Source organism: Acinetobacter sp. ANC_7504 (assembly GCF_056779995.1).
In genome coordinates this window covers 1-54,884 of sequence record NZ_JBWYIZ010000011.1, presented here as the reverse complement: position 1 = coordinate 54,884, position 54,884 = coordinate 1, and the positions used below count along the sequence as shown (strand labels likewise).

67 protein-coding genes, 4 tRNA genes and 1 pseudogene (1 of these 72 running past the window's edge) are annotated in these 54,884 nt (G+C 39.9%); 55 read left to right on the top strand and 17 right to left on the bottom strand.

Annotated features, from left to right (window positions below):
• The 30 genes and pseudogenes from AC1M9F_RS11755 to AC1M9F_RS11610 all read left to right on the top strand — a co-directional run.
• Positions 1–122, top strand: the end of a protein-coding gene (locus tag AC1M9F_RS11755; protein WP_481597845.1) for a type 1 glutamine amidotransferase. The gene continues 637 nt to the left of window position 1, outside the view; the window shows 122 of its 759 coding nt (coding positions 638–759); its start codon lies off the left edge, out of view; its stop codon occupies positions 120–122.
• Between the two features lie 235 nt (positions 123–357).
• Complete coding sequence (gene rpsJ / locus AC1M9F_RS11750; RefSeq protein WP_004725677.1) at positions 358–669, top strand: 30S ribosomal protein S10; 312 nt, start codon at positions 358–360, stop codon at positions 667–669.
• Between the two features lie 59 nt (positions 670–728).
• Positions 729–1,367 carry a 50S ribosomal protein L3 gene (gene rplC, locus AC1M9F_RS11745; protein WP_035265091.1) on the top strand — a complete coding sequence of 213 codons (639 nt, stop codon included), beginning with the start codon at positions 729–731 and terminating at the stop codon, positions 1,365–1,367.
• Between the two features lie 11 nt (positions 1,368–1,378).
• The gene (gene rplD / locus AC1M9F_RS11740; protein WP_035265093.1) at positions 1,379–1,981 is read left to right on the top strand and encodes a 50S ribosomal protein L4; all 603 of its coding nucleotides are present in this window, start codon (positions 1,379–1,381) and stop codon (positions 1,979–1,981) included.
• A complete protein-coding gene (rplW, locus tag AC1M9F_RS11735; RefSeq protein ID WP_035265097.1) occupies positions 1,978–2,298 on the top strand; it encodes a 50S ribosomal protein L23 in 321 nt (106 codons plus the stop codon). The genes rplD and rplW overlap by 4 nt, the downstream gene beginning before the upstream one ends.
• Before the next feature lie 11 nt (positions 2,299–2,309).
• Positions 2,310–3,134 (top strand): 50S ribosomal protein L2, encoded by an 825-nt coding sequence (gene rplB, locus AC1M9F_RS11730; protein ID WP_035265099.1) that lies wholly within the window; start codon positions 2,310–2,312, stop codon positions 3,132–3,134.
• 19 nt (positions 3,135–3,153) lie between these two features.
• Positions 3,154–3,429 (top strand): 30S ribosomal protein S19, encoded by a 276-nt coding sequence (rpsS, locus tag AC1M9F_RS11725; protein ID WP_004281508.1) that lies wholly within the window; start codon positions 3,154–3,156, stop codon positions 3,427–3,429.
• Positions 3,430–3,440: 11 nt separating this feature from the next.
• On the top strand, positions 3,441–3,770 hold the full coding sequence (gene rplV / locus AC1M9F_RS11720) for a 50S ribosomal protein L22 (RefSeq protein ID WP_035265103.1): 330 nt from the start codon (positions 3,441–3,443) through the stop codon (positions 3,768–3,770).
• A gap of 1 nt (position 3,771) precedes the next feature.
• Positions 3,772–4,588, top strand: a pseudogene (gene rpsC / locus AC1M9F_RS11715) (30S ribosomal protein S3).
• Positions 4,528–4,941, top strand: coding sequence for a 50S ribosomal protein L16 (rplP, locus tag AC1M9F_RS11710; protein ID WP_035265110.1), 414 nt, complete (start codon positions 4,528–4,530; stop codon positions 4,939–4,941). The pseudogene rpsC and the gene rplP overlap by 61 nt, the downstream one beginning before the upstream one ends.
• Entirely contained in the window at positions 4,941–5,138 is a 198-nt protein-coding gene (rpmC, locus tag AC1M9F_RS11705) for a 50S ribosomal protein L29 (RefSeq protein WP_035265113.1), read from the top strand. Before rplP ends, rpmC begins: the two co-directional genes overlap by 1 nt.
• Positions 5,135–5,392, top strand: a complete 258-nt coding sequence (gene rpsQ / locus AC1M9F_RS11700; RefSeq protein ID WP_004691314.1) for a 30S ribosomal protein S17 — start codon at positions 5,135–5,137, stop codon at positions 5,390–5,392. Before rpmC ends, rpsQ begins: the two co-directional genes overlap by 4 nt.
• Positions 5,393–5,483: 91 nt before the next feature.
• Positions 5,484–5,852: a 50S ribosomal protein L14 gene (rplN, locus tag AC1M9F_RS11695; protein WP_035265119.1), complete on the top strand. Its 369-nt coding sequence runs from the start codon at positions 5,484–5,486 to the stop codon at positions 5,850–5,852.
• An 11-nt stretch (positions 5,853–5,863) separates the two neighbouring features.
• The gene (gene rplX / locus AC1M9F_RS11690; RefSeq protein ID WP_035265122.1) at positions 5,864–6,181 is read left to right on the top strand and encodes a 50S ribosomal protein L24; all 318 of its coding nucleotides are present in this window, start codon (positions 5,864–5,866) and stop codon (positions 6,179–6,181) included.
• Positions 6,182–6,197: 16 nt separating this feature from the next.
• The gene (rplE, locus tag AC1M9F_RS11685) at positions 6,198–6,734 is read left to right on the top strand and encodes a 50S ribosomal protein L5 (RefSeq protein WP_004809796.1); all 537 of its coding nucleotides are present in this window, start codon (positions 6,198–6,200) and stop codon (positions 6,732–6,734) included.
• A gap of 9 nt (positions 6,735–6,743) precedes the next feature.
• Positions 6,744–7,049 carry a 30S ribosomal protein S14 gene (gene rpsN, locus AC1M9F_RS11680; RefSeq protein WP_067731180.1) on the top strand — a complete coding sequence of 102 codons (306 nt, stop codon included), beginning with the start codon at positions 6,744–6,746 and terminating at the stop codon, positions 7,047–7,049.
• 12 nt (positions 7,050–7,061) lie between these two features.
• Complete coding sequence (gene rpsH / locus AC1M9F_RS11675) at positions 7,062–7,457, top strand: 30S ribosomal protein S8 (protein ID WP_035265132.1); 396 nt, start codon at positions 7,062–7,064, stop codon at positions 7,455–7,457.
• Positions 7,458–7,470: 13 nt separating this feature from the next.
• On the top strand, positions 7,471–8,004 hold the full coding sequence (gene rplF / locus AC1M9F_RS11670; RefSeq protein WP_035265135.1) for a 50S ribosomal protein L6: 534 nt from the start codon (positions 7,471–7,473) through the stop codon (positions 8,002–8,004).
• A gap of 14 nt (positions 8,005–8,018) precedes the next feature.
• A complete protein-coding gene (gene rplR / locus AC1M9F_RS11665; protein WP_481597844.1) occupies positions 8,019–8,369 on the top strand; it encodes a 50S ribosomal protein L18 in 351 nt (116 codons plus the stop codon).
• A gap of 2 nt (positions 8,370–8,371) precedes the next feature.
• Positions 8,372–8,869 (top strand): 30S ribosomal protein S5, encoded by a 498-nt coding sequence (gene rpsE, locus AC1M9F_RS11660; RefSeq protein WP_035265141.1) that lies wholly within the window; start codon positions 8,372–8,374, stop codon positions 8,867–8,869.
• A gap of 6 nt (positions 8,870–8,875) precedes the next feature.
• Positions 8,876–9,052 carry a 50S ribosomal protein L30 gene (rpmD, locus tag AC1M9F_RS11655; protein WP_004786899.1) on the top strand — a complete coding sequence of 59 codons (177 nt, stop codon included), beginning with the start codon at positions 8,876–8,878 and terminating at the stop codon, positions 9,050–9,052.
• 3 nt (positions 9,053–9,055) lie between these two features.
• Positions 9,056–9,496 (top strand): 50S ribosomal protein L15, encoded by a 441-nt coding sequence (gene rplO / locus AC1M9F_RS11650; protein ID WP_035265144.1) that lies wholly within the window; start codon positions 9,056–9,058, stop codon positions 9,494–9,496.
• Between the two features lie 45 nt (positions 9,497–9,541).
• Positions 9,542–10,861 (top strand): preprotein translocase subunit SecY, encoded by a 1,320-nt coding sequence (secY, locus tag AC1M9F_RS11645; protein ID WP_171076742.1) that lies wholly within the window; start codon positions 9,542–9,544, stop codon positions 10,859–10,861.
• Between the two features lie 20 nt (positions 10,862–10,881).
• Positions 10,882–10,998 (top strand): 50S ribosomal protein L36, encoded by a 117-nt coding sequence (gene rpmJ / locus AC1M9F_RS11640; RefSeq protein ID WP_000867907.1) that lies wholly within the window; start codon positions 10,882–10,884, stop codon positions 10,996–10,998.
• A 106-nt stretch (positions 10,999–11,104) separates the two neighbouring features.
• Positions 11,105–11,461, top strand: a complete 357-nt coding sequence (gene rpsM / locus AC1M9F_RS11635) for a 30S ribosomal protein S13 (protein WP_035265156.1) — start codon at positions 11,105–11,107, stop codon at positions 11,459–11,461.
• Between the two features lie 19 nt (positions 11,462–11,480).
• Positions 11,481–11,867, top strand: a complete 387-nt coding sequence (rpsK, locus tag AC1M9F_RS11630; RefSeq protein ID WP_001040166.1) for a 30S ribosomal protein S11 — start codon at positions 11,481–11,483, stop codon at positions 11,865–11,867.
• A 12-nt stretch (positions 11,868–11,879) separates the two neighbouring features.
• The gene (rpsD, locus tag AC1M9F_RS11625) at positions 11,880–12,506 is read left to right on the top strand and encodes a 30S ribosomal protein S4 (RefSeq protein WP_035265160.1); all 627 of its coding nucleotides are present in this window, start codon (positions 11,880–11,882) and stop codon (positions 12,504–12,506) included.
• A gap of 17 nt (positions 12,507–12,523) precedes the next feature.
• A complete protein-coding gene (locus tag AC1M9F_RS11620) occupies positions 12,524–13,531 on the top strand; it encodes a DNA-directed RNA polymerase subunit alpha (RefSeq protein WP_035265161.1) in 1,008 nt (335 codons plus the stop codon).
• Between the two features lie 18 nt (positions 13,532–13,549).
• Positions 13,550–13,915: a 50S ribosomal protein L17 gene (rplQ, locus tag AC1M9F_RS11615; protein ID WP_034587447.1), complete on the top strand. Its 366-nt coding sequence runs from the start codon at positions 13,550–13,552 to the stop codon at positions 13,913–13,915.
• Positions 13,916–14,104: 189 nt separating this feature from the next.
• A complete protein-coding gene (locus AC1M9F_RS11610) occupies positions 14,105–15,595 on the top strand; it encodes a flavin-containing monooxygenase (protein ID WP_481597843.1) in 1,491 nt (496 codons plus the stop codon).
• A gap of 48 nt (positions 15,596–15,643) precedes the next feature.
• Here AC1M9F_RS11610 and AC1M9F_RS11605 read toward each other — a convergent pair whose 3' ends face one another.
• Complete coding sequence (locus AC1M9F_RS11605) at positions 15,644–16,816, bottom strand: acyl-CoA dehydrogenase family protein (protein WP_035265167.1); 1,173 nt, start codon at positions 16,814–16,816, stop codon at positions 15,644–15,646.
• A 179-nt stretch (positions 16,817–16,995) separates the two neighbouring features.
• Here AC1M9F_RS11605 and AC1M9F_RS11600 point away from each other — a divergent pair, with 179 nt between their 5' ends.
• The 5 genes from AC1M9F_RS11600 (at position 16,996) to AC1M9F_RS11580 (ending at position 22,444) form a co-directional block, all read left to right on the top strand.
• Entirely contained in the window at positions 16,996–17,256 is a 261-nt protein-coding gene (locus AC1M9F_RS11600) for an FAD assembly factor SdhE (protein WP_481597842.1), read from the top strand.
• 61 nt (positions 17,257–17,317) lie between these two features.
• The gene (locus AC1M9F_RS11595) at positions 17,318–17,632 is read left to right on the top strand and encodes a hypothetical protein (RefSeq protein ID WP_481596500.1); all 315 of its coding nucleotides are present in this window, start codon (positions 17,318–17,320) and stop codon (positions 17,630–17,632) included.
• A 537-nt stretch (positions 17,633–18,169) separates the two neighbouring features.
• Entirely contained in the window at positions 18,170–19,213 is a 1,044-nt protein-coding gene (locus tag AC1M9F_RS11590; RefSeq protein ID WP_035265182.1) for a hypothetical protein, read from the top strand.
• 84 nt (positions 19,214–19,297) lie between these two features.
• On the top strand, positions 19,298–19,885 hold the full coding sequence (gene rrtA / locus AC1M9F_RS11585; RefSeq protein ID WP_481586792.1) for a rhombosortase: 588 nt from the start codon (positions 19,298–19,300) through the stop codon (positions 19,883–19,885).
• Between the two features lie 339 nt (positions 19,886–20,224).
• Positions 20,225–22,444 carry a TRAP transporter large permease subunit gene (locus tag AC1M9F_RS11580; protein ID WP_481597841.1) on the top strand — a complete coding sequence of 740 codons (2,220 nt, stop codon included), beginning with the start codon at positions 20,225–20,227 and terminating at the stop codon, positions 22,442–22,444.
• 94 nt (positions 22,445–22,538) lie between these two features.
• On the opposite strand, the gene AC1M9F_RS11575 is transcribed toward AC1M9F_RS11580, so the two are convergent.
• The 3 genes from AC1M9F_RS11575 to rnr all read right to left on the bottom strand — a co-directional run bounded on the left by AC1M9F_RS11575 (position 22,539) and on the right by rnr (position 27,439).
• Positions 22,539–22,748, bottom strand: a complete 210-nt coding sequence (locus tag AC1M9F_RS11575; protein ID WP_171076743.1) for a YheV family putative zinc ribbon protein — start codon at positions 22,746–22,748, stop codon at positions 22,539–22,541.
• A gap of 40 nt (positions 22,749–22,788) precedes the next feature.
• Positions 22,789–24,828: a M3 family metallopeptidase gene (locus tag AC1M9F_RS11570; protein ID WP_481597840.1), complete on the bottom strand. Its 2,040-nt coding sequence runs from the start codon at positions 24,826–24,828 to the stop codon at positions 22,789–22,791.
• Positions 24,829–25,000: 172 nt separating this feature from the next.
• Positions 25,001–27,439 carry a ribonuclease R gene (gene rnr / locus AC1M9F_RS11565; RefSeq protein WP_481597871.1) on the bottom strand — a complete coding sequence of 813 codons (2,439 nt, stop codon included), beginning with the start codon at positions 27,437–27,439 and terminating at the stop codon, positions 25,001–25,003.
• A gap of 262 nt (positions 27,440–27,701) precedes the next feature.
• Here rnr and AC1M9F_RS11560 point away from each other — a divergent pair.
• From AC1M9F_RS11560 to AC1M9F_RS11545, 4 genes are all read left to right on the top strand, one after another.
• Positions 27,702–27,792 (top strand) — tRNA-Ser (locus AC1M9F_RS11560).
• A 16-nt stretch (positions 27,793–27,808) separates the two neighbouring features.
• Positions 27,809–27,885 (top strand) — tRNA-Arg (locus AC1M9F_RS11555).
• A gap of 43 nt (positions 27,886–27,928) precedes the next feature.
• A tRNA-Arg gene (locus tag AC1M9F_RS11550) sits at positions 27,929–28,005 on the top strand.
• A 360-nt stretch (positions 28,006–28,365) separates the two neighbouring features.
• Positions 28,366–28,442: transfer RNA gene (locus AC1M9F_RS11545), tRNA-Arg, on the top strand.
• A 74-nt stretch (positions 28,443–28,516) separates the two neighbouring features.
• Here AC1M9F_RS11545 and AC1M9F_RS11540 read toward each other — a convergent pair.
• A complete protein-coding gene (locus AC1M9F_RS11540) occupies positions 28,517–29,824 on the bottom strand; it encodes an SRPBCC family protein (protein ID WP_481597839.1) in 1,308 nt (435 codons plus the stop codon).
• 171 nt (positions 29,825–29,995) lie between these two features.
• On the opposite strand from AC1M9F_RS11540, the gene AC1M9F_RS11535 reads away from it, so the two are divergent.
• Together AC1M9F_RS11535 and AC1M9F_RS11530 are read left to right on the top strand one after the other, a co-directional pair.
• Complete coding sequence (locus AC1M9F_RS11535) at positions 29,996–30,499, top strand: YcxB family protein (protein ID WP_035265193.1); 504 nt, start codon at positions 29,996–29,998, stop codon at positions 30,497–30,499.
• A gap of 45 nt (positions 30,500–30,544) precedes the next feature.
• Positions 30,545–31,183: a fumarylacetoacetate hydrolase family protein gene (locus tag AC1M9F_RS11530; protein WP_481597838.1), complete on the top strand. Its 639-nt coding sequence runs from the start codon at positions 30,545–30,547 to the stop codon at positions 31,181–31,183.
• 51 nt (positions 31,184–31,234) lie between these two features.
• Here AC1M9F_RS11530 and AC1M9F_RS11525 read toward each other — a convergent pair whose 3' ends face one another.
• A complete protein-coding gene (locus tag AC1M9F_RS11525; protein WP_481586797.1) occupies positions 31,235–32,038 on the bottom strand; it encodes an AraC family transcriptional regulator in 804 nt (267 codons plus the stop codon).
• A 102-nt stretch (positions 32,039–32,140) separates the two neighbouring features.
• On the opposite strand from AC1M9F_RS11525, the gene AC1M9F_RS11520 reads away from it, so the two are divergent.
• The gene (locus tag AC1M9F_RS11520) at positions 32,141–33,082 is read left to right on the top strand and encodes a DMT family transporter (RefSeq protein ID WP_481597837.1); all 942 of its coding nucleotides are present in this window, start codon (positions 32,141–32,143) and stop codon (positions 33,080–33,082) included.
• On the top strand, positions 33,079–33,966 hold the full coding sequence (gene yddG, locus AC1M9F_RS11515; RefSeq protein ID WP_481597836.1) for an aromatic amino acid DMT transporter YddG: 888 nt from the start codon (positions 33,079–33,081) through the stop codon (positions 33,964–33,966). Before AC1M9F_RS11520 ends, yddG begins: the two co-directional genes overlap by 4 nt.
• 38 nt (positions 33,967–34,004) lie before the next feature.
• Here the strand turns inward: yddG and AC1M9F_RS11510 are convergent, their stop codons facing one another.
• A complete protein-coding gene (locus tag AC1M9F_RS11510; RefSeq protein ID WP_481597835.1) occupies positions 34,005–35,249 on the bottom strand; it encodes a YihY family inner membrane protein in 1,245 nt (414 codons plus the stop codon).
• A gap of 114 nt (positions 35,250–35,363) precedes the next feature.
• On the opposite strand from AC1M9F_RS11510, the gene wrbA reads away from it, so the two are divergent.
• On the top strand, positions 35,364–35,960 hold the full coding sequence (gene wrbA / locus AC1M9F_RS11505) for an NAD(P)H:quinone oxidoreductase (RefSeq protein ID WP_035265209.1): 597 nt from the start codon (positions 35,364–35,366) through the stop codon (positions 35,958–35,960).
• A 51-nt stretch (positions 35,961–36,011) separates the two neighbouring features.
• Here wrbA and AC1M9F_RS11500 read toward each other — a convergent pair whose 3' ends face one another.
• On the bottom strand, positions 36,012–36,386 hold the full coding sequence (locus AC1M9F_RS11500; protein ID WP_035265212.1) for a hypothetical protein: 375 nt from the start codon (positions 36,384–36,386) through the stop codon (positions 36,012–36,014).
• A 271-nt stretch (positions 36,387–36,657) separates the two neighbouring features.
• Here AC1M9F_RS11500 and AC1M9F_RS11495 point away from each other — a divergent pair, with 271 nt between their 5' ends.
• The 3 genes from AC1M9F_RS11495 to AC1M9F_RS11485 all read left to right on the top strand — a co-directional run bounded on the left by AC1M9F_RS11495 (position 36,658) and on the right by AC1M9F_RS11485 (position 39,654).
• Complete coding sequence (locus AC1M9F_RS11495) at positions 36,658–37,638, top strand: aliphatic sulfonate ABC transporter substrate-binding protein (protein ID WP_481597834.1); 981 nt, start codon at positions 36,658–36,660, stop codon at positions 37,636–37,638.
• A gap of 115 nt (positions 37,639–37,753) precedes the next feature.
• Positions 37,754–38,803: an isopenicillin N synthase family dioxygenase gene (locus tag AC1M9F_RS11490; RefSeq protein WP_481597833.1), complete on the top strand. Its 1,050-nt coding sequence runs from the start codon at positions 37,754–37,756 to the stop codon at positions 38,801–38,803.
• A complete protein-coding gene (locus AC1M9F_RS11485; RefSeq protein ID WP_481597832.1) occupies positions 38,800–39,654 on the top strand; it encodes a MetQ/NlpA family ABC transporter substrate-binding protein in 855 nt (284 codons plus the stop codon). The genes AC1M9F_RS11490 and AC1M9F_RS11485 overlap by 4 nt, the downstream gene beginning before the upstream one ends.
• A 36-nt stretch (positions 39,655–39,690) precedes the next feature.
• Here AC1M9F_RS11485 and AC1M9F_RS11480 read toward each other — a convergent pair whose 3' ends face one another.
• The 7 genes from AC1M9F_RS11480 to miaB form a co-directional block, all read right to left on the bottom strand.
• A complete protein-coding gene (locus AC1M9F_RS11480) occupies positions 39,691–40,266 on the bottom strand; it encodes a xanthine phosphoribosyltransferase (protein WP_481597831.1) in 576 nt (191 codons plus the stop codon).
• Between the two features lie 82 nt (positions 40,267–40,348).
• The gene (locus AC1M9F_RS11475; RefSeq protein ID WP_481597830.1) at positions 40,349–41,062 is read right to left on the bottom strand and encodes a DUF3108 domain-containing protein; all 714 of its coding nucleotides are present in this window, start codon (positions 41,060–41,062) and stop codon (positions 40,349–40,351) included.
• 141 nt (positions 41,063–41,203) lie between these two features.
• Positions 41,204–41,884: a hypothetical protein gene (locus AC1M9F_RS11470; RefSeq protein ID WP_179999309.1), complete on the bottom strand. Its 681-nt coding sequence runs from the start codon at positions 41,882–41,884 to the stop codon at positions 41,204–41,206.
• 258 nt (positions 41,885–42,142) lie between these two features.
• Positions 42,143–42,436: an antibiotic biosynthesis monooxygenase family protein gene (locus AC1M9F_RS11465; RefSeq protein ID WP_481596488.1), complete on the bottom strand. Its 294-nt coding sequence runs from the start codon at positions 42,434–42,436 to the stop codon at positions 42,143–42,145.
• A 74-nt stretch (positions 42,437–42,510) separates the two neighbouring features.
• A complete protein-coding gene (ybeY, locus tag AC1M9F_RS11460; RefSeq protein WP_481592023.1) occupies positions 42,511–42,999 on the bottom strand; it encodes an rRNA maturation RNase YbeY in 489 nt (162 codons plus the stop codon).
• 30 nt (positions 43,000–43,029) lie between these two features.
• A complete protein-coding gene (locus AC1M9F_RS11455; RefSeq protein WP_092768044.1) occupies positions 43,030–44,115 on the bottom strand; it encodes a PhoH family protein in 1,086 nt (361 codons plus the stop codon).
• Between the two features lie 38 nt (positions 44,116–44,153).
• A complete protein-coding gene (miaB, locus tag AC1M9F_RS11450; protein WP_179999317.1) occupies positions 44,154–45,611 on the bottom strand; it encodes a tRNA (N6-isopentenyl adenosine(37)-C2)-methylthiotransferase MiaB in 1,458 nt (485 codons plus the stop codon).
• 360 nt (positions 45,612–45,971) lie between these two features.
• Here miaB and AC1M9F_RS11445 point away from each other — a divergent pair, with 360 nt between their 5' ends.
• The 5 genes from AC1M9F_RS11445 (at position 45,972) to AC1M9F_RS11425 (ending at position 50,493) form a co-directional block, all read left to right on the top strand.
• Positions 45,972–47,885, top strand: a complete 1,914-nt coding sequence (locus AC1M9F_RS11445) for a lytic transglycosylase domain-containing protein (RefSeq protein ID WP_481597870.1) — start codon at positions 45,972–45,974, stop codon at positions 47,883–47,885.
• Between the two features lie 26 nt (positions 47,886–47,911).
• Positions 47,912–48,574 carry a ribonuclease T2 family protein gene (locus AC1M9F_RS11440; RefSeq protein ID WP_481597829.1) on the top strand — a complete coding sequence of 221 codons (663 nt, stop codon included), beginning with the start codon at positions 47,912–47,914 and terminating at the stop codon, positions 48,572–48,574.
• 173 nt (positions 48,575–48,747) lie between these two features.
• Positions 48,748–49,734 (top strand): malate dehydrogenase, encoded by a 987-nt coding sequence (locus tag AC1M9F_RS11435; protein WP_035269892.1) that lies wholly within the window; start codon positions 48,748–48,750, stop codon positions 49,732–49,734.
• Positions 49,735–49,882: 148 nt separating this feature from the next.
• On the top strand, positions 49,883–50,122 hold the full coding sequence (locus tag AC1M9F_RS11430; RefSeq protein WP_179999322.1) for a DUF2789 family protein: 240 nt from the start codon (positions 49,883–49,885) through the stop codon (positions 50,120–50,122).
• Positions 50,123–50,241: 119 nt separating this feature from the next.
• Complete coding sequence (locus tag AC1M9F_RS11425) at positions 50,242–50,493, top strand: DUF2789 family protein (RefSeq protein ID WP_481586807.1); 252 nt, start codon at positions 50,242–50,244, stop codon at positions 50,491–50,493.
• A 27-nt stretch (positions 50,494–50,520) separates the two neighbouring features.
• On the opposite strand, the gene AC1M9F_RS11420 is transcribed toward AC1M9F_RS11425, so the two are convergent.
• Both AC1M9F_RS11420 and AC1M9F_RS11415 read right to left on the bottom strand, forming a co-directional pair.
• Complete coding sequence (locus tag AC1M9F_RS11420; RefSeq protein ID WP_035269895.1) at positions 50,521–51,048, bottom strand: hypothetical protein; 528 nt, start codon at positions 51,046–51,048, stop codon at positions 50,521–50,523.
• 58 nt (positions 51,049–51,106) lie between these two features.
• Positions 51,107–51,709, bottom strand: coding sequence for a 2OG-Fe(II) oxygenase (locus tag AC1M9F_RS11415; protein WP_481597828.1), 603 nt, complete (start codon positions 51,707–51,709; stop codon positions 51,107–51,109).
• A 117-nt stretch (positions 51,710–51,826) separates the two neighbouring features.
• Between AC1M9F_RS11415 and AC1M9F_RS11410 the strand changes: the two genes are divergently transcribed.
• The 3 genes from AC1M9F_RS11410 to AC1M9F_RS11400 are packed head-to-tail and all read left to right on the top strand — an operon-like array spanning position 51,827 to position 54,634.
• Complete coding sequence (locus tag AC1M9F_RS11410) at positions 51,827–52,684, top strand: 23S rRNA (adenine(2030)-N(6))-methyltransferase RlmJ (RefSeq protein ID WP_092768034.1); 858 nt, start codon at positions 51,827–51,829, stop codon at positions 52,682–52,684.
• Positions 52,685–52,723: 39 nt separating this feature from the next.
• On the top strand, positions 52,724–53,548 hold the full coding sequence (gene pssA / locus AC1M9F_RS11405; RefSeq protein ID WP_481597827.1) for a CDP-diacylglycerol--serine O-phosphatidyltransferase: 825 nt from the start codon (positions 52,724–52,726) through the stop codon (positions 53,546–53,548).
• Positions 53,549–53,566: 18 nt separating this feature from the next.
• Positions 53,567–54,634, top strand: coding sequence for a DUF6670 family protein (locus AC1M9F_RS11400; protein ID WP_481597826.1), 1,068 nt, complete (start codon positions 53,567–53,569; stop codon positions 54,632–54,634).
• Positions 54,635–54,884 lie beyond the last annotated feature (250 nt).

Genomic DNA, 54,884 nt, shown 5'->3' with positions numbered 1-54,884 from the left:
TAGATACCTTAAAACAAACAAAAAAAACGAGGTTTCAAAAAGGGAATGAATTGCTGATCGATGCAATTAATTATGTATTGGGGTTCGGGCAGGGTGTACAAAAGAAAGCCGCCAACGCTTAACCGTAAATTGAGAAAAAATGATAAATAGGTTTGCTTAACAGTTAAACAATCGTTATAATGGGCGACCCTTTGATATTGAGGGCTAAACAACGTTGATTGTTGTTTAGATCGTTACAGTCGTGGCATCGATCACGACCTTAGTGATTTTCACTGCCTCTGACACTTGCCTTGTTTTCGGACAGGGGGAGATGCGTCATGGGTGATTCTTTATATATTTGGCTTGGAGTTTACTGGTATGTCTAACCAGAGAATCCGTATCCGTTTGAAGTCTTTTGATCACCGTTTAATTGATCAATCTTCTCAAGAGATCGTAGAAACAGCAAAACGTACTGGCGCACAAGTTTGTGGTCCAATCCCGATGCCAACTCGCATCGAGCGTTTTAACGTTCTAACTTCACCGCACGTTAACAAAGACGCGCGTGATCAGTATGAAATCCGCACTTACAAGCGTTTGATCGACATCGTTCAACCTACAGACAAAACTGTAGATGCATTGATGAAATTAGATCTTGCAGCTGGTGTAGACGTTCAGATCGCATTGGGTTAAGGCTTTCGGTTAATTAACACTCTAAGTTAATTAAGCCGCTTTTTTAGAGGTTTATGCACATGGCTATTGGTTTAGTCGGTCGCAAGTGCGGTATGACACGTATCTTTACAGATGCTGGTGTTTCTGTACCTGTTACAGTGATTGAGGTTGATCCTAACCGCATCACTCAAATCAAAACGCTTGAAACTGATGGTTATCAAGCGATTCAAATCACTACTGGTGAACGTCGCGAATCTCGCGTTACTAATGCTCAGAAAGGTCACTTCGCTAAAGCGGGTGTTGCTGCTGGTCGTTTAGTTCAAGAGTTCCGTGTTACAGAAGCTGATCTTGAAGGTCGTGAAGTTGGCGGAACTATCGGTGTAGATTTGTTCACAGTGGGTCAAATCGTTGACGTAACTGGTCAGTCTAAAGGTAAAGGTTTCCAAGGTGGTGTTAAGCGTTGGAACTTCCGTACTCAAGACGCTACTCACGGTAACTCTGTTTCTCACCGTGTTCTAGGTTCTACAGGTCAAAACCAGACTCCTGGTCGCGTATTCAAGGGCAAAAAAATGGCTGGCCATTTAGGTGCTGAACGCGTAACTACACAGGGTCTTGAAATCGTTGCTATCGATACAGAGCGTTCAGTTCTTGTAGTTAAAGGCGCGGTTCCTGGTGCTACCGGTGGTGACGTAACTGTTCGTCCTACTATCAAGGCTTGAGGGGAAATAACGTGAATTTAAATACTGTTTCCGGCTCTGCTGTTGAATTATCAGAAGTTGCGTTCGGTCGTGAATTCAATGAAGCTCTTGTACACCAAGTTGTTACAGCTTATTTAGCTGGTGGTCGTCAAGGTTCAAAAGCTCAGAAATCACGTGCAGACGTTTCTGGCGGTGGTAAAAAACCATTCCGTCAAAAAGGTACTGGTCGCGCTCGTGCTGGTTCTATTCGTAGCCCAATCTGGGTTGGCGGTGGTAAAACTTTTGCTGCTCGTCCGCAAGACTGGTCTCAAAAAGTAAACCGTAAAATGTATCGCGGTGCTATGCAATGCATCCTAGCTGAACTTGTTCGTCAAGATCGCTTAGTTTTAGTTGAAGAGTTTGCTGTAGCTGCTCCAAAAACTAAAGAATTGCTTGCAAAACTTAACGACTTGAATGCTACTCGTGCATTAATCGTTACTGATGCTGTTGATGAGAACTTGTATCTAGCTGCTCGTAACCTTCCACACGTTGATGTGGTTGATGCTGCTGCTATCGATCCTGTTAGCTTGATCGCGTTCGATAAAGTTGTTATGTCTGTAGCTGCTGCTAAGAAAATTGAGGTAGAACTCGGATGAACAACGAACGTATCTATCAAGTCCTAAAAGGACCTGTATTCTCAGAAAAAGCACAAGTTTTAGGTGAAACTGCTGGTGTTCAAGTGTTTAAAGTTGCTATCGATGCAAACAAACTTGAAATCAAAAAAGCAGTTGAACAATTATTTGGTGTAGAAGTTGTTAAAGTTAACACGACTATCACTAAAGGTAAGACTAAACGCTTTGGTAAAACTATCGGACGTCGTTCTGATGTTAAAAAAGCATACGTCACCCTGAAAGCTGGCCAAGATGTAGAAATGGCTGACTTGGGCGATACCGCTGAAAGCACAGCGGAATAAGGACGAGAATTATGCCTATTCAAAAATGTAAGCCAACGTCTCCAGGACGTCGCTTTGTAGAGAAAGTCGTTCACGACCATCTTCACAAAGGTGCGCCTTATGCTCCGTTGGTAGAAGCTAAAAAACGTACTGGTGGTCGTAATAACAACGGTCACATTACTACACGTCACGTTGGTGGTGGTCACAAGCAACATTACCGTATTGTTGACTTTAAACGTAACAAAGATGGCATTCCTGCGACTGTAGAGCGTATCGAATACGATCCTAACCGTACTGCACACATTGCATTAGTTTTGTATGCTGACGGTGAGCGTCGTTATATCATTGCGCCTAAAGGTCTACGTGCTGGTGATAAAGTTCAATCTGGTAACGATGCTCCAATTCGTCCAGGTAACTGCTTACCACTTCGTAACATGCCTATCGGTTCTACTCTTCACAATATCGAGCTTAAAATCGGTAAAGGCGCTCAATTAGTGCGTTCTGCTGGTGCTTCTGCTCAGTTATTGGGTCGTGACGGTTCTTACGCAATTATTCGTCTACGTTCTGGCGAAATGCGTAAAGTACACGTTGAATGTCGCGCAGTTCTTGGTGAAGTTTCTAACCAAGAAAGCAACTTACGTTCACTAGGTAAAGCTGGTGCTTCACGCTGGCGTGGTGTTCGTCCTACCGTTCGTGGTATGGCGATGAACCCGGTAGATCACCCGCATGGTGGTGGTGAAGGGCGTAACAAAGGTATTCAACCTGTAAGCCCATGGGGTCAAAAAGCTAAAGGGTACAAGACACGTACCAATAAGCGTACGACTAAGATGATCATTCGCGACCGTCGCGTTAAGTAACAAGTAAAGGAATCTGACAATGCCTCGTTCTCTGAAAAAAGGCCCATTCGTCGATGCGCACTTGTTCGCTAAGGTTGAAGCGGCTATCGCGGCTAATAACCGTAAGCCGATCAAAACTTGGTCGCGTCGTTCGATGATCCTCCCGGATTTTGTTGGTTTAACAATTTCTGTACACAATGGTCGTAACCATGTTCCGGTAATCGTATCTGAGCATATGGTTGGTCACAAGCTTGGTGAATTTGCACCGACTCGTACTTACCGTGGTCACGGTGTTGACAAGAAATCTAAACGTTAATAGGTGCTATGATGGAAGTAACTGCTAAATTACGCGGTGCCGCTATCTCGGCACAAAAAGCTCGTTTGGTTGCAGACTTGATTCGCGGCAAATCTGTTGCGCACGCTCTTAACATTCTAAACTTCAGCAACAAAAAAGCTGCAGTTTTAGTTAAGAAAGCGTTGGAATCTGCGATTGCAAATGCTGAACATAATAACAGTTTAGATGTAGACGATCTTAAAGTTTCTACGATCTACGTTGATGAAGGCATGAGCCTTAAACGTATTTTGCCACGTGCTAAAGGCCGTGCAGATCGTATTACTAAGCGTACTTGTCACATCACCGTTAAGGTAGGGGTTTGATATGGGTCAGAAGGTTCATCCAATCGGTATCCGCCTAGGTGTTGTGAAACGTCATAACGCTAACTGGTATGCGAATCCGAAACAATACGCTGAATACTTGCTTAAAGATCTTCAAGTTCGTGAGTTTTTAAACAAAAAACTTAAGAATGCGATGGTGAGCAATATTCTTATCGAACGTCCAACAGGCGCTGCTAAAGTAACAATTAGCACTGCTCGTCCTGGTATCGTGATCGGTAAAAAAGGCGAAGACATTGAAAAATTACAGCGCGAACTTACCAATATTATGGGTGTTCCAGCGCAAGTAAGCATCAACGAAATTGATCGTCCAGATTTAGACGCTCGTCTAGTTGGTGAAGCAATTGCTTCTCAATTAGAAAAACGTGTAATGTTCCGTCGTGCTATGAAGCGTGCGGTTCAAAACACTATGCGTGCTGGTGCGAAAGGTATCAAAGTTGAAGTTTCTGGTCGTTTAGGCGGTGCAGAGATTGCACGTACTGAATGGTATCGTGAAGGTCGTGTACCTCTACATACTCTTCGTGCTGACATCGACTATTCAGCGGTTCGCGCAGAAACTACTTACGGTACGATCGGCGTTAAAGTTTGGATCTTCCGTGGTGAGATCTTGGGCGGCATGAAACAAGTCATGAACCCAGCTCCAGCTGAAGAACGTCCAGCTAAACGTGGTCGCGGTCGTGGTGAAGGTCAAGAGCGTCGTGGTCGTCGCAATGATCGTTCTGCTGAAAAAGGAGAATAATCCATGTTGCAACCTAAACGTACTAAATTCCGTAAAGTGCAAAAAGGCCGTAACACTGGTCTAGCACATCGCGGTAGCACAGTATCTTTTGGTACTATCGCACTTAAATCAGTTGAACGTGGTCGCATGACTGCGCGTCAAATTGAAGCAGCGCGTCGTACAATCAGCCGTCGTGTAAAACGTGGTGGTAAGATCTTTATCCGTGTATTCCCGGACAAACCAATTACTGAAAAACCATTAGAAGTTCGTATGGGTAAAGGTAAAGGTTCTGTGGAATATTGGGTTTGTGAAATCAAACCAGGTAAGATCCTGTACGAAATGGAAGGTGTGAACGAAGAATTAGCGCGTGAAGCATTTACACTTGCTGCTGCTAAACTTCCGTTTAAAACCACTATCGTGACTCGGACGGTAATGTAATGAAAACTAAAGATCTACGTGAAAAGTCGGTAGAAGAATTGACAGCTTTGCTTGATGAGCAACAGTTGAACCAATTCCGTCTTCGCATGGCTAAAGCAACTGGTCAATTGGGTAAATCGCACGAAGTGCAATTAACTCGTAAAACTATTGCTCGCATCAAGACCCTCCTTACCGAAAAACAGGGGAACGCACAATGAGTGAGCAAACAGTTCGCACGTTAACAGGCAAAGTAGTAAGCGACAAGATGGACAAGTCTATCGTTGTTCTTATCGAACGCCGCGTTCAACACCCGTTGTATGGCAAATCAATCCGCCGTTCAACAAAATTACACGCTCATGATGAGAACAACACTGCTAAAACTGGCGATGTTGTAACTATCAAAGAAAGCCGCCCAATTTCTAAAACTAAGTCTTGGACTTTAGTTGAAGTTGTTGAAGCAGCTGCTGAGTAAATAACGTTCTTGTTGCATCATCGGTCAATTTCGAGTACTCTTTGAGCCTTTCGAAATTGTGACCGGTGATGCTCGGTTTTGGAGTAGGGCAATGATTCAGACCGAAACTATGCTCGACGTAGCAGACAACAGTGGTGCTCGCCGCGTACAATGTATTAAAGTACTTGGTGGTTCACATCGTCGTTATGCTTCAGTTGGCGACATTATTAAAGTTACTGTAAAAGAAGCAATTCCACGTGGCCGTGTTAAAAAAGGCGACGTAATGAATGCAGTAGTTGTACGTACAAAATTCGGTATCCGTCGTCCAGATGGTTCTGTTATTCGTTTCGATGATAACGCTGCTGTTATTTTGAACAACAACAAAGCTCCGATTGCTACTCGTATTTTCGGACCAGTGACTCGTGAACTTCGTACTGAACAGTTCATGAAAATCATTTCATTGGCTCCTGAAGTTCTATAATAGAGGCAATCATGGCTAAGATTAAAAAAGGCGATCAAGTAATCGTGATCGCAGGTAAAGAAAAAGGCAAACAAGGTACTGTTTTGTCTGTTTCTAATGACCGAGTTAAGGTTGAAGGTCTTAACTTAGTTAAGAAGCATCAAAAGCCTAACCGTGCAACAGGTGCTGAAGGCGCTATCGTTACACAAGAAGCTTTGCTTCATATCTCTAACGTGGCAATTTTTAATGCTACAACCCAAAAGGCTGACCGTGTTGGTTACCAAGTGATTGATGGCGTGAAAACTCGCGTTTACAAATCAAATGGTGAATCAGTGGCGGTAGCGAAGTAATAGGTTGAAATAGGCAATGGCCAGACTTAAAGCGCGTTACAACGACGAACTTAAAGCTCAATTACAAGAACAATTGGGCGTTAAGAATGTGATGGAGATCCCTCGCATCACTAAAATCACGATCAATATGGGTGTTGGTGCAGCAGCTGCTGACAAAAAACTCCTTGATGGTGCTCTTTCTGATATGCAAGCTATCGCTGGTCAAAAACCAGTTCTTACGTTAGCTCGTAAATCTATCGCTGGTTTCAAAATCCGTGATGGTTGGCCGATTGGTTGTAAAGTTACTTTACGCGGCGAACGCATGTACGAATTCTTAGACCGTTTGATCTCTATCGCGATCCCTCGTATCCGTGACTTCCGTGGTTTCTCTGCGAAATCATTTGACGGTCGTGGTAACTACTCTATGGGTCTTAAAGAACAGATCATGTTCCCTGAGATCGATTTTGATAAGATTGACCGTATTCGTGGTATGGATATTACCATCACTACGACTGCTCGCACCGATGACGAAGGCCGTGCGCTTATGCGTGCATTTGGCTTCCCGTTCAAATAAGAGGTCGATATGGCTAAGAAAGGTATGATTAATCGCGAATTGAAACGCGAAGCTACTGTTGCTAAATACGCTGCAAAACGTGCTGAATTAAAAGCTGTTATTGCAAACGTAAATGCAAGCGACGAAGAGCGTTTCGAAGCGATGATGAAGTTACAAGCATTACCACGTAATGCATCTCCAGTACGTCTTCGTAACCGTTGTGGTTTAACTGGTCGTCCTCATGGTTACTTCCGTAAGTTCGGTTTAAGCCGTAACAAATTACGTGACACAGTAATGCAAGGTGATGTACCGGGCGTTGTTAAGGCAAGCTGGTAAGGAGCACTATAAATGAGTATGCAAGATACCGTTGCCGACATGTTAACACGTGTTCGTAACGCACAAATGGCGAAGAAACAAACTGTTTCTATGCCAAACTCAAAGTTAAAAGTTGCGATTGCTAACGTTCTTCAACAAGAAGGTTATATCGCTGACGTAGCTGTTGCGGATGCTGAAGGCAAACCAACACTTACTTTGACTTTAAAATATTTCGAAGGCAAACCAGTTATTGAAACTGTGAAGCGCGTTAGCCGTCCAGGTTTACGTCAATATCGCGGTAAAGATAACCTTCCAAGCGTTAAGCAAGGTTTAGGTATTGCAATTGTTTCTACAAGCAAAGGCATCATGACTGATCGCGCTGCACGTGCTGCAGGTATCGGTGGTGAAGTTATTGCTTTTGTTTCTTAATAGGTGATTCCTCATGTCTCGTGTGGCTAAAGCCCCAGTAACTGTACCTAATGGTGTAACAGTTACTCAGAACGGCCGGCAGGTCGAAGTGAAAGGCAGCAAAGGTACTTTGTCTTTCAACCTGCATGCGCTGGTCGAGCTAAAACAGGAAGACGGTATTCTAGCTGTTGCTCCTAAAGCTGAATCTAAAGATGCTTGGATGCAAGCTGGTACTGCTCGCGCTGTGCTTAACAACCTTGTTAAAGGTGTTAGCGAAGGTTTCGAACGTAAGTTACAACTTATCGGTGTTGGTTATAAAGCTGCGGTTAAAGGGAACACAGTTCACCTTAACCTAGGTTTCTCTCACCCGATCGATTACAACCTTCCTGAAGGTGTAACTGCTGAAACACCTACAGCTACTGAAATCGTGCTTAAATCTGCTGATAAAGCAGCTTTAGGTCAAGTTGCTGCAGATATCCGTGGTTACCGTCCGCCAGAGCCATATAAAGGTAAAGGTGTTCGTTATTCTGATGAAGTTGTACTTCGTAAAGAAGCTAAGAAGAAATAAGGCGCGAGGTTCTTATGAACGAAAAGAAACAAACCCGTTTGCGTCGTGCGAAAAGCACACGCTTGCACATCCGTGCATTGGGTGCGACTCGTTTGTGTGTAAACCGCACTCCGCGTCACATCTATGCTCAAGTAATCTCAGCAGATGGTGGCAAAGTATTAGCGCAAGCTTCTACTTTAGATGCTACGTTACGTAGTGGTACTACAGGTAACGTTGAAGCAGCTACTAAAGTTGGTGCTTTAATCGCTGAACGTGCTAAAGCAGCTGGCATCACTAAAGTTGCATTTGACCGTTCTGGTTTCAAATATCATGGTCGTATCAAAGCCTTGGCTGATGCTGCTCGTGAAAACGGCTTGGAGTTCTAATCATGGCTAAAGTTGAACAAAACGAAGGTCTTGTTGAAAAGCTGGTTGCCGTTGATCGTGTAGCCAAAGTTGTTAAGGGTGGTCGTATCTTCTCTTTCACAGCATTAACTGTTGTGGGTGATGGTAATGGTCGCGTAGGTTTTGGTCGTGGTAAAGCTCGTGAAGTTCCAGCTGCTATTTCTAAAGCACTTGAAGCTGCTCGTCGCAACATGATTACTGTTGAACTTGTTGATGGTACTGTTCAGCACCCTATCAACGCTCGTCACGGTGCTAGCCGTGTTTACATGCAACCTGCTTCTGAAGGTACTGGTGTAATTGCTGGTGGCGCTATGCGTGCTGTTTTAGAAGCTGTTGGTGTACGTAACGTATTAACTAAATGTTATGGTTCTACTAACGCTGCGAACGTAGTAAACGCGACTTTTAATGGTCTGCGTGATATGACTTCTCCTGAGAAAGTTGCTGCGAAACGTGGTCTTTCAGTAGCACAAATTCAAGGGTAATCAATCATGAAAACGATTAAAGTTACCCAGACTAAATCTGCATCGCATCGCTTGAAAAATCACAAGCTTAGCCTTAAAGGTTTAGGTCTGCGTCGTATTGGTCACACTGTAGAAGTTCAAGATACTCCTTCTAACCGTGGTATGATCAATCAAGTTTACTATATGGTTAGTGTAGAGGAATAAGCCATGACTCTGCGTTTAAATACAATTGCACCTGCAGAAGGTGCTAAGCGTGAAAACCTTCGTTTAGGCCGTGGTATTGGTTCTGGCGTTGGTAAGACTGGTGGCCGTGGTGTCAAAGGTCAAAACTCACGTAAGAGCGGTGGTACTCGTCCAGGTTTCGAGGGTGGTCAAACTGCGTTATATCGTCGTCTACCTAAGTTCGGTTTCACTAGCCAATTGGCTTTGAAAACTGCTGAAGTACGTTTGTCTGAACTTAACAAAGTTGAAGGCGATATCGTTACTCTTGAAACTTTAAAAGCAGCGAACGTTGTACGTAAAGATATGATTCGTGCTCGTATCGTTCTTTCTGGTGAAATCACTCGTGCATTCACTGTTCAAGGTGTTGCATTGACTAAAGGCGCTAAAGCTGCTGTTGAAGCTGCTGGCGGTAAAGTCGAGGAGTAATCGCGAGTGTCTATGTCTCCTAGTTCTACAGGTCATGTTCACATGATGAAAGGTCAACCATTTCACGTGAAATATCGTGAAATTATTCGCCGATTAATGTTTTTAATTGGTGCTTTGGTGGTCTTTCGACTAGGAGCGCATATTCCGCTGCCAGGTATTGATAATGTCGCTTTAGAACGTTTCTTTAATGCAAACCAGGGTACTTTCCTTGGTTTGTTTAATATGTTCTCAGGCGGGGCATTGGAACGAATGTCCATTCTTGCGTTGGGGATCATGCCGTATATTTCTGCATCGATTATCGTGCAGTTAATGTCAACGGTTGTTCCTTCGCTGGAAGCATTGAAAAAAGAAGGCGAGCAGGGCAAGCGTAAGATTAACCAATATACGCGTTACGGCACATTATTCCTTGCAATTGTACAAGGTATTGGTATGTGTGCGGGTCTGATTAGTCAAGGGATTACCTTTACTTCAGGTTTAGCATTCTATATCCCTGCGTTAACGTCGTTAGTTGCAGGTACCATGTTCTTAATGTGGTTGGGAGAGCAAATTACCGAACGTGGTGTTGGTAATGGGATCTCTATGATCATCTTTGCAGGTATTGTTGCTGGTTTACCAAGTATGGTTGTGCAATCATTCACCCTTGTGGAAAATGGTCAATCAAGCTTAATTGGTATTGCTATATTTGGCTTATTGTCTTTAGCTGTTTTAGCTGCGATTGTGTTTATTGAAAAAGCACAACGTCGTATACCTGTTAACTATGCTCAAAAGCAGCAAGGTCGCCGAGTATTTACTGCACAGCAGACTCACTTACCATTAAAAATCAACATGGCAGGTGTTATTCCAGCAATTTTCGCAAGTTCGTTATTGCTGTTTCCTGCAAGTTTAGGTCAATGGTTAGGTAGTTCTGATCCTAATGCAGGGATCGTTAAGCGCACACTACAAGATTTGGCATTAGTTTTATCGCCTGGACAGCCATTATATTTGGTGCTATTCGGTGCGCTTATTATTTTCTTCTGTTATTTCTATACGGCACTAGTGTTTAGTCCTAAAGAAGTTTCTGAAAACTTAAAGCGTAGTGGAGCTTATGTACCTGGTATCCGCCCAGGTGAGCAAACTGCTCGTTATTTAGATCATATTCTTAGTCGTTTAACATTTATCGGTTCGATTTATATCACTGTTGTATGTTTAATGCCGATGGTGCTTCAAAGTTCTTTCGGTATTCCATTCCATTTGGGTGGTACATCGCTGTTGATCGTGGTTGTTGTAGTTATGGACTTTATGGCTCAGCTACAGGCACACCTCACATCGCGCCAATATGATAATCAAACACTAATGAGTAAAACGACTGCTCATCCTAAGGGATAAGCGCACTTAGAGGTTTCATCATGAAAGTTCAAGCTTCTGTAAAGAAAATTTGTGGTAGCTGTAAAGTTATCCGTCGTAATGGGGTAATCCGCGTGATTTGTAGCGCTGAACCTCGTCATAAGCAGCGTCAAGGTTAATCTGATCAAGACCTGTTGATTTCAGTAGGCTAATTAGGTTATTATCCGCCCCTCAAAGATTTTGTGGGGCGGTTGATTATCTCTACTGCCTTTTTGGAGAAAGTGAATGGCTCGTATTGCCGGTGTAAACATTCCGGATAACAAGCATGCTGTTATCTCTCTTACGTATATCTTTGGTATTGGTCGCCATACTGCTAAGCAAATCTTAGCTGCAACTGGTATTGCACCAACTACTAAGATCCGTGAATTAGATGACGCTCAGCTTGATGCGATTCGTGCAGAAGTTGCTAAGGTTCCGACCGAAGGTGACTTACGTCGCGAAATTTCCATGAACATTAAACGTTTAATGGATTTAGGCTGCTACCGCGGTCTTCGTCATCGTCGCAGCTTGCCTGTCCGCGGACAACGCACCAAAACTAACGCACGTACCCGTAAAGGTCCGCGCAAACCTATTAAGAAATAAGATTTCTGGAAGCTAAAAGATGGCTAAAGATACTCGCACACGCAAGAAGGTCACTCGTACCGTCTCTGAAGGTGTTGCACACATTCACGCTTCTTTTAATAACACCATTGTGACTATTACCGATCGTCAAGGTAATGCACTGGCTTGGGCCACTTCAGGTGGACAAGGCTTCCGTGGATCACGTAAATCAACTCCGTTTGCTGCTCAGGTAGCTGCTGAAGTTGCTGGTAAAGCTGCTTTAGATTACGGTTTGAAAAACTTGGACGTCCTTGTTAAAGGTCCTGGTCCAGGTCGTGAATCTGCGGTTCGTGCTTTAGGTGCAGTGGGTTATAAAATTAATAGCATTACCGATGTGACTCCAATTCCTCACAACGGTTGCCGTCCACCTAAAAAACGTCGCGTGTAAGGAGAAACATTCATGGCTCGTTATATTGGTCCAAAATGCAAACTCTCTCGCCGCGAAGGGACAGACCTGCAACTTAAATCAGGCGTTAAACCGTTTGATGTTAAGACAAAAAAACATGCTAAAGCTCCTGGCCAACATGGTGGAGCTCGTGGTGGTAAACAATCAGAGTACTCACTACAATTACGTGAAAAACAAAAAGTACGTCGTATGTACGGTGTTTTAGAACGTCAATTTAGTAACTACTATAAAGAAGCTGCTCGTGTTAAAGGCGCAACAGGTGAAAACTTGTTGAAATTGCTTGAAAGCCGTTTAGATAACGTTGTTTATCGTATGGGCTTTGGTTCTACACGTGCAGAAGCTCGTCAGCTTGTATCTCACCGTTCAATCACTTTAAATGGTCGTCGTGTTAACATCGCGTCAATCCAAGTTAAAGCTGGTGACGTGATTGCAGTACACGAAGGCGCTAAACAACAATTACGTATTAAAAACGCAATTGAATTGGCTGCTCAACGTGGAACTCCTTCTTGGATGGAAGTTGACCATTCTAAATTAGAAGGTACATTCAAATCTGCACCTGATCGTTCTGATTTACCTGCTGAAATCAACGAAAGCTTGATTGTTGAATTGTATTCTAAATAATCCTTGAGGTAGCAATAATGACGCGTACTGCAAACGAGTTTCTAACTCCGCAAGCGATCAAGGTCGAAGCGGCAAGCGGGACCTCGGCAAAAGTGATTCTAGAACCTTTAGAGCGTGGCTTTGGTCATACTCTAGGTAATGCTTTACGTCGCATTCTTTTATCATCTTTACCTGGCGCTGCTGTGGTTGAAGTTGAGATTGAAGGCGTCGAGCACGAGTACAGTACTTTAGAAGGCTTGCAGCAGGACATCGTCGAGCTCTTGCTGAACCTTAAAGGATTGTCTATTAAGCTGTTCGATCAAAATGAAGCATATTTGACATTAGAGAAACAAGGACCTGGCGATGTAACTGCCGCTGATCTTCGTTTACCTCACAATGTCGAAGTGGTTAACCCTGAACATTTGATCGGCACGTTAAGTGCTTCAGGCTCATTGAAAATGCGCTTGAAAGTTGTTCAAGGTCGTGGTTATGAGACTTCTGATTCTCGCTTCCCAGAAGGTGAAACTCGCCCAGTGGGACGTTTACAATTAGATGCGTCTTATAGCCCGATTAAACGTGTTTCTTACACAGTTGAAAATGCTCGTGTAGAACAACGTACAGACCTTGACAAGTTGGTCATTGATCTTGAAACAAACGGGACTGTTGATCCTGAAGAAGCGATCCGTAAAGCGGCAACAATCTTGCAACAACAAATTGCAATCTTTGTTGATCTTCAGAAAGATCAAGCTCCAGTTGCTCAAGAACCTCGTGAAGAAGTTGACCCAATCTTGCTTCGTCCAGTAGATGATCTAGAGCTTACTGTTCGTTCTGCTAACTGTTTGAAAGCAGAAAATATTTACTACATTGGTGATCTTGTTCAACGTACTGAAGTTGAGTTGTTAAAAACTCCTAACTTAGGTAAAAAATCGTTGACTGAGATCAAAGATGTTCTGGCTTCAAAAGGCTTACAACTCGGCATGCGTTTAGAAAACTGGCCACCAGCTAGTTTACGTATGGACGATCGTTTTGCCTATCGTAGTCGTTAATTAAGTAGGACTATCACCATGCGTCATCGTAATAGTGGTGTGAAATTAGGCCGTACAAGCAGTCATCGTAAAGCGATGTTCCAAAACATGGCTAATTCTTTGTTTGAACACGAGTTGATCAAAACAACTGTGCCTAAAGCAAAAGAGTTACGTCGTGTAGCTGAGCCTTTAATCACTTTAGCTAAAGTCGATACAGTAGCAAACCGCCGTTTAGCGTTTGCTCGTACTCGTTCAGCAGCAACTGTTGGTAAATTATTTACCGTTCTTGGCCCTCGTTACAAAGAACGTAACGGCGGTTATCTACGTGTTCTTAAAGCGGGCTTCCGTGCAGGTGATGCTGCACCGATGGCTTACGTTGAGCTAGTAGATCGCGAAGTTAAATAATTTCGTGTAGAACATCGCAAGTTGTTCAAAAAAGGTCGGTTGAATAAACCGACCTTTTTTTTGTCTAACAATTGGCATTACTTGACCTGAATTGATATGTTTTTTGCAACTTTTAGTCAAACTTGACATTGTGTATTGTCAAAAATATGTTTTAATAAAAATGTTCTTATAAAAAGGTTAATAAAAGAAATGGATAAGCAAGTCGATATTCTTATTGTTGGTGCTGGTATCTCTGGAATTGGAATTGCAGCACATTTAATTAAAAATAATCCGAACCGTAAATTTGAAATACTCGAACGTCGTAAAAGTTTCGGTGGAACGTGGGATTTGTTTAAATACCCAGGTATTCGCTCCGACTCAGATATGTCTACTTTTGGCTACAATTTTAAGCCATGGCGTAAAGCGAATGTGCTTGCAGATGGTGCTTCGATTAAAGGTTACTTGGGCGAAGTTGTTAGTGAGTACAATATTAAAGAAAAAATTCATTTTGAACATCGTGTCCTTTCAGCTAATTACGATACTTCAATTAAAAAATGGATTGTAGAAATCGAAGATCAAAATGAAAAGAAACAAACTTGGCAAGCTAATTTCGTCTTAGGATGTACAGGCTATTATAACTACGATCAAGGTTTCCAACCTGATTTTCCAAATCAAGATAAATTTAAAGGTCAATTGATTCATCCACAATTTTGGCCTGAAAATTTAGATTATACCGGTAAGAAAGTAGTTATTATTGGTAGTGGAGCAACTGCAATCACTTTAGTACCAGCAATGGCAAAAGGTGGGGCTGGGCATGTAACAATGTTACAACGTTCACCAACGTATATTGCTTCAATTCCTTCGATTGATTTTGTTTATGACAAAACACGTAAATTTATGACAGAGGACATGGCATATAAGTTCACGCGTGCTCGTAATATCGGAATGCAACGTGCGATTTTTGCTTTGTCAAAAAAACAACCTCAACTTGTTCGCAAGTTACTTCTTAAATCTATTGAAATGCAGTTGAAAGGTAAAGTGGATATGAAGCACTTTACCCCAAGTTACAATCCTTGGGATCAACGTTTATGTGTAGTGCCAGACGGTGATTTATTCAAAATTTTACGTAGTGGTAAAGCAAGTGTTGAAACAGATCATATTGAATCCTTCACTGAAAATGGTATTCAATTAAAATCTGGTAAACACTTAGATGCAGATATCATTGTTTCTGCAACTGGTCTAGAAATTCAAATTATGGGCGGTATCAAAGCGACTGTTGATGGTCAGCCGATCAAGACTAGCGAACATATGCTTTATAATGGTGTGATGGTAAGTGATGTACCAAATATGGCGATGGTTATTGGTTATGTGAACGCGTCATGGACCTTAAAAGTAGATGTCGTTGCTGATTATATTTGCCGTTTATTCAAATATATGGATCAGAACGGTTATGATGAAGTTGTCGCACCAACTGACCATTCTGCAATGCTCGATGAAACAGTTATGGGTGAAATGTCATCAGGTTATATCGCGCGAGCGGCTGATCAACTTCCAAAACAAGGTACTAAGGCACCTTGGATGGCAACGCATAACTATTTAGCTGATCGTAAAGATCTCAAAAATGCGACTTTTAACGATGGTATTTTAAAATTTTCGAAGGCTCCCGCACAGTCTGTAAAAAAGCCTAAATTAGTATCTTAATGAATAGCTATTAAAATAAAAAAGGAAGCGAAAGCTTCCTTTTTCTATTTATAAAGAACGAGATATGAGTTCTTTCATGATTTCATTGGTGCCTGCATATATACGATTTGCACGGTTATCAATATATGCGCGTGCAATAGGGTATTCAAGCATGAAGCCATAGCCACCATGTAACTGCAAGCATTCATCGACGACTTTAGAGAACATATCAGAAATTTTATATTTTGCAGCTGCGGCCGCATCTACACCTAACGTACCCTCAAGTTGTAATTCCATACAACGATCTAAATAAGAACGACAGAAGTCTATTTCAGTTCGAAGTTCTGCTAGCTTAAAACGTGTATTTTGAAATGCACCAATTGGCTTGCCAAATGCTTTACGATCTTTTGTATATTGTACTGTGTGCGCAAAGGCAGCTTCTGCACCTGCTTGGCAGATAATCGCAACAAGCATACGTTCCCATGCGAGTTCTTTCATAAGCATGATGAAGCCCATGCCTTCCATACCAATTAAATTTTCCTTTGGTACACGAACATTATCAAAGAACAATTCGCAAGTATCTTGTCCTTTCATACCAATTTTATTGAGTGGTTTACCTTTGGTGAATCCTGCTCGATCAGCTTCGACAATGATAAGCGATAAGTTGGCTGAACCTTTATCACTATTACCTGTCTTGCACACAACAATCGCCATGTCACATAGATAACCATTGGTAATAAAAATTTTAGAACCATTGATGACATATTCATCGCCATCTAAAACTGCAGAAGTTCGTACAGCTTGTAAGTCTGAACCTGTACCAGGCTCCGTCATCGCAATGGCAGTGACAACTTCGCCAGAAGCCATTTTAGGGAGCCATTTTTTCTTCTGCTCTTCGTTGGCAAAATTATTCAGGTAGTTCGCAACAATATCCGAATGCAATGAAAAACCAGTTGATGAATCCATTGCATAAGCTTGTTCTTCAATGAGGATCATACTGTAGAGTCGATCTACACCATATCCACCATATTCTTCAGGCATTGTGGTGCACAATAGACCCATTTCACCCGCTTTATTCCATAAGTCACGATCTACATGTTGTTGTTCTTCGTATTTGGCAATATTTGGAACGACTTCTTTTTCATAGAATTTTCGGACAGTATCACGAAAGGCTTCATGTTCTGCATTGAATAATTTTCGAGGCAACATATTAGGAATTGGTCGAATTGCGCCTGATTGCATATTTATATTTCCATAAGTGTTATTAGAATAGCCACAACATAAGAGAGCCTGAACATTGGTGCAATGTGTTGAATGCTCAAAACACAAGAAATGCTGATGAATTTGGTCAATTGATATTTTTAAAACACAAAGCTCATGGCTTCAGTTAAAATGGAATGAACACAGATTAGGGGATAAAAATGTACGATGAATTAACGCTTGAAGAGCGTAAAGTTATCTATCGCGCACGTCGTGGGTTAAAAGAAATTGACGTGTATTTTGATCCTTATGTAAAGCAATACTATTTGCAAGCTGAACCTGAAGAGAAAGCAATGTTTGCTGAATTGGTTGAGCAAGAAGATCCTGATTTATTGGATTGGTTTATGGAGGTTTCTGAACCACCTCGACCTGAATTGCGCCAATTTATTAAAAAATTAAAAGATTATGTCCATAATCCATGAGCGTTATTCACTGAAACACAGCCTTTATTCAGCTGTGTTTCACGCTTTCTTTATGTTCATCATGAGTATTACTTTATTAATCAGTATTGAGCTCATTTATGCTTTAAGCAGTATTATATTTATACTGATTATCTGGTGGGGTTTTAGAAAAAAACCACAATTAAGTGAATTACAAAAACTAGACAAAGATTTATGGTCGATTCAAATGACTTCAAATCCAAAAATATACCAAGCAAAACTGACTCGAGTTTTTCATTTTCATTACTTCGTTGTACTCAGTTTTAACGAAAAGAAATTAGATTCTTTGGTGATTTGGAGAGATCAAATAGATGAAAAACAATGGAAAAGCTTGATTACTCATGCAAATTTTGGCTAATTGTTAGACAAAAAGTGCTTTATTTTACAATTTAAAACATGATAAAAAACAATTATTTAAAAACGTATAGTATGAACAAAAAATGAATTGTTTGACGAAAATGAAAGAAAATCAAATTGTTAGACAAAAATGCGATGAAATCTAAATTTCTAAAGTACATTAAATATACCAACAGCTAATGAGGAATTTCAAAATGAGCGAAATTCATATGTGGTTGTTTCTAGTGGTTGCTGCTGTTATGGCAATTATAATTGGAAGACTAGGAACTGTGCTGAAGGAACGAATTGAACACCACAACAACGAACAAAATAAACTCTCTTGAGTTTACCATTTAATAAGTAGCATGTGCCGAACCGTCGCAATGCTACTTTTTTTTGCCCAAAATTTTAACAATTCAAAAAATAAGTCAATTATTTCAATTCAGATCAATGACAGACTAATTGTTAATGAAGTGCATTGCTGCACTTTTATTCAGCGATTGCATCTGATATTTTAAATCGCAAGGATGACAAAATTATAAAATTGAGGACAGGAAGTATGTCTAAATTAAAGACTCAAGGTCTTTTCACGGCAATTGCGGTTGTAGCAGCTACAACTTTATCTGGATGTTCATACGTAATCAAAACTGGTGCGAATGCATCACTTGCGTTTAGTGAAAAACACATCTTACCGCCAGTACTCTCAATGGGTGATGTGGATATGGTGTGTAATCAGGGCACAGCTTTGACTCCTGTGATTATGGCGACTAAAGATATGGGTGCTGATCCGACCCGTATGGCAGTTCTTTTATATTCAGCTTCAGGGATGTGCGCAGAAAATCGTGCCTTAGATGCAGAATTAAGATACCTAAGAGCATCAAAAGCAGGTCAAGTGACAGAAGCACAAGATGCGCGTATTGAACAAAAGCGCTGGGCTGCTGTTGCTGCCGAACGTCAATATACGGGTTATCAATTGTTTGCGGAGCGTTGGCAGTCTAAATATAAATATAATTTAGGTGACTCATGTCCAACTATGCGTCGTAATCTTGACCAAACAGTATATCTGTTAGGCATGTTAAGTGGCTTACAAGCGATGACCAATGATATTGCTTCTGGTGGTCAAGTGCATGTTCCTAAAGATATCGCAGCAATTGTTGAACGTGGCATGGTCTGCCTCGATAACAACAAGTTCTGGGGCGTACCGAATGCTACTCGAGCAGTGATTTGGACATTATTACCTGGAGCTGATGCAGGCAAACCAGATCCATACCAAACGCTTAAACAATCTATGCAAATTGGTGAGCAAAAAGGAGTACGCTTATCGCATGCCTTGTATGCTGTTGCAGCACAAGCCAGTGGTGACGATGCAAAAATACGTGATGCATTACGTTCTTATGCCGCTTCACGTGCTGAAGAAGTTCCTGTAAATCCAGAGTTTAAGTTATTGGATAATATGGCAGGACAAATGATACAAGCGATCTCAGACCGTTATTGGACGGAGAATACAGGTGTCCGAACTGAAGCAGATGGAATGTCGAGCTTCTGGGATGATCAAGCGACCAATGAAGCCGATGATCTTTTCGAGAACACATTAGGCGAATAAGATTTTTTAATTTTGTTCAAAATTAAAAATGGAGTTATTCAAGAAAAAGAGCTTTAAGCTCTTTTTCTTTTAGGAATACGAAAGATGAAAGATACTATCCTGATTCGAAAAATACTGTTTATTGCATGCTGTATCAGTATTGCTGCTAGTTTGCAGATTTTTCAGGAGTATTTTTTCTATTGGCGTCCTGTATTGGATGAAGAAATTTGGCGAGTATGGACAGCTCACTATGTACATGTGGGATGGATACACTATGCATTGAATATGGTGGGTTTAGCCTGCCTACCATTCATCTTCCCATATGTCAAAATTAGGTACATGTTGTACTTGTTGATCGCACTCCCGCCATTAATTAGTTTAAGTTTTTTTTATGTTTATCCTCGCGTTGAAGCTTATGCAGGTCTATCAGGGGTGCTACATGGTATGTATATGGCTTTGGCAGTTTATTTTTTAAAATTTGAAAAAGAACGTAAATTCTCGCTGCTTGTATTAGCTTTAATCACGGGCAAAATTTTGTGGGAAAATATCTTTGGTTCTCTCGATACTGCGCAAATGATTGGTAGCCCAGTATTGGTTGAAGCACATTTAACAGGTGCAATATGGGGGGCATTACTCAGCATGTTCTTTTTAATTTATCAGCACATCTCCGTGAAGGACACACACATCTCTTAATTCCTCTGATGCTTAATTATCACTTATTTTAATGTGTGATCAGATTCAAATCTTTTGCATTTATTTTTTTAAGGTCATATTTGTTTAAAAAAAGAAATACAGTATGGTATAGCCTACTGATTTAGTTGGTTTTTATCTCGCTCTTAAGAGGTGAATTGATGAAAATTGGCATAAATTTAAAAAAAATGGAAAAGTCAGTCATTCTTTTTTAAAAAAAAATCAGTCAGATTCATGTGATAAAAGTGGTAAGGAAATTAGGTAAAGGATTTTGCCTAAGCCCGAATTAGAAAAGATGAGCTGTACAGGCAATGTATAGCAGTATTAAATAATGGAATAACAATGCAAGAGCCTTCTAAAAAGAGATCTGGGTTAGGTCTACTTCGTTATATATGGACTGAGTGGATATCTGCGTTTACGATTTTGCTTCTACTGTTACTGACGCTCATCATCGGGACAGGAGAAATGATTCACGGGCAGATGTTACGTATAGGTGAAAGTCTATACGGTGACGAAAAAATTGGTATGCAGTATTCATTCTTGCGTGCCGAACCTGAAAAGCCAGTCTGTGATCGAAATCCAAATATTGACCTTTTGGTTCAAAACCAAATGCAAGCTAATGCAAAAGATGAATTTGCAGATATCTTTGGTACAACGTCTGAAGAAGATGTTCGTGCCTCTGTATTGGCTGGTCAACAGTTATGTGAAGAAAAATATGCCTTCTATGATAAGTCAATTCAGTATTTAGAAGATAATCCTTCAATACGAACTTACCGAACCATGGAAACAACTTTCTTTGGTATTTTCCAATTTGGTACGGAAAATAAGGCAGTTCTATTGATTATCATGGTGGTACTTGCAGCGATCACTGCAACACTTAAAATCCACCACATTGGTCTACGCGGTCCAAGTTCTGTTTTAGATTATCGGGTTTACGCTGTCGCAATGATACTTGCGAACAGTTTCTTAACCAGTTCAGCGATCAGTCAGTATAGATCTGTATTGAACTCTGGTGTTCCGCCAACCAGTGAGATGACAATCATCTATTGGTTATGGATAATCTTGTTCAGTACACTGACATTAATTAGTTTGTACCAATTGTTCCGTGTACCAGAAAATGCGAAGCCAGGTGGTACGATTGGCATGGCATTATTGTCAGTCCCACTTTATGCCTATATGGCGATCACAACAGGATTTAACTTTACCTTTGTGATGGACTATCCAATGGGTCAAGGGATTTATTTAGGGCAGCTGGTTGAGTTCTCTACCATTTTCCTTAATTTATCACTGTTCATTTGGGCAGGTATGCTGTTAAAGCAGACATTAATTGTTGATAAATTCCTAAATATTTTACGTCCATGGAATCTAGCGCCTGAAACGCTTACCTGGTTAATCTTACTTGCTGCTGCATTACCTACAGCTTATACAGGTGCATCAGGTATTTTTGTAATCGCTGCAGGTGCGATCATTTATAAAGAAGTTTGGAATGCGGGCGGACGCCGTCAATTCGCTTTGGCTACAGCAGCGATGTCGGGTTCGCTTGGTGTGGTACTCCGTCCATGTCTATTGATTGTTGTTGTTGCATCACTGAACAAAGAAGTAACAACTGATTTATTATACCAATATGGTATCGGTGTTTTCCTCATCACTTCGACACTGTTCCTATTAATTTCACTGTTCTTTGCTGAGCAAAAATTCCGTATTGCAGCGCCATCAGTTGCATTCCCGAATTCCGCTAAGGCATTAGTGGCAGTAGTTCCTTATGTGATCGTGTTCCTGATCGTGTGGTCATTCTACAAGTATGCATTAAATACCAATTTGAATGAGTTCACTGCACCAGTCATGATGCCAATCATCTTACTTGTCATGGTGCTTTATGAAAAATTACGTCATGAACCAGCACCACTCGCACCAGTAGGACATTGGGATACGACATTAAGCCATACTTCGGTTGAACAAGAAGCAGCTAAGGCGCGAGTGTCAGCATCTGAAATTGCAGCGCAAGATAGTCCAGACAATCCTGCGCGTAAAGTGAGTTTCTGGAAGTCAATTCATGTATCTGCAAGTGAAACAGTCGGACATATCGGGGCGCTTGTGATCTTAATGGCATTGTCTGTCAGCGTTGGTGGATACTTAGAGCGTATCGAGTTGATGGAACACTTCCCAACGGATATTGAAAATATCTATATCGTGATTACCTTGATCGTATGTCTCATGGTATTTGTCGGTATGATTATGGATCCGTTTGGTGCTGTCATCTTAATTTCAGCAACAGTTGCGCCTGTCGCCTACGCTTATGGTATTGATCCTGTTCACTTCTGGATGATTGCTTTAATTGGTTTCGAATTGGGTTATATATCACCTCCAGTTGCACTCAATCACTTGCTCGCAAGGCAGTCGATTGGAGATGAAGAGGTGGCTGCTGCCGATGCAGAAGTGAAAGATAAAACGTTCTACTACAAATACGAACGTTGGATTCTACCTCTGATTGTGATGATTCCAGCAATGTTGATTATCGCCTATGTGCCTTATATCTTTAAGTTATTCGGTTGGTATCAATAATTAAATAAAATAAGCACCTTCGGGTGCTTATTTTTTGATGAATTTACAACAAAGCCAGCTCCATCGAGCTGGCTTTGTTGATTTTTATAATATCTTAATTTCTTGGGCGCGGCTTAAATTGAATAACACCAATTTCGTCTGCAACCTCAGGCATTTGAGGTTCATCTATATGTGTCGGACGATTTTCAGAATAGTTACATTCAATACATTCGATCCATTCTGAATCACCTGAAGTGAGCATGACAATACGATCCATAGCTTCACATTTCGGACATTTTGCACCTGCAATGAAACGACGTTTGATCGACATAATGACACTCACCTTCAAAAATTAGTAACGTAGTTTAAGCAGTTTTAGTGTCATTCGTCCAACCTTGATGGCGTAATAATGCATCAATTTTAGGCTCACGACCTCTAAATTTAACAAAGGCATCAAGCGCTGTATCTTTACCGCCTACAGCAAGCACTGCTTTGCGGAAAGCAAGTCCAGTCTCTTGGTTGAAGATGCCTTCTTGTTCAAAGCGATCGAATGCATCACTTGCTAAAACTTCAGCCCATTTGTAAGAGTAATAGCCTGCGGCATAACCCCCTGCGAAAATATGGCTAAAACTATTTTGGAATCGGTTGTATGGTGCTGTAGGGAGAACAGCATATTGTTCACGAATTTCGTTTAGAGTGTGTTGAATACCTATTGCATCTAAAGCAGGTGATTGTTTATGTATATTCAAATCAAACATGGCAAACTCAAGTTGACGAAGGGTTTGCATGCCTGATTGGAAAAATCTCGCATCCAAAAGAGACTTAAGGAGTTCTTCAGGTAAGGGTGTTTTGGTCTCAATGTGTTGGCTGATTAAAGCCAAGCTTTCATTATCCCAAGTCCAGAATTCCATAAACTGACTTGGCAGCTCGACGGCATCCCAAGCGACACCATGTGTGCCTGCTACAGAGATATGATCTACTTCTGTGAGCATATGATGCAGACCATGTCCAAACTCATGGAAAAGAGTAACGACTTCATCATGTGTTAAAAGCGCAGGCTGTTGACCAATTGGTGGTGTAAAATTACCGACCATGTAACAAATCGGTTTCTGCATGCCATTGTTGGTTTGCATACGTGAGCGGAATCCGCTCATCCATGCTCCACCACGTTTCCCACTTCTAGCGTACAAGTCAAAATAGAATCCACCTATGACACTGCCTTGATCTTCAAGCTCATAATATCGTGCATCTGGATGCCATACAGGTGCTTCACGTTCAATGACTTGAATACCATATAAACGCTCCACAATTTTAAATAAACCTTGAACGACGACAGGGGTAGGGAAGTATGGCTTAAGTGCTTCCTGAGACAGATTAAACTGTTGAACTTTGAGTTTTTCCGAGAAATACGTCGTGTCCCAAGGTTGTAGTTCATCTACACCATGAGATTGAGCAATTGCTTTTAATGCCTCAATTTCTTGTAGGGCAGGTTTACGAGCATGTTCTGCCAACTCAATCAGGAATTGATCTACAGCTTCAACACTTGGAGCCATCTTACTTGCCAGTGAATATGCTGCATAATGATCAAAACCTAAAAGTTGAGCCATTTCTTGGCGCAATTTGAGAATTTCTTCCATCACCGCAGTATTGTCATATTCAGGGTGATCTGACTGATCCGACGCTCGCGTGGTATATGCTTTATATAAGGCTTCGCGAAGCTCTCGATTATCTGCGTAAGTCATGATCGCAAGATAAGAAGGGAAATCCAATGTCGCCACGGCTTGATCGAGTTCACGTTGTTGACCGTATTGCTTTAGCAGTTCGATACTGCTCGCAGGTAAACCAGCAAGTTCATCTTCAGTTAATGGTTTGAAATATGATTGTGTGGCATCAAGAACGTGGTTAGAAAAATCTGAAGAAAGCTGCGATAAACGAGCTGATATTTCTGCGTAGCGTTTTTTTGCTTCGCCTTCTAGAGCCACGCCTGAGAGTTTAAAGTCTCTAAGTGCAAGTTTAATCGCACTCTGTTGAGCTTCTGGTAAATCCGAAAAAATAGGTGCATCATGCACATATTGGTAGGTTTGATAGAGCGCAGTATGTTGCCCTAATTGTGTGTAGTATTCACTTAAGCTAGGTAAAAGAGACTGATAAATCTCGCGTGTTTCAGGATTGTTCATCACAGCATTTAAGTGAGACAAAATACCCCAAGATTCGCTCATTTGGTTTTCTAATTGATCGATTTGATCGAGCACATTTAATTGTAATTGTACCGTGTCTGGGACTTTCTCGAGTTGGTTTATAAAGTGTTGACCATTTTGAATCGCTTGTTCAATCTGTGCTTTAAGTTGATCAAGTGTAATTTGAGAAAAATCGGGTACAGGCAAAGTTGCCTTTTCTAAAGTCATTCAAGGACCTAATTGATTCATTTACTTCATTTAGATGTAGGGGTTTATGGACTTTAAATCAAGTGATACATTCAATTATTTACGTAAGTGCTAAATAAAGAATCGGTGCACTTGATTATAAATTAAAAAAATAAAGCTTAAAAAAAAGAGCGCCGTAGCGCTCTTTAAAGATTTAGTCTAATTTAGCTTTCGCATTCGACTTTTTCTTTTTCACTTTAGCTTTCTTTTTCGCTTTATCTTTTACTTTTCCATCAGATTTTTTGTCTGATTTTTTAGAATAAGAGCTTGGTTTTGCCTTGGACTTTTTCTTACGAACAGGGCGTTCACCGTTTTCATCTTTATCTTTTAGGAGTTCGACAGGCTCATTCAACATGCGATTTAACGCTTCTTGCTTGGTGACCGGTTTTTCCTTTACGACACGTGGTGCTCGACTACGAATAGCGCGACCTGCATGGCTGAGTTGTTGAATCAATTCAAAATCAATCTTACGTTCTTCTAAATTGACACCTGCAACCTTGATGCGTACTTCATCACCCAAACCGAAGGTCTGACCACGATTTTGCCCAACTAAACTTTGACTCGCTTGATCGAAGACAAAGAAGTCATCGCCAAGCTGGCTTACATGGACCATACCATCGACATATAAATCTTTTAAAGTGACAAATAGACCAAACTCAGCCGTAGCACTAATGACGCCAACAAACTCTTCACCAAGATGCTGTTGCATATAATGGCATTTTAACCAAGTGGTTACTGAGCGAGAAGCTTCATCAGCTCGACGTTCTGTTGCCGAGAAATGATTACCGGCTTCTTCTAGTGCGCCACCTGAGACTGGTGCAGGTTTATTTTTCAGGTGTGCTTTGATAGCACGATGTAATAATAAATCTGGATAACGACGAATTGGAGAGGTGAAATGAGTGTATGCCTCATACGCCAAACCATAGTGACCAGCGTTATTTGGCCCATAATAAGCTTGCATCATGGAGCGAAGAAGCACAGCATGAATACTTGGCGCATCAATACGGTCTTTAGTGGCTTCAATGACCGCTTGGTAGTCCGCTTGCGTAGGTTGATCAGGGAATTTCAAACCTAATAACTTAACAAAGTCGCGAACTTTTTGAATGCGTGAGAATTCAGGTGGCTCATGCACACGATACAACATTGGAATTTCGTGTTTTAAAGCAAATTCAGCAGCAGCGACATTGGCTAACAACATACATTCTTCAATGAGTTTATGAGCATCGTTACGTGATCTTGGTAGAATTTCTTTAATTCCACCAAGTTCATCAAAGGTCATGTACGTTTCAACGGTTTCAAATTCCATTGCATGGCGTTCTGCACGTAAACCTTTTAATACTTGGTAAAGTTGGAATAATGTATTCAGTGATTTACGCACTGTACGATCTTCAGGTACAGCTTGACTATCACCTTCAAAATATTTTGCAACTTGGTCATAGGTGAGTCGTGCTTTAGAGTGCATCACCGACGGATAGAATTCAAATTTTGTGACTTTACCTGCGCGACTTAAATTCAAATCACAGACCATACATAGACGATCGACATTTGGGTTGAGTGAGCATAAGCCATTTGAAAGTGCTTCAGGCAACATCGGTAAGACAAAGTGAGGGAAGTACACAGACGTACCGCGTTCTTGTGCTTCATCATCTAAAGGTTTACCAATACGAACATAATGACTGACATCTGCAATTGCAACCACGACGCGATAGCCGCCACCAGGACGTTTTTCTGCATAGACAGCATCGTCGAAGTCACGCGCATCTTCACCGTCAATTGTGACTAAGGGTAAATCTCTTAAATCAATGCGTCCTTGACGATCTCGTGCTGTCGGTTCTTTAAAACTTTCAGCTTCTTGAACTACTTCTTCTGGAAATTCGTAAGGTAAACCATATTCTAAAATGGTTTGAGGAATAATAATTTCAGTATCAGATTTGTCGGCCATAGATTGAATAATATGACCTGTAGCAAACTCTTCACGATTTGGAAAATCATCAATTTCAACTCGAAGAGAATCACCAACTTTAGCTTTCGCATGCGCAATGAGTTCTTTTTCTAAGGTAATCGGTTGATGCGCATTTGGATTTGCTGGTTGAATGAAGTATTCACCTTCATATTCTGCGAGTTTCCCAATGATTTGTTTGACGCGTCGTTGGGTAATTTCAGTAATGAAACCCCATGGTTTACCTTTACGGTCAACAGAGGTCTGTTGAACTTTAACTCGGTCACCATGGAAGACTTGACGTAATTCACGCTCAGGTAACAAATATTCTTCTTTCTTACCATCTATACTCGCAACCCCCAAACCTTTGCTATTGATATAGATGGTCGCATCATGAACAGGTTGATCTGCCATAAGCTGGAACTTATAACCTTCTTTCGTCAATTGACCATCACGAACCATCGCACTTAAACGGTGACTAAGTGCTTCAATACTTTTTTGATCCGCAATTTCGAAGTGTTCCACAAGGTCTGCATGAGACAATGCTTTTTTCTTATTCTCAATCGTTTCTAGAATCAGAATACGGCTTGGAATAGGATTATCGTAACGTTCAGCTTCCGCTTTGGCTTCAGGGTCGACCCAATTTTTCATAATGTCTTTGGCTTCATATCAGAAGATAAGTTTAGCATAAGACATGATGAGAAATACTGCACGTAAATGATTGCAATAAAGTGTTTTTAGTTCATAAATTATAAAAGAGATGCAGAATAGACAGTATTAAAGTGAAATTAATGCAGATTAAAGGCAAAAAAACTGAAAATTGTTTAAAAAATATATGATTGAACAAAAAACATAGAATTTTTTAAATTCTCACTTGAAGAGTAGGGACGAAGTTTGTATTATGGCGTCTCGTTACGGTGAGGTGGATGAGTGGCTGAAATCACTTCCCTGCTAAGGAAGCATACCTATTACTGGTATCGAGGGTTCGAATCCCTCTCTCACCGCCAACGATAAACTTGAAATGCGCTCATAGCTCAGCTGGATAGAGCACTTGGCTACGAACTAAGGGGTCGGGAGTTCGAATCTCTCTGAGCGCACCAATCAAGTTAATCGATGTAACGAAGTCGTAAGACACTCAAGTACGCGCTCATAGCTCAGCTGGATAGAGCACTTGGCTACGAACTAAGGGGTCGGGAGTTCGAATCTCTCTGAGCGCACCAACTTGATCATCTCTAAGATGTAAAAAAGAGAAGAAACCGCTTAATTGCGGTTTTTTTGTTTCTAGAATGAAGTGATGCTATAAATCATCATATTTTATTAGCTACTTAAGAAAGAAATAAATTTTAAAATTTCTACACATATTATTTTTAATTAATAGATATTAGCTCTTATAAAAACATCATCAATCCAACTCAGGATTGTTTGGAATTTGGATTGATCCTGTTGACCATCTCTTAAATTGTTGATTATCTAGCCATAATTTACATTTACGTATAAATACTGTTCGCTTGATTTAAATTTTATTAAAAAGTACTTAACAAATAATAATATTCATATATAATGCACTCCATCAAGACGTCGCGCTCATAGCTCAGCTGGATAGAGCACTTGGCTACGAACTAAGGGGTCGGGAGTTCGAATCTCTCTGAGCGCACCAACTTGATCATCTCTAAGATGTAAAAAAGAGAAGAAACCGCTTAATTGCGGTTTTTTTGTGTCTATTTTTTTATCTTATTTCTTCTGCTCTTCGTTTTTGACTTTCAATGCAAAGACGACATTCGCCCCAACTGTAGGGAGCACATCATGATAAGGCAAGCTCCGTGCTGCACGAATCAGGAACGGTGCTTTTTCATCTATTTTTCCAGCATTCGTCATTTTCAATAAAGTACCTTGTTGAAACTTATCAAATTGCATTTTTCCTTTAATGTATTTCAGATCACCGCCTTGAGCATAAAAACTATTCTGATTCGAATGAGGAAAGCTAAAATTTAGTTTAAATCGGAATGGAATTTGAATAACTCCTAACCCGAGTTCAACTTTAAAATCTGCCAATTGTGTTTGGTCTTTTAGGGTTTCGATATCAATAGATTTGAGTTGGCGGGGAAACAACTTTTTATAATGTACAGGCTGTGTCCATTTTTGTAATTGTTGCACTGGTTGGGAATAATACTGATACGTCGTCACAAAACGCATTGATTCTGCACCGTGTTGATAAGGCACGGTTGTCGGTGTATGGACAAAACTTACAGGGTGTTCGGTGATACGACTGATTTGTGCGATTTTGGCCAATTGATTTGTCGTTAATTGGTCGGATGGAAATTGACCTGGTTTGAGCGTACTCGAAGAAGGTGCTGTTAATTTTTTTCGAATTGATTCAAGTAAAAATGCATGTGTACCACTTGGAATTCCCATTTTTGCTTCAGGCACTGCATTCAGAACTTTGCTAAATAGAAAACCTTTAGGTTGGTTCAAATCTCCCCATTGCGTTAGGGTCAGAAGAGTATGATTTTGATCCAATTTGAACCATTCAAATTTGCCTAGACCATAAGGAACGGGTGCATCCACAATCAAACTCGAAATAGTATTACCTTCAATATGATGCTGAAACACTATGGTCTCATTAAAGTTGAGCACCGGTATTGGTGTTGGAATGGAAATTTTATATTGAACCTGAGTGATATTTTTTTCTTGATTTAATATTTTAGCTGACTTCAATGTCGGGAATAAACCAACAAAATTTTCAAACTGTGAAAGCGTTTTGGCGACCTTTTCTTCATTGACAGGCAATACGATGGCAGATGATGTGAACTTCACATTTGGATTGGGTTGTTTTTTGCGTGTCGGAATAGATGTTTGGGTATTTGTGTGCGCATAGATGAGAATCTGATCTTTGGCGATGCTGGCGAGTTCGGTACTATTATTTTGAAATGGTTTTAACGCACTGGGTATATTTTCTTTCCATTCAATAATCGCGCTGTACGACAAGCTAGGTACAAAAATAAGGCTTAAGCACAATGCTCGATAGTTAAAGTATTTCATTTTCATCCTGAACTATGAATTTAGACTTTTTATTTTGTGTCATTGTAAATCGTGTGATGCTTTCATCAATAGTGCGATGATGTAATCAACAGTATTCATTAAAACGACAATTCGATTTCAGGTAAAGTGGTGTAATATCTTTGCTTAAGAAAATCGATTGTTGAATCCCCTATGTCTGATACTCAACCAGTTTTATCTGTCCGTTACTTCTTAAATTTACAAGAGTCTCAGGATGGTTTTGCATTAGCTACTTTTGGCAAAAAACAATTTACGCGTTTTTTAACGCCACTTGTCAGTATTGCGATCGTGATTTGGGGGCTTTATCTTGGATTAGAGGGTGTAGGACGCTATTACGTGGCTTTAGGCACGTTCTTTATCTTTTTACAAATCGTTATGCGTTACTGGTTCTTACCTATGATGTTCAAGCGTCAGTTTGAAAAATATCAATTTGGTAAGACTGAACAAGGTATCGATTTGTTTCAAAACTCTGCCGAGCTTTTTTCAAGTGGTCGTCCTAAACAAGCATTTGCCTACAGTGAAGTACAAAAATTTGTAGTGGGTAAATTGACCTATATGCTTGAACTCAAAAATCATACAGTGGTCATTATTCCAAAACGTGCATTTGAGTCTGATGTAGACAGAACACTGTTTGAAAATACATTCCAAAAACGTTAAGTTTTGATGAGTTCATTACTCAAACTATAAATAAGAGAGATTTTCATGAGTGCAGTTCCATCAAAAATTGTATGTGTCGGTCGCAGTTATGCTGCGCATGCTCAAGAATTAGGTAATGCGATTCCTGATCAACCTGTCTTATTTATCAAGCCGCCGAGTAGCTTGGTGTCCTTAGCAGAAGGGATTGATTGGAATCGTGCATTGGGACAGTGTCATCATGAATGTGAACTTTCATTACGAATAGATCGACCGCTCAAAAACGTTACGGATCCTCAAGAGGCATTAGCAGCAGTAGGTGCAGTCACCCTTGGTTTGGATTTGACTTTAAGAGATCAACAAGATCAGCTTAAAAAGAAAGGACAACCTTGGGAACGTGCGAAAGCATTTGATGGATCTTGTATTTTGGCAGATTGGATTTCGCTTGATCAGGTCCCAGCATTAGATCAAGTCCAGTTTAAGCTCGAAATTAATGATCAACTTAGGCAACATGGTGATACGGATTTACTGATTTTTAAATTAGGAGCGCTTTTGGCAGAAATCAGTCAAAACTTTAGCTTAGTGCCTGGTGATGTTGTCATGACGGGTACGCCTGCAGGTGTAGGACCATTAGAATCGGGTGATCAGCTCAAAATGACTTTGACTGGCTTAAATGAAGATTTTGTGTGGACTACGCAAGTGCATTAATGATGCATCAAGCTCAATTAAAAAGGATGTTGGTTCATCCTTTTTTTATGGCTAGAGATTGTCTGAATTGATGTTTTTACGAAACTGTTGGGGCGTGATGTGCATCCAGCGTTTAAACATATTGATAAAGGCTGAGGCGTTGGCATAGCCCAAATCTAGAGCAATATGTTCAACGGTTTTATTTTCAGACAATAAGCTTAATGCTCGTGTAATTTTAAAGCGTTGACGCCATTCATTGAGCGACATCGAAATTTCAGCTTCACATAGGCGAGATAAAGTGCGCTCACTCATATTCACCATTTGAGCATAATCTCTCAGTGGACGCTGATCACTGAGATGCTCATGGATGTAGGTAAATATCGTTTGTAATGCAGGATGATTAGAATGGGGCAAGTAGCTTTTGAGCAGGGGTGAGCTTTTTAATTGATCCAGTAAAACCATTAAAAGTCGTTGATATTCGGGTTGATCATGTTTGAAATAAGTTTTTCTGAGTTCATTGAGTAGCGCCGTCACTAAGGGGGAGCTTAGTAAAATACCTGCTTGTTTGGGCAGTGCATCACACAGGCTTTCATGCACGTATAAGGTGGCATGAGAAACAGCTGTGAGATTAATACTGCTGTGATGCAGATGCGGCGGTAGCCAAATTCCGTAGGGCGGAGGTGTTAAATATTGATTTTGATCAATATGAACTTCCATTACACCATCAAATGCATAGATAAATTCGCCCCATGCATGACCGTGTTTAGGATATTCCGAATGGGCTGGATCATTGCGGAATGTTAGCCAAAGATTCTCTTGGATATGATCATAATTATCTAACTGAACGAATAGTTCATGTGGATGGCGTTTTGGCATATTAAATTGCCTGAATAAATGTATTTGTTGTCTGTTTTGAATTATATATTCTAATTCAGTCAGCAGTATAGTGACGACTTGTTTGTGTGAAGAGTGCCACTCATGGGTGAGCGAAGAGGTCTTAACCTTCAGGCGTCAAGCTTAATGATCGTATTGTGTTTAGTCTGGGGTTTACAGCAAATTATCTTGAAACTTGCAGCTACTGATATTAGTCCTCTGATGCAAATCGCATTGCGCTGTGGTTTGGCAACCTTGCTTGTCGTTCCATTATTGTATCGACAACGAGTGCGACAACTGTTTCATTACCGTTATGTTGTTCCTGGAATTTGGTTAGCCTTTTTATTTTCTGCAGAATTTTATTTGGTTGCTGAGGCACTCAGGTACACCAGTGCTGCGCACACTGTTGTTCTGCTCTATACCGCGCCTATTTTTGTGGCTTTAGGCTTACATTGGAAAGTCAAAGCTGAAAAATTGAATCACTTGCAGTGGTTTGGTATTTTGTTCGCATTTTTTGGCATCGCTTATACTTTTTTAGTGCGTGATCAAGCTCAAAGTCAACTCAACCATATTTTATGGGGAGATTTTCTTGCTGTAATGGCAGGGATGATGTGGGCATTGACTACGATTTCTTTAAAATTTTCAACGCTTTCTGAGGCGCCGCCCACTCAAACATTATTTTATCAATTGCTTGGGGGCTTTATTTTTTTATTACCCTTAGCTTTTTGGACTGGACAAGCAGATGTACGCTGGTCACAACTGACGTTTCTGAGCTTAACATTTCATGCGGTTGTCATGTCTTTTTTAAGTTTGCTGCTATGGTTTTGGTTGTTACGAACTTATTTAGCAAATGGCTTAGGTGTGTTTTCGTTTTTGACCCCCATGTTCGGCATGTTGTTTGGTGTATGGCTGTTAGATGAGGAGATCGAAACGAGTTTCTTGTTCGGTTCTTGTATGGTTCTTGCAGGGATTATAATTGTATCTTTGCACCGCTATTTGAGAATTTATCTTGATCGAATCAGCGCAAGAATTGGAGCATTCCATTGAATCAGTATACATGGCTGGGATTAAGCTCGATTTTGATTTGGGCCTCGTTGGTTGCGGTGGTGAAACTTGTAACTGAATCATTAAGCCCGGTACAGGCGGTGGCACTGATCTATAGTTTTAGTGCATTGTTCATGTTATGGAAAAATGGTTTTCCCAAGCTTTCACTCATGCCTAAAAAATACCTATTGGGCTGTGGTGCTCTTTTTGTGGGCTATGAAATCCTATTTTTAATTTCGATTGCTCTTTCAACACATCGAGAACAGGTATTAATTATTGCAATGATTAATTATCTTTGGCCTCCTTTGCTGATTGTATTTTCGATTCTTGCACGGCAATTGAGCGCGAATATTTGGGTGATTGCTGGCTTTGCATGTGCCATTCTTGGGTTAATGATGGTTGTTAATCCAGATATTCTCGAGCCGAAACGCATATTGGTGGCCGTGCTTGAAAATCCATTGGCGTACTCATTTGCTTTCATTGGCGCCGTGCTATGGCCTTTGTACAGTATATTTACCAAGAAATATGCAGAAGGTCATAATGCTGTTCCATTTCTATTTCTAATGACTGCAGTTGGATTGTGGGCTGTACATTTTGTGATGCGAGAACCGTTTGTTGAGATGAATTTGATGACATGGCTGATGGTTGTAGTCATTGGTAGCTTAATTGGCTTGGCTTACAGCAATTGGAACCAAAGCATGCAATATGGGAATCTCAAAATTTTAATTTTGACAACGTATTTTATGCCCATTTTTTCAAGTCTGATGTCGATGCTGATTCTAGATGTGCAACCTCTAATGAGCTTTTGGATCGGTTGTGTCTTAGTGACCTTAGGCGCACTTATTTGTTGGCAATCTACACGTCTATATAATCCATCTATGCAATAAGAAAAAGACCTATAGAGGTCTTTTCTTATTGCAAGAGTTTATTTTTCTTCAAGTATGGTCGATAGCGGTACGGAGAGCTTTGCAGCAAGATAATCATCAGCTTCAATCAGTGCAGGACCAATACGGTTCATCCATACATCATCTTCATGAATTTTTCCGATATCATTTTTATCAGGCAGCGTATAAGGCAATGATTTATAAAATGACCAAAAATCAAGATGATCTAAATTTCTAACCAAAACATATTCATTATTATCTGTACGTTTAATAATATTCTGCTGTTCTAATAGATTAACATATTTAGGCCAGCGGCCAATTTCACCGCGTCCTAAAATATCAAGTGCCTCCAGATCGGTTACGGTTTTACCTTGTTTTTGTTTTTTATAGAATAACTCAAGCATATCTAGAAGCATGAGAATTGGATGGCGCGTTTCGGTCTTACCTGTATGAAATGCTGTGAGGGCATAACTTATCTCAACACCAAGCAGTACGATGTTCCAAGAGAGATAAATCCACAACAGGAAAATTGGAACTGCTGCAAAAGCACCGTAAACCAACTGATAACTGGTAAAGTTAGTCATCACGAAGCCGAATAAATTTTTCAGTAACTCGAAGGTAACAGCACTAAAAATCGCAGCAATCATGGCTGCTTTTATTGGAACAGAGCGGTTTGGAATCGTCCAATACAAGGCAAAAAAACCAAATGCGGTGAGTGCAAATGAGATGACCCATAAAATAAACGTGCCATTCAATTCATAACCTGCAAAATTATTGCTTAGGATGTTCATAGACGCTAAAGTCGATGAAATCACAAAAGCCGAACCCAGCAGGATTGGTCCCAGTGAAATGATGGTCCAATAGCGCATAAAACCAATAATGCCATTACGCGTTTCTGTCACACGCCAAATACGATTGAATGCTGTCTCAATGCTAGTGAGCATCATTACTGTGGTAAAGAATAAAAACAGCACACCAATAATGGTTAAGTTGCTCGAATTGTCAGTAAATGCATTCAATGCTTTGTCAAACGCGATACTGGTTTTAGGCAGAAAATTACTGTAGATCAATTGTTGTAATTGTTGCCGAGCAGGTTCTAATGCTTTAATCGATGAAATGATAACCAAGAATACGGTCAACATCGGCACGACAGCGAAAAGTGTGGTGTAAGTTAAAGAGCCTGCTTGCTCACGACAATTGTTAGCTTCAAAGCGTCGTAGTACAAACAAAATAAACTGAAACCATGTTTTATTGTAGAAAGGTAACTTTTTTAAGATTTCCGCCATAAATAATGAGTCTCGAGTATTTTTTAGTTAAAATTCTGTACGTTCGTTGCACAGCTTAACCAAATTTTAAAAAAAATACCGTATAGTTTTCTTTTTTCATTGGATGATCTTTTTATGCAAGCATATGTTCTAGTTTTGTATTACAGCAAATATGGTTCAACCAAGGAAATGGCACATTTAATTGCTCAAGGAATTGAATCTACTGGAATGCTTGCGAAAATTAGAACAGTTCCACAGTTGGCAACAGTGGTGACCGAAGCAGCACCAAGTATTCCAGAGGAGGGCGATATTTATGCGACTTTGGATGATCTTCAACATTGTTCGGGACTTGCATTAGGATCACCAACTCGATTTGGCAATATGGCATCAGAAATGAAATATTTTTGGGATCAAACAACGAGTTTATGGCTCAATGGTGCATTGCATAATAAACCTGCTTGTGTATTTGGTTCATCGGGCTCTATGCACGGCGGGCAGGAAAGTACATTACTGACTATGTTGCCACCTTTGTTTCATCATGGAATGTTGATTTTGGGTTTAACCAATGCCAACCCAGCTTTATCGAATACAAAATCAGGTGGGACACCCTATGGTGCTACACATGTCAGTGGTCCTAGACACGATCAATCTCTAAGCCAAGATGAAAAATCACTGTGTATCGAGCAAGGGAAACGATTAGGTGAAGTGGCGTTGCAAATGTTAAAGAAATAATTTAAAAGATTATTTTATCAGGCATAAAAAAAGTGAGCTTCTCGCTCACTTTTATTTTGAAATATGTTTTTGTTCAAACCGGTGTTTGCACTTTTTGCATTGGTAATCGAGGAAAACATTCTTATCGACGATTTCTCCCGCTTTTTTTCCAAAACGATGACCTAAAAAGCCACCAGTCACACCCACACTGATTGCACCAACAAAAGTGCCAATTGTGCCACCCATGATTACACCTAAAGGCCCCGCAACAGCACCAATGGAAGCACCAATAGAAGCACCTGATGCAGCACCACCCACAGTACCCGCAGTTGTACCCGCTGCGGAAAGAAGAACACCACCTGTTTTTTGCAGTAATTGTTCATGGTTGCGTTTTTCAATATCAGTTGAACCGCATTTTGGGCAGTGTATTTCTAAGTTTTCAGTCATTTAGGATTGCTCTAATCTATACATCCATTTATTTAAAAGATTCTAGCATTGCGCTTAAAGTTGCAACATGGCCGAATGTAGAAAAACTGTAATGCCAGATAAAATAAAAAATTGATTTGAAAATAGATTAATTTAATTTTTAAGGATAAAACCATATTTTATGAGCAGGATGGCTTAGATCTTGAACTGAATAACTAAGCGCAAATAGTGATTTAATTTTTTTCGAAGTTTGGCTTATTTTTTTATTCCAATCAAAAAAATTACCAAGACAATGAAAAAATTATTTGTACTAAGCACCATTGTGACATTGAGTTTTAGCCTTATTGCATGCTCAAAAGAAAAGCTTACTGAGCTTAAGGGGCAAGATGAATCAAAAGAAAAGTTAACAACCTTGAATATTGGCTATCAAAAAGCGGCGCTTAAATTCATCGTTGCAAAACAAAATAAAACTTTTGAGCAGGCATTCCCTGGTGTGAAAATTCAATGGAAAGAATTCCCGGCAGGTCCTCAAACACTAGAAGCATTAAATGTCGGTGCTATTGATGTGGGGTATACAGGGGATACACCTGTAATTTTCGCACTTTCTGCAGGTAAACCAATTCAATATTTAGCTTATGAAAATGGATCTAAAAACTCACATAGCTTGCTCTTACCCAAAGACAGTACGATTCAAAGCTTAAAGGATCTAAAAGGTAAGCGCATTGGAGTTACACAAGGTTCAAGTGCGCATTACTTTCTCTCACAAATATTAGATCAAGCTCAATTGAGCTGGTCTGATATTCAACCCGTCTGGTTAACGCCTGCAGATGCCCGAGCTGCTATTGATAAAAAATCACTCGATGCTTGGGCGATTTGGGATCCTTATGCAAGTGCTGCTTCGCTTAAAGGTGATACACGTGTTCTTATTGATTCAAAAGCTTTGCCATTAGCGTATAGCTTCTATTTGTCTTCTCCAAAATTTTTAAAACAACATCGGGTTGAAGCCCAAAGATTTGTGCAAACATTAAATCAAGTAGATGATTGGATCAATCAACACCCAGATCAAGCCGCAAAAATTTTGGCGCAAAGTACAAGCTTGGACGAAAATATTACCAAACTGGTTTTAGAAAAAAGAAATATTCCTGCTTATGCCAAACTGGTCGATACAGATACAGTCACGGCGCAACAAAAAATTGCAGATTTGTTTTATCGACTCAAACTCATTCCGAATGCGGTGTCTTTAAAAGATCATGTGTGGACTGGGCAAGAGTAAGTGATTGAACGCGAATCATATTTTTATAGACGCATAAGTATCCAATTTAAATGATTTCAAAAGCATTCATCTTTCAGTCATTAATACAATGAAGTATTAGAAAGATGAGTGCATCATGAATCAACCATTACAACAAAGCTTAACAGCACTTCCTATTCTAAATTTAAGTCAATTTGATCAATCATCAACGCAAGCAGATTTTCTGCAACGACTTGCACATATCGCCAAGGATATTGGTTTTTTTTATTTGACAGGTCATGGCATTTCAGCTGAAAAAATTTTGGAGATTCAGCGTATTACTCGACAGTTTTTTTCGCTGCCACAAGAACAAAAAGATGAAATCGCTATGATTCATTCCCCGCATTTTCGAGGGTATAGTCGAGTAAATGCCGAAGTTACACGTCTGCAACCTGATTTTAGAGAACAAATAGACATTGGTTTTGAGCTGGCAGCATTAGAACCTGAAACTGGACCGACATGGAGACGTTTACAGGGACCAAATCAGTGGCCTTCGAATTGGCCTGAGTTTCAACGCGTAGTCACCGCATGGCAACGAGATCTCAGACAAGTTGCAATTAAATTATTAAAAGCCTTGTTGCTTTCATTGGGGCAGCAGGACACAGCACTTGATCAATTGATTACAGGCAGTCCACATGAACTACTCAAGCTGATTCATTATCCCCCAATTGATCAAATGAATCATCAGGGTGTAGGGCCTCATAAAGACTCCAATATTTTAACTTTACTTTTACAAGACCAGATCGGAGGACTTCAGGTCTTAAGTCAAGGCAAATGGATTGAAGTACCATTTGTTGAACACGCATTTGTCGTCAATATCGGTGAGGTTTTAGAGCTTGCTACGAATGGTTATTTGATTGCAAATCAACATCGAGTCATATCTCCAACGAATGCAGATCGGTATTCGGTTGCTTATTTTCTTTCTCCCAATTTATTTGCTGGTGAAATTCCGCTTTTAAATCTTGCAGATAATTTAAAAGCGCTTGCACAAGGACCAGAGACAGATCCGCTGAATCCTTTACTGAGAAATGTGGGAGAAAACTGTATCAAAGGTCGACTTAGATCTCATTTAGACGTTACTGAAAAATATTATCCAGCACAATTTAAACAACTCAAACAATCAACAACAATATCGAGTAAATCATGAAGTCAAAATACGCCCAATTTTTATTTATTATTTTTGCAATTCTCATTATCAGTGCATGTAGTGCTCAACCTGAACCTCAAAAAACAAAGCAAACACAACCAACAATCGTGATTGGATCACATGGATCGGATGTTGATATTTGGAGATATATCGCGGATTCTGATCAGGCGAAAACAGCAAATGTTGACATTGAGGTGAAAGAAATTAATGACGGTGTGGCTTTGAATCAAGCTTTGCTCGATGGTGAAATTGATGTAAATGCATTTCAATCTTGGGCGTATTTCAAAGAATTTAATGACTTGAATCATCATAAGCTTGCTGTCTTGGCGACCACTTATTTAGAGCCTATGGGGTTATATTCTCAAAACTACAAGTCACTAATTGCTTTGCCTGATCGGGCCTTAATTGCAATTCCAAATGATGTGGCGAATACAGCACGTGCATTAAGGTTATTAGAGCGTGCTCAGCTAATTACACTTAAGCCTGATTTTAATACGATTTCTGGAACTCTTGAAAGTATCCAGTCAAATCCGAAATCACTTCAATTTAAATTGGTCAAAGGTGCACAACTCCCACGTGTCTTGTCTGAGGTGGATTTAGCCGCAATTGGAAATACTATTGCTCTGGAAAGTGGGCTAAATGTAATAACAAATGCGATATTTAAAGAAGAGGTCACTGATAAAGCCTTAGAAAATGTCAATATACTTGCAGTGCGTAAAGACCGATTGAATGATCCAAAATTTCAAAAACTTTCAAATCTTTACCATCAGCCTTACGTTGAGGACTATATTCAAAAGCATTTTGGTGGCACAAAATTGGGCATTCAACTAGATCCTGCCACATTAAAGTAAAAAAGCGCCGTTAGGCGCTTTTTTTAATGTTCAACATTATTCTTGAACAAAAGTCACTGTCCCATTTGCAAGTGATTCAACACGAGCAAGTGATTCAACTCGGTAACCTTTTTCAAGTAAAAGATCACGGCCAGTTTGGAACGACTTTTCAATCACGATACCAATCCCGACAACCTCAGCTTCAGCTTGGTGAATCAAATCAGCTAAACCTAAAGCTGCTTGTCCATTCGCAAGAAAGTCATCGATCACAAGAACCTTATCTGTTGCTGCAATGTGCTTCTTAGAAATAGCAATTGTGCTTTCTACTTGCTTTGTAAATGAGAATACTTTTGAACGATATAAATCATCTTTTAAAGTTAAAGATTGATACTTACGTGCAAAAATTACCGGTACACCAAGTTCCAAGCCAGCCATCACAGCAGGTGCGATACCTGAAGCTTCAATTGTGATGATTTTGGTGATGCCTGCATCTTTGAATAGACGAGCAAATTCTTGACCAATTTGTTGCATCATCACTGGGTCGATTTGGTGGTTTAGAAAAGAATCAACTTTTAAAACCTGATCAGATAGAACGATACCTTCGTTTAAGATTTTCTGTTCTAGTGCGTACACGGGAGAATCCTCTAGGGCAGGTGCCTTTTTAAGCAAAGACGTATTTTAAAAAGCATCTGCAAAAAAGCAAGTAAAAAATGCCTTAATTTTGTGGACCGTTATACCCTGTCAGTAAGAGCCCGTATGAAGATTTCTTATCTTGGTGTGTGACTTTCACTGGTAGATAGTCCAATTTCGGAGACAGCCAAAAAATCGTTTCACGACCTGGTTTATCATGTTTCATCACTACTTTGATGGTATCAAACGTGCCGTACTTGGTTTCTACTTTTTCAGTGCCTTGTTTGATGAAACGACGTGATTCTACTTCTTTAGCATCTACAATCCAATATTGCGATTTTAAACCGTTATTTTTTAAGTCTTCACGAATTTGCAATTCTGCATTTAACTCATCCAGTACACCAGATTTCCAAGCAAATGAACGTTGCTCTTTATCTTTGGTGGTGTTAATGGTTTTGGCACTTGGATTAAATTTAATGCTCATCGTATTGTTATGAACCAAAATTTTACTGGTGCGACTGAAATTGGATGATTGAATCTGATTATTATTGAATGTGAAGTTACTGGTTTCAGTTGCTGAAGCAATACCACCTGCTTTAGCTGCAAAAACGTAATTCCACGTGTTACCTGATTTTTTCAAGGTTCGTGTTGCTGACCCCAAGTTTTTACCATTGTATGCAAACTGATAAGAGGCTTGGAAGGGCGTCATGGCAAGCGCTTGACTTGAATAGCCTGTGAAAAGCACGGCTGTACCTACACTTGCAATCACACTCAAAGTTTTAAACGATTTAAATGCCATAAATATTTTCCTTTACCTTCGTATCGAAGGATCACTTGAAGTTTTATTATCTCTGATAAATAAGGAGAAATAATCAATAATCACAGTGAAAATGTATTTTTCTGTAGCTTAAGCTTTATGACGACATCAAAACGCTGCGCTCTAGTCGTCCTTTTGTTTAATTGGTGTAATGTGATCACTTTCCACTTCATCAGATTTAGATTTGAATCGATCAGTATTCATTTTGCTAAATAAAGCCATCAAATTTACATTACCAATCACGACCAATTCTGTTTCACGCAGTTCTGCATGGTTGACGTGTACTTTGCCCAATGTTTCGATGATCGAGCGATTTTTTCCGAGCCACTGATTTAAATCGAGATGTAAGAGATCATCTTTGACTTTAATGACATTAAACCGCTCTAAAATCATGCCAAGTGGATCTTTACGAAGAATTTTTTGATAGAAAAATAGTGCAGAGCGGAATGCAATTTTCATCCAAAAGGTTTGAAATTTTGCTTCAATTACTTCGGTTTCACTAATTTGTTCAAATACAATCAGTTGTACGTCTTTATTCAATTCCATTTGAATGAGCTTTAAATCTACAGAGAGAATGGTATAAAGCCCTTTCACATTCAAAGTGGCATAGAGTCGAAGCCAATCGTCGTGTAAATCAGCATGTAAGTCTTCAAGGATGCTGACATTGTCGGTCACAAAGCGCTTGAAAGTCGCATTTAAAAAAACTTGAGAGACAGGAAATTCACGTTCTTCTTCAATAAACCCTTCAGCCTTTTGATAGACTTTACGAAATTTGTTCGCGATATTTGAAATAATCGTTGGCATAAGTGAAGTTCCATTACCTCTAAATATTGTGAGATGTCAGCTAGTGTATATCTTGTAGGTGATTACTGCCGAAGGATAACAGCTTATCCAATTGCGATGTAATGTTTACAAAGACGTTTATTATGGTTTTGATGGTCAGCCGTTATTTAAGTTTAATCTATTGGTTTCGCATGACTTTATCTTATTTTATCTGAAGAACTTGCTCAATATTTAACTCATTTGTCTAAAATATGTCATCAATATAAAGATCAACTCGATTTACTCAGATTGATAAGCGCGCTGAATCTGACAGACCTCAATCGAATACGTGTCATACCATGATAGGCGACCTTTTTGTTGGGCATAAAGATGTTGGGTGTCTTGATGCCAAGCTTGAATATCTTCTAACCGACTCCAATAAGATAGACTGACTTCATTATCCTTCTCTTGATAGCTTTCAAACTTTGTACAATTGTAATCATGCATCGCTTTATGCCGCATTTGGCTAGCCAATATTACATATTCATCATCAATATTTTTTATTTTAGCTTTGAAGATGACAACGAAGTTCATTTTTGAATACTCATTTATTATTTTAATTTGCTTCCCGAATAACGGGAAGCATAGACCGAAGTCATTGAGGAGTGTTATTCGTCATCCAAAAGCAAGTAAGGGTTTTCAAAACCTAGTTTTTGTAAAATCTCAATCTCAATTGCTTCCATTTCCTCAGCATCTTGTTCAGAAGTTTCATGATCATAGCCCATCAGATGTAAAGTACCGTGAACCAACATATGAGTGAAATGTGTTAATGGTGCTTTAAATTGTTCTTCTGCTTCTCGAAGCACAACGGGAATACAAATCACCAGATCTCCGATAGGGAAACTGTCTAAAATTTCAGCCATTTCATCTGGTAAGTCGCTTGGAAAAGATAAAACATTGGTTGGCTTATCTTTACCACGATATTCAAGGTTAAGTTTGTGACTTTCTTCGACATCTACGCAAGCTATTCCAATTTCACAATCGCTTTGTGTATCAATATGACGAAGGGTGGTTTCAATAATTTTTTTAACATACGCACGTTTGAGCACCAAGTTTGATGCTTCAAACGATTGTTGTAATGAGAGACTGAGTTTCAAAATCTTGCCTTGAGCGTGATTAGATTTAAATTACTCTGCATCTTGATGCTGAGCATCAGCAGCAGAATCATTTTCTGATATGAGTGCTTCTTGACGCGCTTTACGTTCCGCACGTGCTTCAGCAGTTAAACGATGTTGTTCACTGTCCCAACCTTCGTATGCTTCTACAATTTTTTGTACAAGCTGATGTCTTACAACATCACGTGAGTGAAAACGTGTGATATGGATTTCTTTAATCTTTTCAAGCACACGTAATGAATGTGCCAAACCAGACTGTTGTCCACGTGGTAAATCTACTTGGGTAATGTCACCTGTAATGACTGCACGCGAACCAAAACCAAGACGAGTTAAGAACATTTTCATCTGTTCTGGCGTTGTATTTTGAGCTTCATCTAAAATGACAAAGGAGTGATTGAGTGTACGACCACGCATATATGCAAGTGGCGCTACTTCAATAATTTGACGCTCAATTAATTTTGCCACTTTTTCAAAGCCAAGCATTTCATACAAGGCATCATAGAGCGGGCGTAAATAAGGATCAATTTTTTGTGATAAGTCACCTGGCAAGAAGCCAAGTTTTTCACCAGCTTCCACAGCAGGGCGAACTAAAAGAATACGTTGAATTTCATTGCGTTCAAGCATATCAACGGCAGCAGCTACAGCCAAATAGGTCTTACCTGTACCCGCTGGACCAATCCCGAAAGAAATATCACTTTGAAGAATACGTTGTACATAGCGTTTTTGGTTGGCCCCCCGCGGATTAATGCGGCCCTTGCGAGTTTGGAGCCAGACTTCGTCAAGTCCTGTATGTTCTTGATTAGGATCCAATTGTAATTCATGATCAGTCTGGCTGCCTTGAATCATTAAATGAATCAAATCAGAGCTGATTTGTTGAGAAACTTCAGCTTCGGCGTATAAGCGCTGAAGTAAGCTTTCAACTCTCTCGACTTCATCAATTCCACCGTCAATAAAAAAACTATCACCACGCTGACTGATTTTTACATCTAAACGTTGTTCAATTTGTTTCATATGACCGTTGTACGCGCCAAGCATGGTTTGTAAACGGTCCATTGAAACACCGGGAAAAGCCACTGTACGTCGAATCGCTGCAGTCAAGAGATTTCCTTTAGAGTCTATTAATCTATACCTCTACATTACGCCACGTCAGGTTCAAGATTCAAGAGTTCACCGTAAACTAAATTCAAGGTTTTAATCTCTGTAATCTCAATCTCTGCAAAGCGTCCAAGCCAAGAGGCATCACCAATAAATGTTACTAAACGTGTATTGTCTGCGGTTCCTACCAATAAGTTTGGATCGTGCTTTGAAACGCTCTCAATTAGCACACGTTGGACAGTACCAAGCATAGCATCAGTTTTTTGGATACTTGACTGCTTAATCCATTGTTGAACTTTAGCCAAGCGCTCTTTTTTAACATCTTCAGGTGTTAAATCTTCCAGCTCTGATGCTGGTGTACCAGGACGTTTCGAGTAGATGAAACTATAAGAATGATCAAAATCTAAGTCTTGAATAAATTGATATGTCTCTTCAAAGTTAGCATCAGTTTCACCAGGGAAGCCAATAATAAAGTCTGAAGACAAATGCATATCAGGGCGTACCTGGCGTAATTTAGCAATCTTATCGATATAAACGTCAATCGTGTGGTTACGCTTCATCGCCTTCAATACATCATTTGAACCACTTTGAACTGGTAAATGAAGGTGAGAAACCATCTGTGGTAGGTCACGATAGCATTGGATAAGGTCATCATTGAATTCTAATGGATGAGATGTCGTATAGCGAATACGACCAATGCCTGGAATTTCCGCCACTAGACGAAGAAGATCAGCAAACGTACAGATTTCACCTTCGAATGTTTCTCCGCGGTAACCATTTACGTTTTGACCGAGTAAAGAAACCTCACGTACGCCCTTTTCCGCAAGACCAGCAATTTCAGCAAGTACATCATCTAGGGGACGAGAGACTTCCTCACCACGAGTGTATGGCACCACGCAGAATGAACAGTATTTTGAACAGCCTTCCATAATCGATACGAAAGCTTTATAACCTTCAACGCGAGGTTCAGGTAAGAAGTCGAACTTTTCGATATCTGGAAATGAGATGTCTACCAGTTTGATTTTCTCTTTTTTCGGCTTTTCAATTTGATCCGTATGCTGATCAAGCATTTGTGGCAAACGGTGAAGTGTTTGTGGACCAAATACCATGTCGACATAAGGTGCACGTTTTTGGATATTGTCACCTTCTTGAGATGCAACACATCCACCTACACCAATCACCAAATCAGGATTTTTTTCTTTCAGCTTGCGCCAGCGACCTAATTCTGAAAATACTTTTTCTTGCGCTTTTTCACGAATTGAACAGGTATTCATTAAAAGAATATCTGCATCAGCAGGGTCTGTTGTTAATACATAACCGTGTGAATCACCTAGCAAGTCGGCCATACGATGACTGTCATACTCATTCATCTGACACCCTTGCGTTTCGATATACAGTTTTTTGACTGCACCATCGATGGCTGGGGTGTGCTGTGGCTGGGTAACAGTGTTTTCTGAGGCAGCTGGGGCACTATTCGGAATGAAGGTTTGAACCGTCATGAAGGCTCCTATCCTATAAAAAGGGATAAATATGTTCCGGTGAAGTATGGGGGAATCCCACACTCGATAAAAGCGAGCTATTTTACAGTATTTGTACTACGGGTTGAACAAATATATAAATCAGATCAAGTTTATGGATTTACAGTAAAAATACTTTAAAATAATAGTGGTTAATCAGCGCTTTACATAACAGAACAGTACTTGATCATTAGAGTATTTAAAATACATTTTAAAATTGCCAAGCGCTGCCAAAGAGTTGATCATGCAAAAAAGCATGTCCAAATGTAGCGACGAGTTAAAGTTGAGAAGAGAAGCGTGTTAAAAAAAGCAGTGAAGCAAAAACAGTTAAAACAATATTTAATTGGGCTGATAACACTAGGTTGTTTGCCCGTTGCTCATGCGGCTGAAGAGCAATTTAATGAGGCGATTAAATTTGCGAACTCGGGTAATACAGCTCAGCTCGAATACTATCGTTCTGCAATGCAAAATGATGCGCTTGGATATTATCCAGAATATTGGATGTTGAATAATAATTTAGGCTTCCAACCCGCAACGAATATTATCAGCTTTGCACAGCGCTATCCTCAATCTGCAATGGCTGAAAAATTAGCTGCAGATTATGTCGAAGAAAAGGTAAAACAAGCGGATTTTAAGACAGCTCAACCTGTTTTACCCTATGTCACCAATCCTGACCAAGCTGAAAGCTGTGCAGTTGCGCAAGTGCGAGCAAAAAATGGCGATACATTGGTGTACGCGGAATACAAAGATGTCTGGCTTACAACAGAGTCGCAGCCCGAATCGTGTAATGGTTTAGGTCGCTTAATGCTAAGTAGTCCCTTACTCACCACCACTGATCGTCAACAGCGCTTGTATGCGCAACTTAGAGCGGGACAGTCTGGTCCAGCGATCGCAACAGCACAAACTCTGGGTTTAAACTTGTCATTAGCACAATTAAATCAAATTCAGGCAGATCCTTTGAATTATTTATGGTCTGCGGCCAAAGGAACAACAGTAGATTATGCTTATTTGGTGTTTGCTTTAGGTCGTGCTGCAGATGCTGACTTGAACACGGCGCTTCAAAATCTTCCTCGTGTCGTGCAAGGTGTTCCTGCAGATGTTCAAAAGTATATGTACCGCACGGTGGCGTATATTGGAGGCACGACAGTGATGAAAAATAATTTTAATCCTGAAGTGCTGAAGAACTTTGATTACAGTTATGGCGTGCCTTTTACACCAGAAGAGGCTGAAATTTACGCGCGTCAAGCAATTCGTTTTGGTGAGTGGGAAAGTGTGTTGCGTGCCATAGATAGTATGAGCGTTACGCAAAAACAAGAAGATCGCTGGCAATATTGGATGGCGAGAGCGTATGAAAATCGCAAAGATCAAGCTTCCAAGCAAGCTGCAAAAAGTATTTATCAACGATTAGCTGCCGCTGGCGATGATTATCACAATCTGTTGGCAAAAGACCATTTAGGTATTCGTTATAATGAAGCACATGATCGTGCTCAACCAAGCGCACAGGATATTCAACGTTTAGATCAAGATATTCACTTTAGACGTGCTTTTGCATTACGCAATATCAATGCTTCAGCAACTTACACAAATCGTGAATGGAATTGGGCTGTCCGCCAAGCTTATCTTAAGCAAGATGATGGTCTATTACTGGCTGCGGCAAAACGTGCCACAGAAATGGGGTGGTATGACCGTGCTATTTATGCGGCGGAAAGAACACTTAAACGTCATAACTATGCATATCGTTATGCGACACCACATCAAAATCTAGTGGTGACGCATAGTAAAAATGCAGGGATTGATCCTTCGTGGGCTTATGGTTTAATGCGTCAAGAAAGTCGCTTTGTAACCACGGCCCGTTCACATGTAGGTGCTGGTGGATTGATGCAAATTATGCCTGCTACAGCAAAAGATGTGGCACGAAAAATGGGTGAAACGTATAATCCTGCTGCATTATCAGATCCGAATACCAATATTCGTTATGGGACATATTACCTGTCAATGATTCAAGGTATGCTGAGTAACAGTCCAGTTCTAGCTACGGCTGGCTATAATGCAGGGCTGACTAGAGCACGCCGTTGGCAACCAGAGTTTAAAAGCATTGCGGCGGATCAATACACAGAGTCAATACCACTTCATGAAACACGTGACTATGTGAAGAAAGTTATGACCAATGCTGCTCATTATGGTGTTTTGCTTGGACAGGGGCCGCAAGCGATCGAAAGTCGTATGCCGCCTATTCCAGTAAGAAATACGCAATAGCATTTCAACTATTTTTGTGAGCTTTGATGAATCACACAAAACTGCTGTTTAGTCGTCAACACACTTACCTCCTCAGTAGTTTGAGCGTAGGGGCTTTGTTGTGTTCAGCAGATGTGATGGCATCCGGGAAAGGTTTACAAGGATATGTGCTTCAAGTACAGATGACACCTGCCATTTGTGCATTAGATCGAACAAAAGCGAAACACCGTAAATGCCTAGAAGGATATTCACTGACGATAAAGGGTCTTATCCCAGAAACCAGTCGTCATGATTGCCAAACGAGCTCATCTGCCACCTTGGCACCGCTACAGAAGAGGGTTGTTGCTAGGGTGATGCCTGATGAGCAGGCTAGAATTAGGTTATGGGCCAACTATGGTGGTTGCGTTCCAATGAATGCCAGTCAGTATTTTCGTACCATTATTAATCATGCAGACCAATTAAAAGTTCCTGATTCCTTAACAGGAGTGGATCGTAAAACAGTCTCTATGGCGACATTACGATCACAATTCATCAAACTCAACCCAAAATTACCTAGCCAAGGTATTGAATTTCAATGCCAAAGCTTAAATGGTCGCCCAGTGTTAACGGGGGTTGAAATCTGTTATCGCACGAATGGTCAATTCAAGTCATGTGCGTCTGATATTGTCTCGACCTGCCCAAATAGATTTGACATAGAGGGCGCCTACTAATTTATTTCCGCGAAGTTAATTTATATTTCCTATCAGACTTTTGTTGAAATTCATTCTCTTTTCAATGCATCTGTCAAAGTATTGGAGTACAATCTTCGCCGTTTATGATTATTAAGATTAGATAGAACAGCTATTTAATCGCATTGACTATCCTCTCAACTGGAGATAATTACATGAAGCAACCTGTTCGCGTTGCCGTTACTGGCGCTGCTGGTCAAATTGGTTACAGCCTTTTATTCCGTATCGCTAGCGGTGAAATGTTGGGTAAAGACCAACCAGTTATTCTTCAATTATTAGAAATTCCTGTTGAGAAAGCTCAACAAGCGCTTAAAGGCGTGATGATGGAACTTGACGACTGTGCTTTCCCATTGTTGGCGGGCATGATCGGTACTGATGATCCTAAAGTTGCATTCAAAGATGCTGACTACGCGCTTCTTGTTGGTTCACGTCCACGTGGTCCTGGTATGGAACGTGCTGACCTTCTTAAAGTCAACGGTGAAATCTTCATCGGTCAAGGTCAAGCGCTTAACGAAGTTGCTAGCCGTGACGTTAAAGTTCTTGTTGTAGGTAACCCTGCTAACACGAATGCTTATATCGCAATGAAATCTGCTCCAGATCTTCCAGCGAAAAACTTCACAGCAATGTTACGTCTTGACCACAACCGTGCGTTAACTCAACTTGCTCAAAAAGCTGGTGTTGCAGTTTCTGACATCAAAAACATGACAGTTTGGGGTAACCACTCTCCAACAATGTATGCTGACTATCGTTTTGCGAATGTAAACGGCGAAAGCTTAAAAGACAAAATCAACGATGCTGCATGGAATAAAGACGTATTCCTTCCAACTGTTGGTAAGCGTGGTGCTGCGATCATCGAAGCGCGTGGTCTTTCTTCTGCTGCTTCTGCTGCAAACGCTGCGATCGACCATATGCGCGATTGGGCTCTTGGCACAAACGGCGAATGGGTAACTATGGGTATTCCTTCTGATGGTTCTTACGGTATCCCTGAAGGCGTAATGTTCGGTTTCCCTGTAACTTGTGAAAATGGCGAGTACAAAATCGTTCAAGGTCTTGAAATTGACGAATTCAGCCGTGAGCGTATCAACTTCACGCTTAATGAGTTAGAAGAAGAACGTGCAGCGATTGCTGACATGGTTAAATAATTTAGTTTTCAACTAAATTAAAAAAGCACTCCGAATGGAGTGCTTTTTTAATGCACAAAACTTAACAATGCTTAAGAAATCCTTCTACATAGAATTTTGTATTGACATGTTATCTTGAACAAAATCATGAAAATTCAAGGAGCAATCCATGTTGGATATGGAAGTAAATCAAGAATTACTTTTTGAGCAATTGGGCTTAGATAGCTCACCTGAAGGGATTGATCAATTTATACAAACACATCGGCTTGATCCCAATACGCCGATGCATGAAGCTGATTTTTGGAACCCATCGCAACGCGATTTTATTATTAGTCATTGGAAAAAAGATAATGAATGGGCCATTGTCATTGACCAATTGAGTGAGCAGCTTACTAACGATACAAAGTGATGAAAATATAATCACAAATTGAAACAATAAACCCAGACCAAAAGCTGGGTTTTTTCATGGATTTTTTATAAGTTATTTAAATAATAATTTTATTAAAATCTGATAAGGGGAGTCTCTTGATGGAACATAAACCTTCCTTAGCGTTATTATTTTCTCAATTGGGGTTGGCAAATAGTCCAGCGGCAATTGAACTCTATATCCGTACACATCAGCTTTCCGCGCAACAAAATTTACATGATGCACCATTTTGGAATAAAGGTCAGCGTGACTTTTTAATTAGTCATTTAGTACAAGATGATGATTGGGCAATATGGATAGATGAACTTAATCAACAATTACATATGGATGCATATAAATTAAGAATGGCCTAAAAAAAAGCCCCTTTCATGGGGCTTTTTTTAATGCATCTTAGGTTTGGTTAACTGGATAAACCACTCTTGGTCATGAAATTGTTTGAAAGCAGGGTGAGTTCTTATCACCTCTAAATCATGATCAATAGTTTTAAAATATTTATTTAGCCAATGGCGTGTAAGTGCTGATTCTTTACGAGAAGCGCAAGCATAAGCCAGATTAAAATAAACATCACTATGATTGGTCGATGTTAATGATTTTAAAATTTGCTGAGTGATGATCGCAAATTTTTCATCTTGAGTAATCTCAAAATACATCATGTAGGCTCTAGCTAACATCAGGGTAAGATTAATATACAAACGCATTGGCATTTCTTCGAAATCTACTCGACCTTGTTCAAGAAGAACAATCGCTTCTTGAAGAAAATGAATTTGTTCCTGACGAAGCTTACTCATACTGACCAGCTCTAAACGCAATTCGGCACGTTCAAAGGCAAGCTCAGGCGTATTTTTTTGTAAGTAAAGTTGGTCTGTTTCACCAATGCGTTGAATAATTAGCTTGGTATTTGATTGCATGGATGAGTCCTCATCAGGTTTAAAACCTATATGGAGGCAACTTCGAAAAAATAAAGCGCTAAATTAAAGTTCGTGCGGTCCTTAACCAAGCTGTAATCGAAAGACGTTGGTGGTGTGCAACAAGAACTTCATGTAATAAATCGCTTTGAAATAGAGCGATGCGATTAGGTTTGGGTTCAATAATATGCCACTGATTATTCTTATCTTGTAGCTTTAGTTGACCACCCCAATGCTGATGCCATTCCTCATGCAGATAAAAAACTGTCGACATCACACGACCATTTTTGCCTTGAGGGTTGTCTCGATGTAAAGCATAGAAATCACCAGAATTATAACAAGCGAAGTGGGCTTCGACTTCTTGAATGCCTAAATAAAATGCACGATTTAATTCCTGAGAGAGTAAATCTAAGGTTTTTATGTGTTGATGGGAAATTGATAGTTTTGGATCTAACCACAAAATGTGATCGCTGCGGATTGTGCTGACAATGCCATTTTGAATTGCTGCATTTCGAAAATCATCAAGATGGATTTGGCATTCATTTACAACATTTTTTAAATAGCTTGGTGGGTATGCATGATCGATGATACTGAAGCCATGTTGATCTAAATCATCAAGGATTTGATCAACATTCCAATCCCCTGGGATGACAACTGCTTCCATATTTATCTCGCTATTTACTGTATAAAAAAAAGGTCAGCTATTTTAGAGTAATAATCGATTCTGAATGAAACACTTTTTCATGTTAAAATGATTGTTGATCTTAGGAATAATTGAAACATGAATTACCGTCACCATTTCCATGCTGGAAACTTTGCCGATGTCATGAAGCATGTATTGTTGCTTCAGATTTTGTCACGTCTTAATCAAAAAGATAAGCCGTATCGTTACATTGATACACATGGTGGTGCAGGTAAATACGATTTATCAACGTCTGCAGCACAGAAGTCGGGAGAGTTTTTAAATGGTATTCACCGTTTAGTTAAACTCGATGACTCAATTAAGCGTAATGCCCCTGAAGGTGTTAAGCAATATCTTAAAGTTGTAGAAGATATGCGTGCAGGTGCCGGAAAAGGCGCTTATCCAGGTTCGCCATGGTTCGCTTTGGAAGGAATGCGCGAAACAGATAAAGCAACAATTTTTGAGATGCAACGAGATGTATTTCAGCAACTTTATATGAATGTGCGTGATCGTCGTGCAGGTTTGCATGAGCGTGATGCTTATGAAGGTTTGCTCGGTGTGATTCCTCCTAAAGAAAAACGTGGATTGGTCATGATTGATCCACCATATGAGGTGGAGCGAAAGGATTTTCCGCAGTTGGTTGAACTCATCGCTACGGCATATAAGAAATGGCCTACAGGCGTATTTGCAATTTGGTACCCAATTAAAGATCGCGCAATGATTGATCGTTTTGAGAAAAAAATGATTAAGACTGGTATTCGCCGTCAATTGGTTTGTGAAGTATGTGTATGGCCAGACGATACACCTGTAGGATTAAACGGTTGTGGTTTATTGGTGATTAATCCACCTTGGAAGTTTTCTGAAGATGCAGATGAAGCATTGCAATGGCTTTTCCCGCACTTAAGAATGAGTGAAAATGGTGGTCATGCTGCCGTTCGTTGGTTGGTCGGCGAATAAGAATATTGAGAGATAAGGCTACAGTTAGGACGAATGACAATGACAAATATAAATAAACCTGAAACTGAATCTTCTCCAAGAAATGTTCCGGGCTTTGAGGGTATTACTTTCGAAGTTGAAGAAGAGGAACATACGCAAGAAGGGCAAAAGGTTAAGCGTCGTGGGATTTATCTGTGGCCAAATCTGATTACTACTGCGGCATTGTTGTCAGGGTTTTACTCAATTATTGCAAGTATGAATGGCGAATTCACACAAGCCATTTATGCCATTTTTATCGCTGCTTTATTTGATGGTTTAGATGGTCGGGTCGCACGAGCAATTGGAGCGCAAAGCCCTTTTGGTGAGCAGTTTGATTCATTATCAGATATGTTGGCATTTGGTGTTGCGCCTGCAATTTTGATGTATAGCTGGAGCCTCCATGATCTAGGTCGAATCGGTTTGGCTGCATGTTTTGTCTATACTGCTTGTGCTGCATTCCGATTGGCACGTTTCAATGTGCAAATAGGTGTGGTTGATAAACGCTATTTTATTGGTGTAGCTAGTCCTCTAGCCGCAGTAATGATCATTTCTTTGGTTTGGGTGGGGCGTGATTTCCCTGAAATTTTTGTCCTATCTGATCCAATGATTCAGACGATAAATGCAGTCATTATTATTGCAGTTGGCTTGCTGATGATTTCGAATATTAAATACTATTCGTTTAAAACCGTAGATCGTAAACGTGTGCCGTTCGCAGTCTTGCCTATTGTTGTGTTTATCTTTGCTGCGATTACATACAATATTCCTGTCGGTATTTTAGTGCTCTCGATAATTTATGCATTTTCAGGTTTCGTCACTACATTTTTGGCTCGAGAAAAAACAATATAAATAAAAAAGGAGTTTGGTATGCAGTTGTTGATGAGTTTAGCGGACGATTCAAAACAGCTGAATCAGGCTCCTTTTCCTCTTCGGTTGGATTATCACGGTCCACGAGGAATCTATAAAATTATTCATCAAGGATTGATGATTCCAGGATTAACATCTCCACTTCATTATTTTAATTTTTTAACCATTATCGGACAGCCGAATGTTCCAATGCTGCGTAATGATTATGCAATTAAAACAAGAGCCTTGGATACTGTTTCACTCATTACGAGCATTAGTCCACATATGGTTGGACATTTTCATGGTTATTCAATCATTAATGATTGCGAGATTAAAGAGAATAAATTTGTATTCGGACAAAGAGAGCAACTAGAAGGCTCAATCCCAAACTTCAAATTAATAAGAAAGGACAATGAACTTTCCGTTGATCTGAATATTCAAACTCAACCAATTATTTCGCACTTTACCAAACTAAAATTAGGTTTATTTGATCACTGGTCATTAGTGTGTCAATGCAAAGGAACAGTAACCTATAAAGAACAAACATATAAAATTGACCAGTTAGGATCATTTGAATTTGCTAGAGCGATCAATATTCCTTATCTACCACTTCATTTTTTTACCTATCAGATTATTAATTTGATTGATCAAAGGCAGTTACTTCTTGCTCATATACGTAATGGTTTAAATCAAATTGTACAATCAAGAATGTATTTAAGAGATTTAAAAACTCAGACATCTGAAATGTTTGATGATGTTTATTTCAAAGTTCATCGTGTATACCCAAAAGTAAAAACCCCTAATGGGCATGAGATGTATTTAGCGCGCGTATTTGAATGGTCATTTGAAAATAAAAAAAGAAAAATAATCGTGAAAGGTGAAAGTCGTGGAGATTTTAAATTCGGTGTTGCCGCAGGTTATGTCGGTAGTTTTAGTTATGAGGTGCAGATTGACGGAATTCAAGAAGAGGGGCAATCTGGGTATTGTGAATATATAGATTGCCGTAGTTTAAAGTGGCAAGAAATTAATAAAGATGAAAAATTAATGGATAATTTTGCAAGTATTGTGCCATGCACGCTTATAAAATAGCTAAAAAAGCATAAAAATCACGTAAATTGAACAATAAATATCCAGTTAATCATATTTTATTTAAATATTTAAAAAAACATGGTTGCATTGAGGGAGGAATGCTGTAGAATGCACATCCATCGGCGGTGATGTTGATTAAAACTTGTTGAAAAACAAGGATTTAGCTGAATAGGTTGAATCTAAGTTTTGAGAATAAGTTAGAAAATAAATTAACATTGCTAGTTGACTTTCTGAAAAGAAAGGGTAATAT

What these genes read in the sequence shown, in the direction of transcription:
- AC1M9F_RS11425 (WP_481586807.1), top strand. Translation starts at nt 50,242, where the DNA reads ATGGAACATAAACCTTCCTTAGCGTTATTATTTTCTCAATTGGGGTTG.
- rpsE (WP_035265141.1), top strand. Translation starts at nt 8,372, where the DNA reads ATGGCTAAAGTTGAACAAAACGAAGGTCTTGTTGAAAAGCTGGTTGCC.
- rplX (WP_035265122.1), top strand. Translation starts at nt 5,864, where the DNA reads ATGGCTAAGATTAAAAAAGGCGATCAAGTAATCGTGATCGCAGGTAAA.
- AC1M9F_RS11610 (WP_481597843.1), top strand. Translation starts at nt 14,105, where the DNA reads ATGGATAAGCAAGTCGATATTCTTATTGTTGGTGCTGGTATCTCTGGA.
- rpmC (WP_035265113.1), top strand. Translation starts at nt 4,941, where the DNA reads ATGAAAACTAAAGATCTACGTGAAAAGTCGGTAGAAGAATTGACAGCT.
- AC1M9F_RS11410 (WP_092768034.1), top strand. Translation starts at nt 51,827, where the DNA reads ATGAATTACCGTCACCATTTCCATGCTGGAAACTTTGCCGATGTCATG.
- AC1M9F_RS11435 (WP_035269892.1), top strand. Translation starts at nt 48,748, where the DNA reads ATGAAGCAACCTGTTCGCGTTGCCGTTACTGGCGCTGCTGGTCAAATT.
- AC1M9F_RS11500 (WP_035265212.1), bottom strand. Translation starts at nt 36,386, where the DNA reads ATGACTGAAAACTTAGAAATACACTGCCCAAAATGCGGTTCAACTGAT.
- rplV (WP_035265103.1), top strand. Translation starts at nt 3,441, where the DNA reads ATGGAAGTAACTGCTAAATTACGCGGTGCCGCTATCTCGGCACAAAAA.
- AC1M9F_RS11440 (WP_481597829.1), top strand. Translation starts at nt 47,912, where the DNA reads ATGAATCACACAAAACTGCTGTTTAGTCGTCAACACACTTACCTCCTC.
- AC1M9F_RS11595 (WP_481596500.1), top strand. Translation starts at nt 17,318, where the DNA reads ATGAGTATTACTTTATTAATCAGTATTGAGCTCATTTATGCTTTAAGC.
- rplB (WP_035265099.1), top strand. Translation starts at nt 2,310, where the DNA reads ATGCCTATTCAAAAATGTAAGCCAACGTCTCCAGGACGTCGCTTTGTA.
- rplP (WP_035265110.1), top strand. Translation starts at nt 4,528, where the DNA reads ATGTTGCAACCTAAACGTACTAAATTCCGTAAAGTGCAAAAAGGCCGT.
- AC1M9F_RS11470 (WP_179999309.1), bottom strand. Translation starts at nt 41,884, where the DNA reads ATGCCAACGATTATTTCAAATATCGCGAACAAATTTCGTAAAGTCTAT.
- rpmJ (WP_000867907.1), top strand. Translation starts at nt 10,882, where the DNA reads ATGAAAGTTCAAGCTTCTGTAAAGAAAATTTGTGGTAGCTGTAAAGTT.
- AC1M9F_RS11420 (WP_035269895.1), bottom strand. Translation starts at nt 51,048, where the DNA reads ATGCAATCAAATACCAAGCTAATTATTCAACGCATTGGTGAAACAGAC.
- wrbA (WP_035265209.1), top strand. Translation starts at nt 35,364, where the DNA reads ATGCAAGCATATGTTCTAGTTTTGTATTACAGCAAATATGGTTCAACC.
- AC1M9F_RS11465 (WP_481596488.1), bottom strand. Translation starts at nt 42,436, where the DNA reads ATGAACTTCGTTGTCATCTTCAAAGCTAAAATAAAAAATATTGATGAT.
- rpsQ (WP_004691314.1), top strand. Translation starts at nt 5,135, where the DNA reads ATGAGTGAGCAAACAGTTCGCACGTTAACAGGCAAAGTAGTAAGCGAC.
- rplN (WP_035265119.1), top strand. Translation starts at nt 5,484, where the DNA reads ATGATTCAGACCGAAACTATGCTCGACGTAGCAGACAACAGTGGTGCT.
- AC1M9F_RS11535 (WP_035265193.1), top strand. Translation starts at nt 29,996, where the DNA reads ATGTCTGATACTCAACCAGTTTTATCTGTCCGTTACTTCTTAAATTTA.
- AC1M9F_RS11530 (WP_481597838.1), top strand. Translation starts at nt 30,545, where the DNA reads ATGAGTGCAGTTCCATCAAAAATTGTATGTGTCGGTCGCAGTTATGCT.
- miaB (WP_179999317.1), bottom strand. Translation starts at nt 45,611, where the DNA reads ATGACGGTTCAAACCTTCATTCCGAATAGTGCCCCAGCTGCCTCAGAA.
- AC1M9F_RS11600 (WP_481597842.1), top strand. Translation starts at nt 16,996, where the DNA reads ATGTACGATGAATTAACGCTTGAAGAGCGTAAAGTTATCTATCGCGCA.
- AC1M9F_RS11495 (WP_481597834.1), top strand. Translation starts at nt 36,658, where the DNA reads ATGAAAAAATTATTTGTACTAAGCACCATTGTGACATTGAGTTTTAGC.
- AC1M9F_RS11430 (WP_179999322.1), top strand. Translation starts at nt 49,883, where the DNA reads ATGTTGGATATGGAAGTAAATCAAGAATTACTTTTTGAGCAATTGGGC.
- rplE (WP_004809796.1), top strand. Translation starts at nt 6,198, where the DNA reads ATGGCCAGACTTAAAGCGCGTTACAACGACGAACTTAAAGCTCAATTA.
- rplW (WP_035265097.1), top strand. Translation starts at nt 1,978, where the DNA reads ATGAACAACGAACGTATCTATCAAGTCCTAAAAGGACCTGTATTCTCA.
- AC1M9F_RS11490 (WP_481597833.1), top strand. Translation starts at nt 37,754, where the DNA reads ATGAATCAACCATTACAACAAAGCTTAACAGCACTTCCTATTCTAAAT.
- AC1M9F_RS11525 (WP_481586797.1), bottom strand. Translation starts at nt 32,038, where the DNA reads ATGCCAAAACGCCATCCACATGAACTATTCGTTCAGTTAGATAATTAT.
- AC1M9F_RS11520 (WP_481597837.1), top strand. Translation starts at nt 32,141, where the DNA reads ATGGGTGAGCGAAGAGGTCTTAACCTTCAGGCGTCAAGCTTAATGATC.
- pssA (WP_481597827.1), top strand. Translation starts at nt 52,724, where the DNA reads ATGACAAATATAAATAAACCTGAAACTGAATCTTCTCCAAGAAATGTT.
- AC1M9F_RS11590 (WP_035265182.1), top strand. Translation starts at nt 18,170, where the DNA reads ATGTCTAAATTAAAGACTCAAGGTCTTTTCACGGCAATTGCGGTTGTA.
- AC1M9F_RS11540 (WP_481597839.1), bottom strand. Translation starts at nt 29,824, where the DNA reads ATGAAATACTTTAACTATCGAGCATTGTGCTTAAGCCTTATTTTTGTA.
- secY (WP_171076742.1), top strand. Translation starts at nt 9,542, where the DNA reads ATGAAAGGTCAACCATTTCACGTGAAATATCGTGAAATTATTCGCCGA.
- AC1M9F_RS11570 (WP_481597840.1), bottom strand. Translation starts at nt 24,828, where the DNA reads ATGACTTTAGAAAAGGCAACTTTGCCTGTACCCGATTTTTCTCAAATT.
- AC1M9F_RS11510 (WP_481597835.1), bottom strand. Translation starts at nt 35,249, where the DNA reads ATGGCGGAAATCTTAAAAAAGTTACCTTTCTACAATAAAACATGGTTT.
- AC1M9F_RS11580 (WP_481597841.1), top strand. Translation starts at nt 20,225, where the DNA reads ATGCAAGAGCCTTCTAAAAAGAGATCTGGGTTAGGTCTACTTCGTTAT.
- rpsJ (WP_004725677.1), top strand. Translation starts at nt 358, where the DNA reads ATGTCTAACCAGAGAATCCGTATCCGTTTGAAGTCTTTTGATCACCGT.
- rpsD (WP_035265160.1), top strand. Translation starts at nt 11,880, where the DNA reads ATGGCTCGTTATATTGGTCCAAAATGCAAACTCTCTCGCCGCGAAGGG.
- rpsH (WP_035265132.1), top strand. Translation starts at nt 7,062, where the DNA reads ATGAGTATGCAAGATACCGTTGCCGACATGTTAACACGTGTTCGTAAC.
- rplQ (WP_034587447.1), top strand. Translation starts at nt 13,550, where the DNA reads ATGCGTCATCGTAATAGTGGTGTGAAATTAGGCCGTACAAGCAGTCAT.
- rpsM (WP_035265156.1), top strand. Translation starts at nt 11,105, where the DNA reads ATGGCTCGTATTGCCGGTGTAAACATTCCGGATAACAAGCATGCTGTT.
- rrtA (WP_481586792.1), top strand. Translation starts at nt 19,298, where the DNA reads ATGAAAGATACTATCCTGATTCGAAAAATACTGTTTATTGCATGCTGT.
- AC1M9F_RS11485 (WP_481597832.1), top strand. Translation starts at nt 38,800, where the DNA reads ATGAAGTCAAAATACGCCCAATTTTTATTTATTATTTTTGCAATTCTC.
- AC1M9F_RS11605 (WP_035265167.1), bottom strand. Translation starts at nt 16,816, where the DNA reads ATGCAATCAGGCGCAATTCGACCAATTCCTAATATGTTGCCTCGAAAA.
- rpsN (WP_067731180.1), top strand. Translation starts at nt 6,744, where the DNA reads ATGGCTAAGAAAGGTATGATTAATCGCGAATTGAAACGCGAAGCTACT.
- rpsS (WP_004281508.1), top strand. Translation starts at nt 3,154, where the DNA reads ATGCCTCGTTCTCTGAAAAAAGGCCCATTCGTCGATGCGCACTTGTTC.
- rplO (WP_035265144.1), top strand. Translation starts at nt 9,056, where the DNA reads ATGACTCTGCGTTTAAATACAATTGCACCTGCAGAAGGTGCTAAGCGT.
- rpsK (WP_001040166.1), top strand. Translation starts at nt 11,481, where the DNA reads ATGGCTAAAGATACTCGCACACGCAAGAAGGTCACTCGTACCGTCTCT.
- rplR (WP_481597844.1), top strand. Translation starts at nt 8,019, where the DNA reads ATGAACGAAAAGAAACAAACCCGTTTGCGTCGTGCGAAAAGCACACGC.
- AC1M9F_RS11415 (WP_481597828.1), bottom strand. Translation starts at nt 51,709, where the DNA reads ATGGAAGCAGTTGTCATCCCAGGGGATTGGAATGTTGATCAAATCCTT.
- rpmD (WP_004786899.1), top strand. Translation starts at nt 8,876, where the DNA reads ATGAAAACGATTAAAGTTACCCAGACTAAATCTGCATCGCATCGCTTG.
- rplF (WP_035265135.1), top strand. Translation starts at nt 7,471, where the DNA reads ATGTCTCGTGTGGCTAAAGCCCCAGTAACTGTACCTAATGGTGTAACA.
- rplC (WP_035265091.1), top strand. Translation starts at nt 729, where the DNA reads ATGGCTATTGGTTTAGTCGGTCGCAAGTGCGGTATGACACGTATCTTT.
- AC1M9F_RS11400 (WP_481597826.1), top strand. Translation starts at nt 53,567, where the DNA reads ATGCAGTTGTTGATGAGTTTAGCGGACGATTCAAAACAGCTGAATCAG.
- AC1M9F_RS11475 (WP_481597830.1), bottom strand. Translation starts at nt 41,062, where the DNA reads ATGGCATTTAAATCGTTTAAAACTTTGAGTGTGATTGCAAGTGTAGGT.
- AC1M9F_RS11620 (WP_035265161.1), top strand. Translation starts at nt 12,524, where the DNA reads ATGACGCGTACTGCAAACGAGTTTCTAACTCCGCAAGCGATCAAGGTC.